This is a genomic window from Novosphingobium sp. PhB57 (genome assembly GCF_004342985.1).
Lineage (GTDB): Bacteria > Pseudomonadota > Alphaproteobacteria > Sphingomonadales > Sphingomonadaceae > Novosphingobium.
The window spans coordinates 1-57,671 of record NZ_SMBO01000009.1 but is presented as its reverse complement, the minus strand read 5'-3'; the positions used below and the strand labels follow the sequence as shown (position 1 = coordinate 57,671).

The window sequence follows — 57,671 nt, the reverse complement described above, 5'->3', positions numbered from 1 at the left end:
CCCGGCCAGCGCCGCCGCGGCCGCTTCGGCCTCCCAGCGGACCGCTTTCGTGGCTGCCCCGGACACGCCGGGTCAGTCCTGCGGCGCGGTGGTCAATGCCTGGGCGACGGCCCGGTCGAAGCGAGCGGTCTGGTCGGCGCGCAGCACCGCGCGCATGGCGAAGACGTGCCGGAGCGTGGCTTTCTGCAATTCGCCCATCGCGACGTGCGAACGGTCGACCGCTTTCTCCACGTCCGGGCCATAGGCATGTTCATGTGCGATGGCGCGGGCGAGATCGGCGTTGGCAGCCGTCAATTCGCCTTCGAGCTGCTTCCGCCGCCCGGCAAAATCCTGCTCCAATCCGTCTATCCGCCGCTTCTGGCCAGCGTCCAGATCGAGTTCGCCGTGGAGCAAGGCGTGAATGCGGCTTTCGTCCGGCGCATCGGCGCGCAACTTCTGGCCGATCCACAAGGCGGCCAGCGCCACCAGGAAGGACAGCAGGGCGACAAGTCCATAGCGATAGGCCTGCCGCACGATCAGGAGGCCAGCAAGTGCGAAGGAGCAGCCGCCGGCATGCCCAGCAGCGGTTCGACATGGGCATGGCGATGCTGCGTCTGTGCCAGCGGCATCGACAAGCCGCCCCAGAGCCCGACCACCGCCGCCACGCCGCAGGCCAGCACGAAGCCGCGCCGCGCCGACAGTCGCTCCCGTCCGGCGGCCAGGCCTGCCATGACCGGCCCCTCCAGCCCGCCGAGCGCCGCGGGCACGGATTCCCGGCGCAGCCGCGCCAGCATGTCGTCGAGTTCGTTCATCGGCCCGGTTCCATTTCCAACCTTCTGCTCGCGATACGCACGGGCGTAGCGCATCCCTTGAAGGCCGCGGGTAAAAATTCCTGCCGAGCGCGCAAGGGATCGGCTGAGGCCCTGCGTATGGTTTCAGGCAAGCCGGAGCAAGCAGCATCGCCCGGCCCCCTTATCGGAGCTTTCATGCGTTTTCCTGCATTCCCGCTTTCCCTGCGATCCGTCCTGGCCCTGCACCTTGCCCTGGGCGCGGCCGGGCTGGCACCCGCGGCATTCGCCCGCCCCGCCCTCGTCGCCGCCGATCCCGCTGCCGATGCCGCCGTGACCAAGCCGACTGTCCTGACCCTGACGTTCTCCGAAGCGCTCGACGCGCCGCTCTCGGGACTGGACCTTGTCATGACCGCGATGCCCGGCATGGCCCACCATCAGCCGATGCCGATCAAGGGCTTCCCGGTGAAGGTCGAAGACCGCAGGATCGCCGCCGCTCTGCCCCGCGCCCTGCCGGCCGGCACTTACCTCCTGACCTGGCATGCCGCCGGCGCCGATCGCGACGGTGCCACGGGCAGCTACAGCTTCACTGTGCGTTGAGCCTCTGTTCCGGCGCGGCGAATTGGGGCACAGTCACCCCATGGCCGCGCTGAGGATTCCCGGGCCCACCCAAGCCCTGCGCAACCTGCTCGTGCGGCAGGTTCGCGCCGTGTTCAACGATCGCAGCAAGGGCGAAACGCCCGTCGTGCCCTCCCGGCATGCCCTGTTCGAACCGGACAGCCCCATCCGCATGGTGCATGCCGATGTCGTGGCGATGATGGTGGGCGGCATGCGCGCCCTGCTGCTGCAGATGCTCCATCCGGCCGCGCTCCAGGGGGTGCTGGACCATTCCGATTTCCGGGAAGACGTGGAAGGCCGCCTGCGCCGCACCGCGCGCTTCATCGCCGTGACCACCTATGGCCACCGGGACGAGGCGGCACGCATGGTGGGGGTGGTGAACGCCATCCATTCGCGCGTCATGGGGACCCTGCCAGACGGCACGGCTTATGCGGCCACCGATCCGCGTGTGCTCGCCTGGGTGCATCTGGCGGAGGCGACCAGCTTCCTCGAAGCCTTTCTCGCCTACGGCAACCCCGCGATGCCACCCGAGGAGCAGGACCGCTATTTCGAGCAAAGCGCCGTGGTCGCCGAGATGCTGGGCGCCGCGCCGGTCCCGCGCGATCGCGCGGAAGCGGCGGCGCTGATGTCGGAAATGCGCCAGGACCTGCGCGGCAGCGCGTCAGCCCGCGAGGTTGCCGCGTTCCTGCTGGAGGGAGAGGGAGCACGGCGGCCCGGCACCGCCATGCGCGCGCTGGGCGCGGCGGCCGTCGACCTGCTGCCGCCCTTCGCCCGCACGATGCTGGAACTGCAGCGGCCGGGCCTCTCGGCCATTCCCGCACTGGCCGGAACCCGCGCCATGGCCGGCGCCATTCGCTGGGCCTTCGCGGGGAGCCGCTAAGCGCAGCGCAGGCGGCGCGCGAGGAACGGCGCCCTGCGCGGGCCGAACGGTCGGCCGGCGGGGATATATCGCGCTTCCGCCCGCGTTCTTCTTCCATGTCCGACCAGCTCGCGTCCGACAAGCTCGTCACAGAAAAGGAAGTTCACATGGCAGATCTCAGCGCAATCGCCGAACACATGGAAATCATCGGCGCCGACGGCGTCCACATCGGCACCGTCGATCATGTCGAGGGCGACCGGATCAAGATGACCAAGGCCGACAGCGGCTCCCACGGCAGCCACCACCACTACATCCCGGGCGGACTGGTCGCTGCGGTGTCGGACGGACAAGTCCGCCTCTCGGCCGCGGGCGACGTGGCGCTCCTGTTCGAAGAGGAACAGGGCGGCGAAGCCATTTCCGATCATCGCGCCTGATCGGCGCAATACGCCGGATCAAGCTGCGCGATCAGGCAGCGAGAGGCAGTTCGCGTGCGGCGGCAGGAGCTTCGGCTTCGGTCGCCGCAGGCGTTTCGGCCTGGGCAGTGGCCTGCGCCAGCGCGGGGATGTGGCGTTCGGCCATGACGACATCACGGCGATAGGCGAAATAGAGCGAAACAAGCGAGAACATCGGGAATACCTTTAGCGTGCAGCGCAGTGCTGCATTGCAACATTCCCGCTATGTGATCTCAACTTGCGCTTGCTGCAAATGCAAGCACTTCGCTTGTGGTTGCATATTGCGCAATTGGAAGCCGGTGCGGTTGTAGAGATGTCGCACCCGGCGCCGCCATTCTCGGCGAGGTGCCGCAATTGACGCTGATGCAAGCGTGATGGCGCAAACCGGGGCACCTGAGGCCACTTGCCGATTGCACATCGGCCCCCTCCTGAAGAATGAGGGGATGCTTTTGCCGGATAAAACCCCGCCGCTTTAAAGGTTTTGAGCGGCAAAAAATCGGCTTGGTGCCGCGAAAACTTCGACCACGGCCCAAGATTGCGTAAAACGCAATTTTGCATGTGCGAAGCGAAACAGACCGGCAATCTTTGCGAGTCGACCGCCGCGCCGGGTGGGCGCGGCGGTCCTCGGCTTATTCCTCGTCCGGATAAGGGCCCTTGCCGCCATCCTTGATAAGCTGGTCCACGCGCTGATCGATCAGCGGCAGCGGCACGCCGCCCAGTTCCAGCACGGCGTCATGGAAGGCGCGGATATTGAACTTGGGACCAAGCGCGGTCTCCGCCTTCTTGCGCGCGTCCACGAAGGCGAGTTGGCCCATGTAGTAGGACAGGGCCTGCCCAGGCCAGGAGATGTAGCGGTCCACCTCGGTCTCGATCTCGTGATCGGAAAGCGCCGTGTTGTCGCGCAAGTATTGCTGAGCCTGCTCGCGGGTCCAGCCCATGGCGTGGATACCGGTATCGACCACCAGGCGCGAGGCGCGCCAGGCCTGGTAGCTGAGCATGCCGAAGCGGTCGTAGGGCGTTTCGTACATGCCCATGTCCTCGCCCAGCGCCTCGCAATAGAGCGCCCAGCCTTCGCCGTAGGCCGAGAGGTAGCTGTCGCGGCGGAAGGCCGGCAGGTCCTTGTTCTCCATCGCCAGCGGCATCTGCATGGCATGGCCCGGCGCGGATTCGTGCAGGGTCAGCGCGATCTGCGAATAGAACGGGCGACTGGGCAGGTCGTAGGTGTTGACCAGATAGATGCCGGGACCGCCGCGGCCGCCGGTGTAGAAGGGCGCGATGTCGTCCGGCACCGGCTTGATGGCAAAGCGGCTGCGCGGCATGTGGCCGAAGAACTGGTCCGCCTTGCCGTCGAAGGTCTTGGCGATCCAGGCGGCGCGATAGAGCAACTCGTTCGGGGTCTTGGGATAGAACTGCGGATCGGTGCGCAGGAAGTGCAGGAACGCCTTGAGGTCGCCCTTGAACTCCACCTGCTGCATCACTTCGGCCATCTGCGAACGGATGCGCGCCATTTCGCTGAGGCCGATCTGGTGGATCTGCTCCGGCGTCCTGTCGAGCGTGACGAACTCGGCGATCTTCGACTGGTAATAGGCCTTGCCGTCCGGCAGGTCGTAGGCCGCCAGCGACTTGCGCGCGCCGACCTCGTATTCACTGCGCATGAAGGTGAGCAGCTTGGCATGGGCCGGCACGACGCCGCCGGAAATGAGCGTGCGGGCCTCGGCGCGCAGCTTTTCCTGCTCGGCGGCAGGGATCGTCGAAGGCAGCTTGCGCAGCGGCTCATAGAACGGCGAGGCTTCCGCCGTCTTGGCCTGGACCACCAGCTCGATGCCCTTGTCACGCCCGGTCAACGTCACTTGCGGGCCGGTGAAGCCGCGCTTCAAGCCCGCGCGCATGTTCTCGATCTGCTGGTCGTAATAGCGCGGGATCTCGCGCAGCATCGCCAGGTAGTTCTCGGCAGCGGCCTGGTCCTTGACCGGATTGCGCGCCCAGTCGGCCAGATCGCCCCAGAAGCTGGTGTCGGCGTTGAACGGCTTCTCGTAATCGCGGAATCGCTGCGAGGCGAGGAACGCGTCGACCTGGCCCTTGTAGACGGCAAAGTTCACGCGGTTGGCGGGCGAGAGCTGCTTCTGGTCGATGGCGGCAAGCTGGCCTTCCACCTGCTCCCAGCGCGCGAGGCGTTCGGCCTGCGCCTTGGGGCCGAGGTCGGGCAGGGTGACCTTGCAGTCCTTCGGCGTGTCCTCGCAGGGCGCGAACTGGCCCTGGCGCCAGGTATATTCCGCCGTGTAGACCGCCTCGAACGCCTGGTCGGCGGTCTGCTTCACGGCATGCTGGGCGGCAGGAGCGGCGGCAACCATGGAGGGCGAGGCGGCCAGAGCGGCGCCGGCCAGCAACATGGCCCGGCCAACCGAATTCTTCACGTCATTTCCCCTTTCGAGAACCTCGAGAATGTCCTGGTGGAGCTTCGCCGGAATGCGCAGCCCCTCCTTGTCGGATCGCGCGCGCGCGATCAGGCGGCGCGATCCCGGCAGGCGCGCGCCCTGCCCTTCGATCATGTCGAACATGGCTTCGGCGCGGCGCAGATGCTCCTCCACACCCGCGCCAAGGAAGCCCGCCGGGTCGATGGCGATGATGAATTCGCCGCCGATGGGAGAGCCGCCGCGGTCCTGATCGGCCGCCATCGATTCCGCGCTGGTCATGTCGCCGATCAGCGGACCTGCCAGCAGTTCGACCATCGCCGCAAGCGCCGAGCCCTTGTGGCCGCCGAAGGTGCGCATGGCGCCGTCGAGCACGGCCTTGGCATCGCTCGACGGATTGCCGTCCGCGTCATAGCCCCAGTCGAGCGGGATTTCCTTGCCCGCGCGGCGGTGCAGTTCGATCTCGCCGCGCGCAACCGCGCTGGTGGCGAAGTCGAACACGAAAGGCGCGCGATCTGGACGCGGCCAGCCGAAAGCGATCGGATTGGTGCCGAACACCGGCTTGGTCCCGCCCGCAGGCGCGACCCAGGAATGGCTTGGCGTGAAGGCAAAGGCGACGAGCCCCTGCTCGGCCAGCGCCTCGACCTCGGGCCAGAGCGCGGCAAAGTGGACGACATTGTTCAGCGCCATGGCGGCGATGCCGAACTTCCGTGCCTTCTCGACCAAGAGCGGCATGCCGCGCTCGAAGGGAAGCTGGGCGAAACCGCCCTTGCCGTCCACGCGCACCAGCGCCTGGGCAGGCTCGCTCACTTCCGGCACGGCATCGGGCACCACCACCCCGCGCTCGACCGAATTGGCGGCGACGAGGAGGCGGTAAAGCCCGTGCGAGGTGCAGCCGTCCCGCTCGCCCGACACCATGGTGTGGGCGACCGCGGCGGCATGATCGGGCGCAAGACCCCAGGCTTCGAGCACCGTGCGGGCGAGTTCGTCCGCCTCGGCTATCGTCAGGGCAACGTCTTCACTCAAGGACAGGCTCATTTCTTCTCGGTAAACAGGCGCACGCCGAAGACCGGACCGGCCGAGCTGCGATCATGCGGCACGAAGCGCACCTTCACGCTGCTCTTGCCCTTGGTGAGCGCCTCGGGCAGCGGATAATCGACATCGAAGAACTTGCCCGCCGCATCGTTGTCGAGCTTCTGGGTGGCGATCTTCACGTTATCGACCAGGATGTCGAACACCCGCGAACGCTCGCTGCCCCAGTAGCTCGCCTGAAGCAGCAGCGGGCCCGGCTTCACCTTCATCTTGAACTCGAAGAAGCCGCCTGAGCGGGCATCGCGTCCATTGCGGCCACGATAGGAGACCGGATAGGAGATTTCCGAGGTCAGCTCGTGGTCGCGCTCAGGCTGCATTTCGCCCAGGTGCATGATGTCGATCGAGCGGGCGGCGAGGTCCTTCTGGCGTGCCTGTTCGGCCAGGAACGCGGCTTCTTCCGTCTTCCAGCCGCTTTCGGTGAAGCGCTTGAAGTAGACGGCGCTGCGGCGGTCGTACTGGCTGTAGAACGGCGCGAACATGCGGTCGCCCGGACGGATGATGCCGGTGGTCTGATAACGCGGACGGTCCGAGACCATCGGCGCGAAAGCGGCCAGCGGGTTGTCGCCCACCATCGCGGGCTCCACCCCGGTGAACTCCATTTCGGCCGGGCCGAGATCGGCGGCCATGACCATCGGGCCGCGCACCACGGCCACCACGTCCTGCGAGCCCTGCGCGGTTTCAAGGCGCAGTTCCAGCGGCAGGTTGAGCGCGATCACGTCGCCCTTCTTCCAGCGGCGGTCGATCACGGCATAGCCGCCGACCGGCGTGGCGGGCACCGGAGCGCCGTTGACAGTGATGGTGGCCTTGCCGTTCGACCAGCCCGGAATGCGCAGCGCCACGGCGAACTTGCCCTGCTTCACCGCGTCCAGCGTGATCTTCACGTCCGACTTGAAGGGATATTCGGTGGCGATGGTGAAGGCCGCGCCCTTGGCCTTCCACTGCCCGGTCGAGGGGATGTAGAGGTTGACGAAGAAGGTATCATCGCCTTCCCAGAAGATGGAATCGCCGTGCTTGGAATGGCTTTCCATGCCCGAGCCCACGCAGCACCAGAAGGCTTCCTCGCCCGGGCCCGAATAGCCGCGCGGGGCGCCGCTCATCATCGGGGTCATGTACGTGAAGCCGCCCGTCTCGGGGTTCTGCGCCGACATGACGTGGTTGAGGTGCGCGCGTTCGTAATAGTCGAACAGCGCGCCGTCCGGCTGCCACGCGTAGAGCTGACGGGTCAGCTTGAGCATGTTGTAGGTGTTGCAATGCTCGCAGGTGGATTCCGTGAGGTGCAACGCGACGGTATCGGGCTCGAAGAAATACTCGCGGTCGGCATTGCCGCCGATCACGTAGCTGTGATGCTGGGTCACGCGTTCCCAGAAGAAGCGGGCGGCGCGGCCCGGCTCGTCCTTGCCGGTCAGCTCGTGGATGCGCGCCAGGCCGATCAGCTTGGGCACCTGCGTATTGGCGTGGAAGTTGGAGAGCTTGTCCTCCTGCGCCACCAGCGGGTCGAGCACCTTCTTGTCGTAGATGCGTTCCGCCACCTTGAGCCAGCGCAGGTCGCCGGTCTGGGCGTAGAGTTCGGCATAGCTTTCGTTGAGCCCGCCATATTCGCAGCCCAGAAGTTCCTGCATCTGCTTGTCGTCAAGCGCGGCGAAGACCTTCTCGAAGTACCCGCCGAGGCCGATGACCACATCCAGCGCCTTGGCATTGCCCCAGGCCGAATGGATATCGAGCAGGCCGGCGAAGTACTTGTGCACGGTGTAGAGCGGCGACCACGATCCGTTGAGGTCGAACCCGCCGGACTTGATCTCGCCGCGCATGACCTCGGGGAAGATTTCCTGCCCGTCGACGACCTTGCCGTCCTTGGTCTTGCGGCCGAGCGCGCCGATGTAGCCGTCCGTGCGCTGCGCCTGACACAGCGCCAGTTCGTCGACGATATAGTCGGCGCGGCGGCGGCATTCGGGGTTGCCCGTCTGCTGCCAGGTCAGCACCAGCGCGGTCATGTAGTGGCCCAGCGTATGGCCGGCGATGGTATCGGATTCCCAGCCGCCGTAGATCGGCGCCTTGGGCTCCAGCCCGGCGTACTTGCGGAAGTTGTGCAGGAAGCGATCGGGGCTGAGCGACATCAGGTAGTCGACATTGACTTCCACCGCCGTGGCATAGTCCGACGGCGCCAGGCGCACGTCGGTCAGCGGCAGCGGCTTCGCCTTGATCGGCAGCTTGGGAGCGACGACGGCCGCAAAGCCCTTGAGAGGGACAGAGCAAATAGCCAGCGCCGCCACGCCAGCCATCCATTCGCGCCGATTGGCCTGCATTTTAAAACCCCTATCGAATATCGTATACGGTATTGATAGAACGAGGGGGTCTGGAGTCAATCCTTTCTTTGCAGCAATTCCGTCACGACTTCAGCGGCGCAGTGCCACTTGGGTATCGGCATGGGCGAGTTCGATCAGCGTGATCATCGCCTTGCGGGCCTTTGCAGGATTGCCCTCGGCGATCTGGGCATAGAGCGCGTGATGCTCGGGCATGGGATCGCGCGGGCTGTCCTGCATGCCGTGCTTGATCGCCGTCGTCGAGGCGATGGCGGTCGAGATCGAGTTCGACAGCGCCAGCAGCATTTCGTTGCGGGTGGCCTCCATCAGCAGTTCGTGGAAGCGGATGTCCGCCGCCCGGCCCTTGGGGCTGGTGAGGGTATAGCGCTCCATCGAATCCAGCGCGTTGGCCATGTCCAGCAATTGCCGCTCGTCTCGCCGCAGGGCAGCCATTTCCGCTGCTTGCGGCTCCACCACCATGCGCAGTTCGAACAAGTCGCGCAGGAATTCGTCGCTGGCGCCGCACTGGATCTGCCAGGAGAGCACATCGGGATCGAGCAGGTTCCATTTGCGCCGCTCGTTCACGCGAGTCCCCGCCTTGGGCCTGCTGCTGACCAGGCCCTTCGCCGTCAACATGCGAAACGCCTCGCGCAGGACCGAGCGCGAGACGCCGAGCAGTTCGGCATGCTCCACTTCGGCCGGGAATACGTGCCCCGGAGGATAGTCGCCATTGACGACATGCGTGGCCAGTCTTTGGGCCACTGCATGATGCAGGCGCCCGCTCAACAGCGGAAGCGCTTCGCCGGCCTCGCCTGATTCCATGCCCGGCCTCTTGTTTGCCATCATGCTCGCTCTCGTCGTTTGCATTTGGTCTGTAATATCGAAACCGATCTGGCTAGCCTGAAAATGAACAGATTATATATCGTATATTTTTTTAAGGCATCAAGAACGTTGAATGGCGGGTGGAAGATGACCCTGCAGCGGCATGCTATAACGGCCTGACGGGAAAGCGCAGCACTACGCTCAGGCCCGGACGATTGTCGCTGAAAACGACCCTCGCCCCGTGAACTTGCGCGATCGCGGCGACCATGCTTAGCCCAAGCCCTTCACCGGGGATTCCCGCCGAACCCTCGGCGCGGTAGAACGGCTCGGTCACCCGCGCAAGATCGGCGGGGGACAGGCCCGGCCCGTTGTCTGCCACGGCCAGCAGAAGCTCTGCGCCCTGCCGCCCGGCCCGCACATCGACGCGGCTACCGTCCGGCACATGCTTCAGGGCATTGTCGAGCAAGTTGGACATCGCCTGAAACACCATGTCCAGATCGAGATCCGCCACCAGCGGCCGCCGCGCGTCGAGCACCAGATCGATACCGCGCCGCTCGGCCTCGGGCTGGTAGAATTCCACCACGTCTTCCAGCAGTTGCACAACGTCTGTGCGCTGAAGATGCACCGTCGCCCGGCCGCCTTCCAGGCGCGAGATGCGGATCAGGGCTGCGAAGATCGCCCGCAGCCGGTTGGCCTCGACGATGGCTTCGGCCACCGCCTGCCGCGCGGCGGGATCGCCTCTGAACTCCTCGCCAAGATCGTGTTCCAGCACTTCCAGCTTGCCCGCCAGACGCGCCAGCGGGGTGCGCAGCTCGTGCGCGACATTGTCAGACACGCGCCGCACCGCCTCGAACAGGGTCTCTATCCGCGACAGCATCAGGTTGAGCGTCGCGCAGAGCCGGTCGAAATCGTCGCGCGTGCCACGCACCGGGACACGGCCGGACAAGTCCCCCTCCATCACCTGGAGCGCGGTGTTCACCACCGCCTCGATCCGCTTGCCGATGGCCTGGCTCATCAGCCAGCCGCCGGTTATGCCCAGCGCCAGCGAGCCGAAGAGCATCCAGAGAGCACCGGTGCGCAGCAGGTCCTCGTCATCGACGATGTCCTGCACGTCGCGCCCCACGATCACGCGCGCGCCGTCCGGCATGGCCCGATCGCGGACGAAAGCGGAATGGTCGATCTCGAACCCGTCGACGAACTTGTCCGCCTCGATCACCGAAAGATCCCGCGCCGGCCGCGGCGGCCAGCTCGGCAGATTGGCGACCACGATCTCGCCATCGGGCGCCACCAGCACATGAAAGGGCACGCGCGCCGCAGCGGTATGCGCGCGCCGGTCCAGCGCCGCGCGGGCCGCGGCGATCCCCGACTTGCGATAGATCCGCGCCACCTCGCCCGCCTCGGCCTCCACCGTGGCCCGCACGTCCGCCATCGGCCGCACCACCCGCCACCAGTACCCCGCGCCGAACAGCAGGCCGACGGACAGGCTGAACAGCAGCGCATAGGTCAGCGCCAGACGGAACGACAGGCTGCGAAAAAGGCGGGTCATGGCCGCATCATCCCGGTATCAGGCCGCGGTCATTCGGGGCGCATGACATAGCCGAGCCCCCTGATCGTATGGATCAGCGGCGCCTCGTCCTCCCGCGCGATCTTCTGCCGCAGCTTCGAGATGTGCTGGTCGATGATATTGGTCTGGGGGTCGAAATTGTAGTCCCAGACGTTCTCCAACAGCATGGACCGCGTCACCACCCGCCCGGCATTGCGCGCCAGATAGGCCAGGATTCGCAGTTCCCGCAGGGTCAGGTTGATCCGGCGCCCGGCGCGCGAGACGACATGGGCGACAAGGTCGATCTCCAGGTCCGCCACCCGCAAATGGTCGCTCGGCTCCGCAACCGCCGCGCCGCGCCTGCCCAGGCTCTCGACCCGGGCGAGCAGTTCGGACATGGCGAAGGGCTTGGCCATGTAGTCGTCCCCGCCCGCCCGCAGGCCACGCACGCGCTCGTCCACATCGCCCAGCGCACTGACGATCAGCACCGGCGTGGCGTTCTCCGTCGCCCGCAGCGCCGCCAGCAGCTTGAGCCCGTCGAGCGAAGGGAGCATACGGTCCAGCACGATCACGTCGTAGATCTCGCAAGTCGCCTGGACCAGGCCCTCGCGCCCATCCGCGCAGTGTTCCACGACATGGCCGGCCTCGCGAAGCCCTGCCGCGACATGGGCGGCCAGGCTTTCATCGTCTTCGACCAGCAGTATCTGCATTGTTCGGGTCCGGGCGGGATTAAGGACGGGAATCGTGCTCGTACCGGCACGAGGCCGCGCCGTCGAGAGCGGGGTCGGCGCGGCAAGATGGGCAAATCCAAATGTTTCCGCAATCATCCCGCGACGGAAATCGCGCATGGGGACAGGATGTCCGCTTTGATTGCAGCCCCCTCGCACGTTCCCATGCCGCCGCCCGCCACCACGCTGCGGGGCGCGAAGCCCGGCCTCATCCATGTCCTGGCGATCGGCGGCGCGCATCAGTTGCCCCATATCGTCCCGGTGGCCTGCGAACTGGAGCGGCGCCATCCGGGCACGGTGAAGATCTTCGTGCCCAAGGCCGCCGATGCCCGCGCAGTGCGCGATCTTGCCGCCGGCATGGGGCTGCCGCTGCCGGCCCTGGTGGAGATGCGCCTTCCGCCCGCACTCGGCGCGATCGTTCCGGGCTTCGCGCGCAAGCTGGCCCGCCTGCTCTACTGGTCGCCGCTGCTGCGCGATGCCGAACTGATCCTCTGCGCCGAGCGGACCTCGACGATCCTGCCGCGGCTGTGGAAGCAATGCCCGCTGCTCGTGCACATTCCCCACGGTGCCGGAGACCGCGCCGTCGGTTTCGAGAAGCGCTTCGAGCTGTTCGACCACGTCATCGTGGCCGGCGCCAAGGACCGCGACCGCCTGCTGGAGGCCGATCTCGTCACCCCGGAACGCTGCACGGCCGCCGGCCCGATCAAGCTCGCCGCGATGCTGCGAACGGGGATCGACCGCGCGCCGCTCTTCGCGAACGGGCGCAAGACGATCCTTTACAACCCGCACTTCACCAGGAAGCTCAATTCCTTCGACGCTTTCGCCCGGAAACTGATCGAGTCCGTGGTCAGGGACGGCCGCTACAACCTGGTCGTCGCGCCGCACGTCCGCATGGCCGCGCGCTGGTCCGCGCGCCAGCGCCGCGAATGGGAAGCGCTGGCCGTGCCGGGGCAAGTGATCGTCGACCTGGGCTCTCCGCGCTGCAACGACATGACGTATACCTGCGGCGCGGATCTCTACCTGGGCGATGTCAGCAGCCAGGTCTACGAGTTCCTGATCCGCCCGCGCGCCTGCCTCTTCGTCAATGCCCATGGCGCCGACTGGCAGGACTGCGAGGACTACGCCATGTGGCACTTCGGGGATGTCGTCACGCCCGATGCCGACCCGATCGCCGCGATCGACCAGGCCTTCGCCGATCACCGCGCCTACGTGGCCTGGCAGAAGGAGCGGATGCGCTATTCGATCGGCGGCCTCGACTGGAAGCCCGACGGCACCCCCTTCATCGCCGGCGAGGATCCGATCCGCATTGCAGCGGATATCGTCTCGCGCACGGCCGGGCTGCAACCCGCGGCGGCCTGATGCAAGGAAATGCGCCCGTTCCTTGCGGCACGGGCGCATTTCCTTCGAGTGCATTCGTCGTCCGAGCGGTGTGAGCCCTAGCTCATCCCGCCCATGGCGCGGACATAAGCCACATTGGCCCGCATTCGCGAGGTCTGGACGCTGATCCACGAACGCTGCGCGTCCAGCGCGTCGGTCTGCGCCGTCACCACTTCGAGATAGTCCGCCGCGCCGTCGCGGTAGCGCGAGAGCGCGATCTCGCTGGTGCGCTTGGCCGCCTGGGCCGCCTCGCTCTGCGCGCCGGCCTGGTTTTCGAGGTGATGCATGGCCGCGATCGCATCCTCCACGTCCTGGAACGCGCCCAGCACAGTGGAGCGATAGTTCGCCGCCACTTCCTCGTACTCCGCACGCGACATCTTCACTTGCGACTTGCGCGCGCCGCCGTCGAACAGCGTCAGCAATGCCGAGACCGGGCCGAGCGACCAGAACGTGTTGGGCGTCTTCAGCAGATCGCCATGCGTCGTCTGCCAGCCCCCTGCCGCGCCGAGGCCGATCGACGGGAACCATGCCGCTTTCGCCACGCCGATACGGGCATTGGCGGCAAAGACCCGGCGCTCTGCCGCCGCGATGTCGGGACGGCGCTGGAGCAGCTCCGACGGCACGCCCACGGAAACGCCCGGCACGTCGAGCGGCTCGCTGCGCATCGGCAGGGAGAACTCGGCCGGCGTCAGCCCGATCAGCGCGGCCAGTTCATGCTCGGTCGCCGCGCGTTCGTTGGCGACGGCCGAGACTTGGGCGCGGGCATTGCCGAGCACCGTGCGGGCGCGGTTGACGTCGATGCCCGAGGCGATACCGCCCGAATGGCGCGTATCGGTAAGTTTCAGCGCCCGTTCGAACGCCTCCACCGAGCGGTTCAACAGGTCTGCCTGCGCATCCAGCCCGCGCAGACGCAGATAGGCGTCCGCCACCGAAGCCTGCAGGCTGAGCCGCGCCGAGGCGAGATCCCCGCCGGTAGCGACCGCTTCCGCATCGGCTGCCTTCACCGAATTGCGCACCCGGCCCCAGAGGTCGAGTTCGTAGGACAGGCTGCCGCCGACCACATAGTCGTTGTAGGTCCGTGCCGAGCCGGTCGACAGCGGCCGGCCCGCCGAGACGCGATCGCGCGAGGCTTCGCCGCTGACGCCGACCGTGGGATAAAGGTCCGATGCGGTGACACCGGCAGCGGCGCGGGCCTGGTCGTAGCGGGCGAGCGCGGCGGCCAGCGTGGGGCTGGCGGTCTCTGCGCGCTTTTCCAGATCGTCCAGCGTGGGATCGCCGAACATCGTCCACCAGTCACCGCGGGCCTCGGCATCGCGCGGGGCGGCCTGCGACCAGCCCGCAACCTCGCGGAAAGCGGGCGGAGCAGCGGTTTCGGGCGCGTGATAGTCGGGCGCCATGGAGCACCCGGCCATCGAGCACCCCGCAAGCAGCAGCGCAGCGGCTGCGCCGAACCTAGCCGCCATGGGCCGCGCCCTTGGCATCGGCAGGGGCTGCAGGCTTCTGGATCTTCACCGCGTCCCCGCTGCGCATCGAATCCGGCGGGCTGTCCACCACCCGCTCGCCCTGCTTGACGCCGACCGAGACCACCACCGTCTTGCCCAGATCGCGGGCGATGGTGACCGGGCGCACCGTCACGCGGTTGTTGGCGCCGACGACGGCCACGCTCGGGCCCTTGTCGGTGTAGAGGATCGTGCTGCCCGGCAGGGTCAGGCCCTGCACGCCGCCTGCCACGTCGAAGTGGGCCTGGACGAAGGCGCCCGGCTTCAGCGCGCCTTCGCTGTTGTCCGCCTGCACTTCCACGAGCACGGCGCCGGACTGGGCATCGACGGCCCCGGCGCTGCGGGTGACGGTGCCGGGGAACGTGCGGCCCGGATATTCGGGCAAGCTCAGGTCGACACCGACGCCCTGCTTGACTTGCGCCGAGTATATCTGCGGCACGCGGACATAGACGCGCATGCGGTGGACGTCGGACACGGTGAACAGCGGCTGCGCAGCGGCATTGCCGGCCACGACAAGCGCGCCGATCTGCGCCGAACGGCTGGTCACGATACCTGCGAACGGCGCGGAGAGCCGGGTGAAGCCGCGCGTGGCCTCAAGCTCGCGCACGCTGGCGAGCGCGGCATTGGCAAGCGCGGTCTTGGCGGCGAGATCGCCGGCCTTCTCGTCCACTTCCTGCTGCGAGACGGCGTCCTGCTTGAGCATGGCGCTCCAGCGCTTGGAGGTCGTGGCGGCAAGGCGCTGGTTGGCCAGCGCGGTCTGATAGTCGGCCTTGGCCTGCGCCAGCTGCTGGTCCACTTCCGGTGCGTCGAGCACGGCCAGGGTCTGTCCGGCCCCCACCTTGTCGCCGATGTCCGCCTGCCAGCTGCGCACGTAGCCGTTGGTGCGGGCATAGATCGCCGCGCTGTTGAAGGCCTGCGCGGTGCCGGGCAGCGCAAGGCCGCCGGCATCGGCCGCGCCGGCCGGAGAGACGACCGCGACGGTGGGCACCGCGGCGTCTTCTGCCACGACTTCCAGATCGCGCGTGGCGCTCAGGCGGCTGGCGATGCCCGCGCCGACCACTGCCAGCGCGATCACCGCGGCGCCGATTCCGACGCGCTTGAGGGTGCGGCTCTCCGGTCCGGTGGACTGGTGAGCAGGTTCAGAGGTCGAATCATGCATGGGCGGCCTGCACTTCCTGGGGGGCGGCCTTCTCGCGGCGACGGCCGTGGACGAAGGCGAAGACGGTGGGAACGAAAAGAAGGGTTGCGATAGTGGCGCAGATCAGGCCGCCGACGACGGCGCGGCCGAGCGGAGCGTTCTGCTCGCCGCCCTCGCCAAGGCCGAGTGCCATGGGGCCCATGCCGATGATCATCGCCAGTGCGGTCATGAGCACCGGACGGAAGCGGACGAGGCCCGCCTCCATGGCCGCCTTCACCGCGTCGCCGCTTTCCGCGAGCTTCTCGCGCGCGAAGCTGACGACCAGGATCGAGTTGGCCGTGGCCACGCCCATGCACATGATCGCGCCTGTCAGGGCCGGGACCGACAGCGTGGTTCCGGTGGCGAACAGCATCCACACGATCCCTGCCAGGGCGGCCGGCAGCGCGGTGATGATGACGAAGGGATCGAGCCAGGACTGGAAGTTGACCACGATCAGCAGGTAGATCAGCACGACCGCTGCCAGCAGCCCCCAGCCGAGGCCGGAGAAGGCGGTGTTCATCGTCTGGTACTGGCCGCGGATGGTGATCGTCGAACCCTTCGGCGCCTCGGCCTTGAGCGAGTCGATCGCGCGCTGCACGTCGCCTGCCACGGCGCCGAGGTCACGGCCCTGCGGCGTGCCGTAGATGTCGATCACCGGCGCGATGTTGTAGTGCGAGACGACCGGGGCCGTAGTCGAGCGGGTCAGCGTGGCCAGCGCGCCGAGCGGCTGCGGGCGGGTACCGGCGGCGGCCCCTGAAACCGGCAGGTTCGACAGCTTGCTCATGGAATCCACCGCATATTCCGGTGCCTGCGCCACCACGGCATATTGCACGCCGTTGTCGGGATTCACGAAGAACACCGGCGCGGTCTGCGAGGTTCCTGCCAGCGAGTTGCCGAGGCTGGTGGTCACGTCCTTTTCGGTGAGGCCATATTGACCGGCGCGGGCGCGATCGACGTCGACGTCGAGCTGCGGCGAATTCGCCGGCTGCTGGAGGCGCATGTCGGCAAGGCCGGGGATGCGCGTCAGCTTGGCCATGAGCTTGCGCGCATAGACGCGCGAGGCGGCCAGGTCCTTGCCGGCGATCTGCACGTCGATCGGCGAAGGCGAACCGAAGTTCAGGATCTGGCTGGTGATGTCGGCGGGCAGGAACGAGAACTGGGTGCCGGGGAACGCGCGCGGCAGTTCGCGGCGCAGCCGCTCGACATAGCCGTCGGTCGGGGCATGGCCCTTGTTCAGCGTGATCAGCATGTCGCCGTCCTGCGGACCGATGGTGCCGCTGTTGTTGTAGACGGTGTTGATGGAGCTGACCGGCAGGCCGATATTGTCGGTGATCGAGGCCACTTCGGCCGCGGGGATCATCTGCCGCACTTGCGCGCCGATGCGTTCGAAGCGCAGCGCCGTCTCGTCGATGCGGGTGCCGACCGGCACGCGGACGTGCATGGCGATCTGGCCGGAATCGACGGTGGGGAAGAAGTTACTACCCAGGAAAGGCATCAGTCCGAACGAGATGACGACGACCGCCAGGAAGCCGATCATGAAAGTCCGCTGCCCCTGAAGCGCCCGGTGCAGCAGGCCGAGATAGCCATCGCGCAGCTTCTCGAAGCGGGCTTCGAAACCGCGCTGGAAACGGACCAGCGGATTGCGCGAATCCGGCGCGCCGGCATTGTGCGAATTCTCGCCATGCGGGGCGTGCGGCTTCAACAGGTACATCGCCATGGTCGGCACCAGGGTACGCGACAGGATGAACGAGGCGATCATCGCGAAGACCACCGAAAGCGCCATCGGCACGAACAGGTAGCCTGCGACGCCCGGCAGGAAGAACATCGGCACGAAGACGATGCAGATGCAGAGCAGCGAGACGAAAGCCGGGGTGACGATCTGGGCGGCACCGTCGAGGATCGCCTCCATCACGCCCTTGCCCTGTTCGAGGTGCCAGTTGATGTTTTCGATGGTCACGGTCGCGTCGTCGACGAGAATGCCCACCGCCAGTGCCAATCCGCCCAGCGTCATCACGTTCAGGGTCTGGCCGAAGACCGCCAGCATGGCGATCGCGGCCAGCACCGCCAGCGGGATCGACAGCGCGATGATAACCGTCGAGCGCCAGGAGCCCAGGAACAGCAGGATCATCAGCGAGGTCAGCGCGGCGGCAATGGCGCCTTCGTGGATCACGCCGTTGACCGCGGCCTTCACGAAGAGCGACTGGTCGCCCACCGGCAGGATCTTGAGATTGTCCGGCAGGGTCTCGGCGATCTTGGGCAGGGCCGACTTCACGCCGTCGACGATCGAAAGAGTGGACGTGGCGCCGTTCTTGAGCACGGTCAGCAGGGCCGAGCGGCGGCCTTCCACATGGACGACGTTCTGCTGCTGGGCGCTGCCGTCGCGCACGAAGGCCACGTCACGCATGTAGATGGTGGCGCCGTTCACGACCTTGACCGGCAAGTCATTGAGCGCCGCGATCGAATCCGGGGTGTTGTTCAGGCGCACCGAATACTGGGTGGCGCCGATCTTGACGAAGCCCGCCGGGTTGATCTGGTTCTGCGCGGCGATGGCATTGCCCACGTCGACCGCGGAAAGGCCCTTGGACTGGAGCGCCTGCGGATCGAGGTCGATCTGGACCTGGCGCTGGCGGCCGCCCGAGGGGAACGGCATGGCGAGGCCCGGAATGGTGACGAGGCCGGTGCGGATCTGGTTCTGGCCGATGTCGAAGAGCTGCTGCTCGGTCATCCCCTCGCCGGACAATGCCAGCTGGAGGATCGGCACGGTAGAGGCGCTGTAGTTCAGGATCAGCGGCGGCGTGATGCCGGGCGGCATCTGTCGCAGCACCGTCTGCGAAACCGAGGTGACCTGCGCCGTGGCGGTGCGGATGTCGGCGCCGGGCTGGAAGTAGATCTTGACGATCCCCATGCCCTGGAACGACTGGCTCTCGATATGTTCGATATCGTTGACGGTCGTCGTCAGCACGCGCTCGTATGGCGTGATGATGCGATCCGTCATGTCCTGCGGGGCGAGACCCGAATAGGTCCAGGCCACCGCGATGACCGGCACCTTGATTTCGGGAAAGATGTCGACCGGCGTGCGGAAGGCCGCCAGCAAGCCGCCGATGGCGATGATGATGGCCATGACGATGAATGTCAGGGGGCGGTGCAGCGCGGTCTTGACGATACCTAGCATCGAGAACTCCATAGGCCGCCCGGCACGCGGACACGCGCACCGGACAGGCGAATTCCTCTCCGAATCATTTTTTGGTTGAGTCCCCGCCGCTGCGACCCTCCTCTGCCGGGGCAGCGGAAACGGACGGGAAATCCTGCTGGAATAGTTAAGCCCCTAACGACCCTCTCGGCGATAGAAAAATGCGCTGAACGGAATACTCTCATGAATCGATTTCATGATTGTTGCTGGTCCGTATCGCCGCCGACCTAGTGGCGAGGCGATTCAGCCGCGCGTTTCCGCGGGTTGCAGGAAGACCACCCGGAAATCGCCACGCTCCACGTCCGCCAGCGTATGCTGGGTAAAATGCAGTAGGCCCCGATCGGGGTGGCGAAAACTTCGCGTTCCGCCCTCCCGCGCCAGCACCGTCTGCGCGTTCCACGATTCCCGGAACTCGGGACTCTGTTCCTGCAGCCAATGGACCACGCCCTGCACGCGCGGATCTGCCAGTCCGTGGCTGTAGTCGCGCCGGAACTCCGCGAGCAAGCGTCCGGCGCGGGCGTTCCAGTCGGGCAGAAGCGCGCGTGCGGCCGGATGCGTGAAGACATAGCGCAGCAGGTTCGGCGCGGGATCGTCCTCGAACAGCCCGACGAACAGCTGCCGCGCCGCCGGATTCGCCGCGCAAAGCGTCCATGCCGGGTCGAGCGCATAGCATGGCCACGCGATCTCCCCCACCAGGGCGGCGATGGCCGGCGGAGCCGCCTGCCCTGCATCGGCAAAGGGATCGACCGGATCGTGCCGCCCGGCGAGAGAGAAAAGATAGTCGCGCTCCGCCGCCGACAGGCTCAGCCCGGAGGCCAGCCGCGCCAGTGTTTCGGCGGAGGGACGCACGTCGCGGCCCTGCTCGATCCAGGCCACCCAGGTGGTGCCGATGGCCGCGCGGGCCGCAAGCTCCTCTCGCCGCAGCCCGGGTGTGCGGCGTCGCCGGTCGTGTCCCTCGGGTGTCATGCTCTCGCGCCGCGTGCGGACGAAAGCGCCCAGCAACCGTCTTTGCTCCTCGTTCCGCATGGTAGCCTTTATAACAGGATAACAATGTTCATTGTAACAGGCTATAGTTGCGCCGATCGGGGCTTCGCAAGGAGAAACCCATGACCGAAGACCAGACCAAACCCAGCCGGCATGCGCTGGTGGACCGCCAGTTCGGCGCCACGGCCGCCGCCTATGTCACCAGCAGGGTCCACGCCGCCGGCGCCGATCTCGACCGCATTGCCGAGCGGGCGCGAGAAGCGCGGCCCGCCCATGTGCTGGACCTCGGCGCAGGTGGCGGTCACGCCGGGTACGCCATGGCACCGCATGCCGGAAAAGTGACCGCCTGCGATCTGGCGCCGAGAATGCTGGAAGTGGTGTCCGCCGAAGCGGAGCGCCGCGGCCTCGCCAATATCGCCGTTCAGCCCGCCGCTGCCGAGGCGCTGCCTTTTGCCGACGGCACCTTCGACTTCCTCGCCTGCCGTTTCTCGACCCATCACTGGCGCGGCGCGGAAGCGGGCCTGCGCGAGGCGCGCCGCGTGCTCGCGCCGAACAGCCCGGCCATATTCATGGACGTGATCGCACCGGCCGATCCGGCGGCGGACACGCATCTTCAGGCAGTCGAACTGCTGCGCGATCTCTCGCACGTTCGCGACTATTCCGCGGCGCAATGGCTGGCCATGCTGGGCGGCGCAGGCTTTGCCGTCACCCGGATGACCAGCGCGCGCCTGCGTATGGACTTCGCCGACTGGACAGGCCGCATGCAGACCCCGCCCGTCCAGGCCGCCGCCATCCGCGCGCTCCAGTTGGCCGCGAGCAGCGAGGTATCGGCGCACTTCGAGATCGAACCTGACGGTTCCTTCACCATCGACACGCTCCTGATCGAAGCGGTCTGAGCCGCCGAAGCCTCCGCGCGCGAACCTGCGTTCGCGCGCAGTTGCCAAGGCGCCCCGCATCGCCAATCCGTCGGGCCGCCAGCGCGAAGTCCGCGTCGCCGATACGCGGCAAGGCCGCAAGCGCGGATCACCAAGACCATTGCGATCCCCCGCCCCCGGGCCTACGCGAAACGGACAAACCTGCAGAGACGAATTATGACATTCCAGACATGGTGGCTTTACGCCTTCGCCGTTTTCCTACTTTCCGGCACGCCCGGACCGAACATGCTTCACGTCATGACGCGAAGCGTGGAATTCGGCTTTCGCCGCAGCATGGCGGCCATGGCGGGCTGCATGCTGGCCATCACGCTGGTCCTGGCCGCCTCGGCCGCGGGCCTGACAGCCCTGCTCAAGGCGATCCCCGGTGCCTTCGAGGTGCTGCGCTACTTCGGCGTCGCCTACCTCGTCTATCTCGGCATCAAGTCCTGGCGTGCGAAAGTCTCTGCCGAAACCGTGGTCGACGAAGGGCTGACCCGCCGCAGTTCGCCGGCCGCACTGTTCCGCGGCGGCTTCACGATCGCGATCAGCAACCCCAAGCTGCTGCTGTTCGCGGCTGCCTTCTTCCCCCAGTTCATCAATCCCGCAGAGCCCAAGGCACCGCAGTTCGCCCTGCTCGTCGGTACGTTCGCGGTGATCGAAATGCTCTGGTACTGCACTTACGCGCTGGCGGGCGGATCGCTTTCCACCCACTTGCGCAAGCCTTCGGTGAAGCGGCTGTTCAACCGCGTCACCGGATCGATCTTCGTCGGCTTCGGAGCAGCGCTGCTTACCTCCCGCACGGCCTGAGGCACAGCTCGCAAAGCTTCAAGCGCGGCTGGCTTCAAGCGCGGCTGGCTTCAAATGCGGCTGGCTTCAAATGCGGCTGGCCGTGCCGGCATGGTGGCGCGCGGCCCGTTCCGCCAGCAGGAAAGCGCCGACAAGGCCCGAGGGCTCACGGCAGGCGGGGCCGACGATCCGCTGCTCCATCGCCGCCATGTCGCGCGCGCCCTGCACATAGCCGCCCAGCAGTTCGGCGGTTCGCGCCCGGATCAGCGGCAGCAGCCGTTCCTGCTTCATCACCCCGCCGCCCATGACGATGCGCTCCGGCGCCATCGTCAGGAACAGCGTCATGCAGAGCTGCGCAAGATAGTCGGCTTCCACCGCCCAGAAGGGATGATCGGCCGGCAGCTCCGAAGCGGGAGAGCCCCATGCCGCGCTGACGGCGGGTCCGGCGGCAAGGCCTTCCAGGCAGTCGCCATGGAAGGGGCAGGTTCCGGCGAAATCCCCATGCGCGGGATGGCGGCGGACCAGGATATGGCCGGCCTCGGGATGGCCGATACCGTGGACCGCCCTGCCCTCGCTGACCAGCCCGACGCCGATCCCGGTGCCGACCGTGACATAGGCAAGCTGGCGCAAGTCACCGCCCACCGCTGCGACTTCGGCCAATGCCGCGGCATTGACGTCAGTGTCGATGGCAAGCGGGACATCGCGGAATGCGCGGACGCGGGCGAGCAGGTCGGTCCCTTCCCAGCCCGGCTTGGGTGTCGCCAGGATCCTGCCGTAATCGGGCGAGGCCGGGTCGACGCCCACGGGCCCGAAGCTGGCGATGCCGATCCCCGAAACCGGGCCCAGATCGGCGGCATCCTCGAAGAAGGCCGCCACTTCGGCGAAAGTGCTGTCGGGATCGCGCGTGGCAATCGTGGCCGTGCGGAGCGAGCCCGTTTCGGCGGCGCCCACGGCGCAGACGAACTTGGTGCCGCCGGCCTCTATCGCTCCATGGATCGTCATGCGCTGGATCATCCTGCAGTTTCGACACGGCCGGGAACAGCAATGTCCCGCGCCGCTTCATCTTCTCCATTTCGCCTGTGCCATTGCCGATGGGCAGGCTGCAACCGTCTTGACCGCCGATAAAGCTGCGCCCGCGGATCCGGCTGGACTCGCGGGCGCAGAAAGGAGCGTTGGAAACGTCAGGCGACGGAGGAGAGACGGAACTCCTGCCTGCGCGCGCCGGTATCGAAGCGGGCGGCCTGGTCGTTGAGCGATCCGGCTTCGGTGGTGAGATTGCGGGCGGCGGCGGAGGTTTCCTCCACCATCGCCGCGTTCTGCTGCGTCGAATGGTCCATCGTCGAGACCGCCACGCTGATCTGGGTGATCGCGGTGGACTGCGCCTGGTTGTCCTGCGCCATCTGGCCAAGCAGGGCATGGACCTCGCCCACGCCTTCCGAGATCGTCTCGAAGGCGCCATCGACGCGCTGGACGGCATCGACCGCGGTGCCGATGTCGGTCTGGGTGGCGGTCAACTGCTCGCGGGCGCGCTTGGCTTCCTCTTCCGAGCGCATGGCCAACGCCGAGACGAGATCGGCCACGACCGCGAAGCCGCGCCCGGCATCGCCGGCCCGGCCCGCCTCGACAGCGGCATTCATGGCCAGCACGCGGGTCTGGAAGGCGATCTTGTCGACGCCCTCGATCACCGAATCGATGCCCTTGGCGCTCTGGCTGACGCGGTCCATCGCCGCCACCGCCTCACCGGCCACGGCGCGTCCGCCCGAGACCGTGGAGAGTGCCTCGTCGGCACGGCGCACCGTCCGGGTCGAGGCCGAAGCCGAGGCCTTGAGGCGCTGGTCGATCTGCACCAGCGCGGCGGACGTTTCCTCCAGGCTGGCGGCATTGGCCTCGGTGCGGCGGGCGAGATCCTCGGAAGCCTGCGCGATTTCCGCCGAGCCGGTCTGGATGCCGCTGGCGCTGCCGGCGACCGCGCCGATCATGCGGCGCAGTTCGGCCAGGGCGGCGTTGAAGTTGTCCTTCAGCGCGGCATAGCCGGCCGGGAAGGCTTCGGTGATGTCGCGCGTGAGGTCACCCTGGCGCAGTGCGTCGAGCCCGTCGCCCACGGCGCTGGTGACGATCTTCTGCTCCTCGGCCGAGCGGCGGTCGGCTTCCGCGCGGTCGGCCGCGGCCTGGCGGAACACGTCGGCGGCGCGGGCCATGGTGCCGATCTCGTCCTCGCGGCCCAGTTCGGGAATGGCGCAGTGCTCGCCCTTGGCCAGACGGTCCACCGCTCCCGAAAGCTTGGCCATGGGACGGCCGATGATGCCGCCGGCCGCATAGAACAGCGTGGCCAGTACGGCCGCGACGATCACCAGGCCGCCGATCACCAGCTGCCAGGCCATGCTGCGTGCAGGCGCGGCAATCGTCGCCTCGGGAACGTCCAGAACCAGCGCCCAGGTGGTGCCGAGGCCCTCCAGGACGACTGGCTGGATCACGCGGCGAGTCGCCACGCCGTCGACGTCGATATCGGACACGACTTGCACCTGGCCGCTGGTGAGCGCGGCCTTCACTTCGTCGAGGCCCGCGCCTTCGTAAGGCTTGCTGAGCTTGGAGGAATCGGGATTGGCGACCCAGGTTGCCGAGGCGGAGAGAAGCATGACCCGGCCCGTGCCGAACGGCTTGAGCTTGGACAGGCGCTCGGACACGCCGCCGAGGTCCATGTCGACGCCGACGACCCCGATCACGCGCTCGCCCGAGCGGACCGGATAAGTGATCGACGTCATCAGCATCGTCGTGCCGTTCACGTCATAGGAATAGGGGTCGACGATGGCGCCCGCGCCGCTTTCGAAGGACTTGCGGAAATAAGGCTTTTCATAAGCATCCGCCTCGTTGTTCGGAGACATCGTCAGCACGCCGGCAGCCTTGACCCAATAAGGGCTGAAGCTGCCATTGCTGCCCGATCCGGGCTGGCCACCCTTGCCGGCGTCGCCGCCGTCCCACTGGTCCGGCGCGATCATGGCCCAGCTGCCCTGGGCGACCTTGGACTTGAGCAGGTCGGTCTTCAGCACGCTCACCGCCAGGCCGCGATCGCGCGTGCCGCGCGCGTGCATGTCACCCAAAGTCGAGGCCAGCGCGCGGGCGGTTCCGGCGAAAGTCGCGACTTCGGTCTCGACCCGATTGCCCTCGGCATCGGCCTGCGCCACGGCGGACTGGTCCGACAAGGCACCCACGGCCGAGCCGGTCTCCACCACCACGGCGGTGAAGCCCAGCAGCAGCAGCACGGCGATGGCCAGTCCGGCGACCGTCATCAGCTTGCCCGCTATATGCATGCGGTTGAAAACGTCTCTCATTTTCCAGCTCCAGGAGGTATCTTCAGAAGGCCGCGGTAAGCGAGAAGAGCGCGGCGGCATCGGCAGCGGAGGCGCTGCCCAGATCGGTGTCGACATAGGCAAGGCCCAAGGTGACGGGTCCGAGAGCCGCGTCGGCGCCCAGCGACCAGTCGTAATATCCGCCGGGTTTCGGGCTGATCGCGCCCTTGCTGCGGCCACCGTGCGCTTTCAGCGTCAGCGGCGTGCCGGGGATCGGCGCGGCGGTCTCTCCGAAGAGATAGAGGTGGTCGCCGCCGAGTGCCGACTGGTCCCAGCTATAGCCGGAACCGACCGTGGCACTGAGCGGGCCGAAATCGTGAGTGAGCCGGGCGGTCGTCTCGAAATATTCGATTTTCGCCGCGCCGCTCCCCGTCGCCGGGCGTTCGCCGCCGGGATAGCTGTAATAGGCCAGGGCGACGTCGAGCGTGGTGGCGGCAGCCACCGTCCCGGCCCAGCCGCCGTAGAAATCCACTTCCGTGGGGCCGTAGCGATCGCCCATGTCGAGCGACGAGGCCCAGGTTCCGAGGTAGACCCCGCTCTTGTGCGAGAGATTGATCGTCGCCTGGACCGCCGGATCCTTGCCGGTCAGCGAAATTCCGCGAAAGCGATAGTCGCTGATGATCGTGGCGGCACCCGAGACAGAAAAGTCGGGCGTATCGTCGGCGGCCTGGGCAGTGACGGGCAGGAAGAACAGCGCCAGGACCAACCCGGCGGAAGAAGCGAAATGCATGGAAGTCCTGTTATGGGACGATAGGGGGCAGTGGCATTATAGGACGCCATGCCCCCGGACGGCCGGGATGCGCGTCGCTCCCCGCCGATCCCGGCAACAGAAATTTACAAATGCTTCATTCGACTGGAAAAAATTCCGCGACCGGCCGGGCCGGGCGCGGCATCGAAGTTACGCCGGGGCCAGGTCTACCGGCCCATCGGCCTGCTCGATTGCGGCCGACCCGATTGCGGCCCGTTCATCCGCTGCCGCCTCGCCGCGCGCAGACTGGCCGATGGACGCGGCCTCGAAAGGTGTCGTCTGGTAGATCTCGTTGATCCAGTTGCCGAAGAACAAGTGGCCGTGGCTGCGCCAGGCATTGATCGGCGGCAGCGAGGGATCGTCGTTCGGGTAGTAGTTTGCCGGGATCGGGCCGCCGTCCCGGTTGTATTCGTTGGCCAGCGTGTCGCCGTCGTATTCCAGATGGTTGAACATCAGCAGCGCGCGGCGGGCCGGATCGTGGAGCAGGCAGAGCCCGCTGTCGTCGCTCTCCGCCAGCACCCGCAAATCGCCGCCCTCTGGCAGGTCGGCGCGGCGCACTTGCGTCCAGCGCGAGACCGGCACTGCAAATTCGTCCGAGATGCCGCGCAGGAACGGCGAGTTCGGCGCGCGATTGCGATGGGGGAATACGCCGAAGGCCTTGGCCTCGAGCGCATGCTTGGGCACGCCGTGGAAGTGGTGGAGGAAGGCCTGCGCGGCCCAGCAGATCGTCAGGCAGCTATGGACGTGCGTACGCGTCCAGTTGAAGATGCGGCGCAGCTCGGGCCAGTAGCGCACTTCCTCGAAGGCCATGCGCTCCACCGGGGCGCCGGTGATGATGAAACCGTCGAACCGCTCGTGCTGGACATCGCACCAGGGGCGGTAGAAGGCTTCGAGATGCTCGGCCGAGGTATTGCGGGCGACATGGTCGCTGATCCGCACCAGGGTCAGCTCGATCTGCAAGGGCGTGGCCCCCAGCAGGCGGGCGAGCTGCGTTTCGGTGCTGACCTTGTCAGGCATGAGGTTGAGCAGCCCGATCCGCAGCGGGCGGATATCCTGCCGCACCGCATCGCTTTCGCGCATCACGGCCACGCCTTCGGCTTCCAGGATGGACCGGGCGGGCAGATCGTCGGGAATCTTGATGGGCACTTGCGTCGGTCCTCTTTCGGGGATGACGCTGGTGGCTTGATCCGTTGATTGCCGGGTCGGCCACATCCTCCCCGAGGGGAGTGCCACCTTGCCCGGATCGGCAGGTTGGCGTTGGGCGTCATCCCAACTCTTGATGCTGGGAAGCGTCATAAGCGCTTCGGCCCGATCTTGCAACGGCCTGTCCGAGAGGCGATGAATGGGCGCTTGGGCGATGCGACAGCCATCGGCCGGTCCAATTGACGAAAGCGTAAATCGAGCCTAGCGGCCGGAAAGCCCAGCGGAATTGCCTGATCGCGGAAAAATCGTCTTCGCTGCAGAGACCGCGATATGCTAAGGACCATCGAATGAGTTTGCCGGCTGCCGCCGTGGCGTTGTTGATGACGGGCCCGTCGGTGCCCGACGCTCCTGTTCACTTCGCCGTCGATACCGCGGCAGAGGCAGGTGATCTGCAAGTTGGCAGCCCGGAAGTTGGCAGTCCGCACGTTGGCGCCCTTCAGCTGGCGGCACTTCAACCTGCCGATGCGACCACTCCGCCTCCGCCGGTCTCCGATCCTGCGGCCCCGGTAAATCCGGCCCCGACGGTTCCTGACGCCTCGGCGGCGGCCGCCTCTGCCACCCCGCCGGAAGCCGCTTCCGACGAGCCCGAATCGGTCATCGTCGTCACCGCACCCGAACCGGCACCGCCGGGCGATCCGCTGCAGAAGCTGAACATCGAATCCTTCAAGGCGGTCCAGGCCGTCGACCAGGCCGTGCTGGAGCCGGTCGCCAAGGCGTACAACAAGGGCCTGCCGCGCCCCGTTCGCCAGGGGCTGCGCAATTTCTTCACCAACCTGAGCGAGCCGGTGGTCTTCGCCGCCTACCTGTTGCAGTTCAAGCCCGGCAAGGCGGCGGAGACCGCAGGCCGCTTCGCGATCAACACGACGCTGGGCGTGGCCGGCCTGGTGGACGTGGCCAAGAAGAAGCCGTTCAACCTGCCCTACCGCCCCAATGGGCTGGCCAATACGCTGGGCTATTACGGCGTCGGTCCTGGTCCGTTCTTCTATTTGCCGATCGTCGGCCCGACGACGCTGCGCGACATCATCGGCGATTCGGTCGACAGGCTGCTGGTGCCCGCCGTCGTCGGCAAGCCCTTCACCAATCCGGCGGTCGTGCTGCCGATGACCATCGTCGACCAACTGGGCGAGCGCGCAGCCTTCGACGAGCGGATCAACAAGATCCGCAAGGAAGACAAGCCTTACGCCGCCTACCGCGAACTCTACCTGAGGCAGCGCAAGGCGGAGATCGAGGCGCTCCACGGCCGGATCACGCCCGACGTGGTGCCGGTCTACGGCCCGAGCATGAAGACGGCCGACAACAAGGACGAGGCCAAGGCGAAGGAAGCGGAAGCGGAAGCCAAAGCGGAAGCCAAAGCCAGGGCCGAAGCGACAAAGGACGTGACGGAGCAGACACCGGCACCGGCACAGCCCGCCGTTCCCGCACCGCAGGGCAATTCCCCCGCGGCGCCTGTCCAGCCGGCCGCTTCCGAGCCCGCTCCTGCCACCACCGCCGCTCCTGCCGCTCCCGTACCCGCCCTCGAAACGGTACCCACGCCCTAAAGTACGGAGGCTCCTGCCGGAAACCGGCGGGGAGTGCAGCGCTTGGGGTGGCCTTCGGGCCACATCCCGGTTAGGCTGGCAGGTATCTGCACAGGCATCGGGCCATGTCCGCCGCCTTTTCCCGCCCGCCATCCCGACGAGAACGCTCGACATCGATGCCCCTGCTCAAGCGCCCCCGTTCCGCCCTGCGCGCCTTCCTGCACAGTGAGGCGTCCGGCGGCATCCTGCTGATGGTCGCGGCAGCTTTGGCGCTGATCGTGGCCAACAGCCCGCTTGCCGACACCTATTTCCACACGCTGCACGTCATGATCGGGCCGATGTCTCTCGCCCACTGGATCAACGACGGACTGATGGCGCTGTTCTTCCTGCTCGTCGGCCTGGAGATCAAGCGCGAGTTCGTCGACGGACATTTGTCCACCTGGTCCGATCGCGCGCTGCCCGCGATCGCCGCGGCCGCCGGCATGATCTGCCCGGCGGCGATCTACCTCGCCATCGCTGGGTCCACGCCCGGACTCGCGCGCGGCTGGGCCATTCCTGCCGCTACCGACATCGCTTTCGCCATCGGCGTCATGGCGCTGCTCGGCAAGCGCGTGCCCGCCTCGCTCAAGCTGTTCCTGACGACGGTGGCCATCGTCGACGACATGGGCGCCGTCGCAGTGATCGCGCTGGCCTATACCAGCGAGATCAACGGCGCCGCCCTGCTGGCGGCCGGCGTCATCATGGGCGTCATGTTCGTGCTCAACCGCGTGGGCGTGAAGGCCTTGTGGCCCTATCTGATCCTGGCCGCGGCGCTCTGGCTGGCCGTGCTGCTGTCGGGCGTCCATGCGACCATCGCCGGCGTTCTGGCCGCAAGCCTGATCCCGATCCGCGCCACGCCCGGCGCGCCGGACAGCGAGGAATCGCCGCTGCACCGCCTCGAACACGGGCTCCACGGCTGGGTGGCTTATGCCATCGTGCCGCTGTTCGGTTTCGCCAATGCCGGGGTTTCGCTGGCGGGCCTGGGCATGGAGCATCTGATCGCGCCGCTTCCCATGGGCGTGGCGGGTGGCCTGTTCCTGGGCAAGCAGATCGGCGTGTTCCTGGCGCTCTGGCTCTGCGCCCGTCTCGGCATCGCCAAGCGGCCCAGCGGCGCGACCTGGATGCAGACTTACGGCATGTGCCTGCTCTGCGGCATCGGCTTCACCATGAGCCTCTTCGTGGGCGGGCTGGCCTTCAGCGATCCGATCCTCATCGACGAAGTCAAGATCGGCGTGCTGGGCGGCTCCATCGTGTCCGCCCTGGCCGGATTCGCCGTCCTGCGCCTCACGGCTTCGCGCCGGAAGGCTCCGGTCGAGGCGGCCTGAAAGGACTGAACATCCGGGCGCCGCAAGGCCGGACGGCCCGGGAACGAAGGAAGAGAAGGGACCGCGCATGGCAGAACAACGGGGACCGGTACTCGTCGCCACGGATCTCAGCCCGCGAAGCGACCGCGCGGTGGACCGGGCGCTCATGCTCGGCGGACAATGGCAGGTGGAGACGTGCGTGCTCCACGCCCTCCGCCCCGAGGAACGCGTGGCCGAAGACGACGTGCGCCAGACGCTGCCGGCCGATCCCGGCAATGTCCGCATCCTCCTGCCCGCCGGTCCCGCCCCCGACACCATTGCCGACGTGGCGCAGGACCTTGCCCCCTCGCTCATCGTGACCGGCATCGCCCGGTTCAATCACCTCGGCGACTATTTCCTGGGCACGGCGGTAGACCATATCATCCGCAATGCCGCCGCTCCGGTGCTGGTGGTCAAGCAACGCGCCCGCACGCCGTACCGGCGCATGCTGGTGGCCGTCGACTTGTCGGTCGATGCCTTGCGGACCTTGCGCACTGCCGGCGAACTCTTCCCCCAGGTACCGATCGAGGTGGTTCACGCCTATCACGTACCGTTTCGCGGCTGGGTCGATTCCGACGGCATGCGCGAGGAACTGCGGCGCGAGGCAGGCGCCCGGCTCGACGAATTTCTCGCTAACGAAGCCCTGCCGGCGGCGCTTGCCGCCAGGATCACGCCGCGCCTGGAACTCGGCGCGCCCGACGAAGTGCTCGCCCGCGCCATAACGCAGTTCGCGCCCGATCTCGTGGTCGTGGGCAGCCGCGACCGGAGCGGACTGGCGCAGGCGACTTTCGGCAGCAACACTTCGGCGCTGCTGGGCTGGATTGCCGCCGATACGCTTGTCGTCAAAAAGACGCCCGAAGGCTGAAGCATGTTCCAATCGGGTGGAATCACCTGATGACCTGGAAGATCCGGCAAAAACCTGGCCCGCCTCAAAGCTCTCCGGCTGCGAAGCCCAGCACATCGAGCAAGGCAGCGCGCGCGGAGCGGCAGCGGTGCCACAAGTCCGGCTCGCCGAGGTCTCCCGGCGCGATGCTTTCCGGCCATTCCCGCGCGATCACCGCCTCGATCCGGTCGCAGGCGCGCTCGTCCAGCAGGAACCGCGGATCGATGGCGGCATGGGCTTCCCGCGATACCGCCACGCGCAGGCGAAGGCAGGCCGGGCCGCCGCCGTTGCGCATGGATTCGCGCACGTCGACCACTTCCAGACGGCGAATGGGATTGTCCGCCGCGACCACTTCCTCCAGCCATTCCCAGACAGCAGAGGCCTCCCGCGCTTCCTGCGGCAGGATCAGCGCCATGTCTCCGCCGGGCAGCGTCACCAGCTGCGAATTGAACAAGTAAGTGCGGATCGCGAGGTCGAGGCTTATCCGCGCGGCCGGTGCCTCGACGATGACCGCACCCGGCACTCGCTGGCGCAGGACGCGGTAGACCAGATCGCGGTCGGCAAAGGCCTGTTCGTGAGTGAACAGCACGTTTTCATTGGCCACGGCGACCACGTCATTGTGGAAGGCTCCCGCCGCGATGGCGATCTCGCCTTGCGGGACGAGCGTATGATCGGCGGCGGCAAGGCCGTGGCGACGGGCGATGGCCGCGCTGGCCGCGCGGTGCTGGCGGGCAGGAAAGATCTGCCCCGCACTGCCCTGGACCGCACGCTCTCCGTAGACGAAGACCTCCAGGCTCCGCTCCGCATGGCCTTCGCCCAGACGCATGAAATTGGCGGCGCCTTCATCCCCCAGACCGGGCGGCAGGGCCGGATGAACCGCGAAGAAGCGCGCATCGGCAAAAGCCAGCCGCAACTGGCGGAAGGTCTGGTCATGCTCGATACCGCGGTGGAGCATGGTGGAGAGGTTGGCCACGCTCAAATGGCAGCGTCCGTCCGCCGTATCCGGCGCGGGCGAGACGGTGGCGGCATTGGCGGTCCACATCGATGAGGCCGAGAACGCATTGCGCAGCAGCGCCGGGTCCTGCTCCCAGGCGGCGCGCAGAACCGCATCGTCGCTGCCCGAAAAGCCCAGCTTGCGCAGCCAGTCCGCATCGGGCCGGTCCTGCGGCAGGAGCAGCCCCTGCGGCAGGCCCAGTGCCAGCATGCGCCGCATCTTGCCCAGCCCTTGCAGCGCGGCCATGCGCGGGGCCGACGTGGCGCCGGCATTGGAAGCGGAAGCGATGTTGCCCAGCGAAAGGCCCGCATAGTTGTGGCTGGGCCCGACCAGCCCGTCGAAATTGATCTCGCGCATCCCGCAGCTCCTTCCAGCCTTGGCAACACCGTCGCACAAGGCGTCCGCGCGGCCAAGCGCGGCGATCTTCATGCATATTTGGCATGTTGGCCGATATATTTTCCGCTAATAACCCCAATTCCGCGCATGACGATATGAGCGAATGGAATGAAGCCGGACGACCGCCGCTACCTGCCACCGATGGCCATGCTGCACGCTTTCGAGACCGCGGCCCGCCTCGGATCTTTCTCCCGCGCCGCGGAGGCGATCGGGCTGACGCAAGGCGCGGTGAGCCGCCATGTCGCCAATCTCGAAAGCTGGCTCGGCACCGCGCTGTTCGACCGGCATGGCCGCCGCGTAGTGCTGAACGCGGGCGGAAGCGCCTATCTGGAGGAGGTTGCCCCCGCGCTCGCCGCAATTCGGCGCGCCACCGGCCGCCTGATTGACCCCGAACCGGAGCATGTGATCGAACTGGCCGTCCTGCCGGGCTTCGGCATGCGCTGGCTCGCCCCCCGCCTGCCGCGGCTCACCCGGCAGCACCCGGACCTGGTGGTCAACATCGCCGCGCGGACCGACATCTTCGATTTCTCCGCCGAGCCCTTCCACGCGGCCATCCACGTCGGCGCGGCGGACTGGCCGGGCGCGGAGCACGACCTGCTGTTCCAGGAGCATGTCGTGCCCGTCGTCGCGCCAGGCCTGCGCGACAATCACGGGATCGCCGCACCGGAGGACCTGCTGCGCGTGCCGCTGCTGGTGCAGTCCGCGCGGCGCGATGCCTGGTCGCGCTGGTTCGCAATGTTCGGGATCGCTGCGCCGGCCATGGAGGGACTGCCCGGCCTCGGCCATTTCCTGATGCTGGCGCAGGCGGTAAAGGCCGGCGGCGGCGCGGCACTCCTCCCCAGCTTCCTGATCGCGCCCGAACTGGAAGCCGGCGAGCTGGTGATCCCCATCGACGCCCCGCTGGCCGAAGACCGCAGCTATTGGCTGGCTTACCCCGAACACGCCCGCAGAAGCCCCGCCCTGGGCCGCTTTCGGGCATGGCTGGCGCAGGAGTGCCGCCCCCAGCCATGATCTGTCATGGAACAAAGCGGCGCGGCGCAAGGTTGATCGGGGACACCCTTTATCAGGCGCACCCCCTAGCATGCTCGAAATTCCGACGCCGACCGAACCGCACAGTTTCGACCCGCCCCCCGAAGCGGCGGCGTTCTATACCGACAGCCTGAAACTGCTGGGGTCCTGGGACATCCCCTACCTCCTGTCCGGCACATATGCGCTGACCTGCCACACCGGCGTCGTCCGCCCGACCAAGGATATCGACGTGTTCTGCAAGCCGGGAGACGCCCCCCGGCTGCTCGCCCGCTTCAAGCAGGAGGGTTACGACGTCACCGTGGAGGACGAGCGCTGGATCGCCAAAGTATGGTCCGGAAAGAACTTCTTCGACGTGATCTTCAACATGTCCTCCGCATCGATCCCGATCACTGACGCCTGGTTCAGCGATGTTTTCACGGCCGAGGTCTATGGCACCCAGGTCCGCATCACCCCGCCGACCGAATTCATCGTCTCCAAGGCCTTCATCCAGGATCGCTATCGCTACGACGGGGCGGACATCGCCCATACCATCCTGCGCAAGCATGACGAGATCGACTGGCACCGCCTCCTCTCGCTGATGGAACTGCATTGGGAAGTCCTGCTGCTCCATGTGCTCAACTTCCGCTTCATCTACCCCACCGAGCGCGAGGCGATCCCGCGCTGGCTGTTCGACACGCTGATCGAACGCATCCGCGCCCAGGCCGAACTTCCCCCCGCCGAAGTGCGGATCTGCCGCGGACGCCTGTTTTCCCCGCGGGACTACGTGATCGACATCAGCGAATGGGGCTTTGCGGACCTGGTAGGAAAAGGACTGGACGAGAAGCATGAACGACATGTCTGACACGCTCCGCCTGGCGGCGATCGGCGACCTTCACGTCACCGAGCAGGACGGCGGTTCCTACCGCGACCTGTTCCGCGAAATCTCCGACAATGCCGAAGTCCTGGCGCTGTGCGGAGACCTCACCAATTTCGGCAAGACCGGCGAGGCCGAGCGCCTGGCGGCCGATCTCTCGGCCTGCTCGATCCCCGTCGTGGGCGTGCTGGGCAACCATGACTACGAATGCGGACAGCCGGAGGAAGTCGCCAATATCCTGCGCCAGGGCGGCGTCACCATCCTCGACGATCAGGCCGTGGTGGTGAAGGACGTGGGCTTTGCGGGTGTGAAGGGGTTCGTCGGCGGCTTCGGGCGCGGCGAGCTGGGCGCCTTCGGAGAGGCGGCGATCAAGAGCTTCGTCGACGAATCGCTCAACGAAGCGCGCAAGCTGGAGAACGGCCTGCGCTCGCTGCGGACGGAGCGGACGGTGGCCGTGCTCCATTATGCCCCGATCCCGGAAACGGTCGCGGGCGAGCCGCCGGAAATCTTCCCGTTCCTGGGCTCCTCCCGCCTTGCCGATGCCGTGGACCGTTTCGAGAACGTCAAGGCCGTGGTCCACGGCCACGCCCATCGCGGCACCTACGAGGGCAAGACCACGCGCGGCGTGCCGGTCTACAATTGCGCGCAGTTCGTGGTCTCCGCCCGGTTCGGGCGCCCTTACGCCCTGCTGGACGTCTGAGCGACAGCGCCGGAGCATGGAAGCCGCCGACGTCTTCACCAAGCTGGACCTGGAGCTGCGGCCCGATCCCGCGCGCACGGTGATACGGCCCTTCCACTTCGCCTATCCTGCCGCCTTCGCGGATCACCACCCGCCCAAGCCCCAGGTCATCGTCCAGCGCATCCTCTCGCTGGACGATGACGTGCGCGAGCGGATGATCGGCTTCGTGATGGGTCCGATGCGCGAGCGCCATTGCCACGCCGACGCCTTCTTCCTGCGCCAGGTCGACAGCCTGGCCGACGAACTGGGCGATATTTCCGCGCTGAACCACCGCGACCGCCTGCTGCTGGGCGCCTATTTCAGCCAGGAATACGCCTTCGAATCCGCCGCCCTATTCAATCCCAGCATCGTGCGGATCCCGATCGAGGCGCAAGCGCAGGAGGCGCTTGCCCCCGGCGCGCCCCTGCGCTTCCTGCTCTCGCTGCGCGGCATCGGCGAGGGGCACATTTCCTCGGTAACCTTCCGCACCGGTTCCTGGGACGGCGGCGAGACCGTCACCATCGACCCGGCGTGGCCGCACTGCATCCCGCCCCGCATCGAAAGCGACAACGAGGGCTGGGTCCGCCTCCAGTGCGAAGACAGCCAGGACGTATCGGAAACCGTGATCTTCCCGGTCCTGCCCGAACAGCGGCAGGGGGTGGAGGACCTCCGCATGGTCATGTTCGTGGAGGACGACGGCCAGCGCTTCCTGATCGGCACTTACACGGCCTACGACGGCCAGAACACGCGGCAGGAGATGCTGCGCGGCGTGGACCTGCGGACCTTCGAGATGCGCGCGTTGGCAGGCCGGATGACCGGATACAAGGGCATGGCCCTGTTCCCCCGCCGGATCGACGGCCAGTACGTCATGCTCGGGCGGCAGGATGGCGAGAACATCTGGCTGCTGCGCTCGGACGACCTGTTCACCTGGGAAAGCGGGGAGCCGATCCTCGGGCCGGCCTACCCCTGGGAATTCGTGCAGATGGGCAATTGCGGATCGCCCATAGAGATCGACGAGGGTTGGCTGGTGTTCACGCACGGCGTCGGCATGGTCCGCGGCTATTGCATCGGCGCCTGCCTGCTCGACCGCGACGATCCCTCGCGCGTGCTGAAGCGCACGCGGGCACCGCTGGTCTTTCCCAGCGCCGAACAGCGCGGCGGCTACGTTCCGAATGTGACCTACAGTTGCGGCGCCCTCGTCCACGGGCGGCGCGTGCTTCTGCCTTACGGCATCGGCGATGAGCTTACCGGCTTCGCCACCTGCTCGCTGGACGATCTGCTCGGTGTGCTGGTTCCGGCCTGACAACGTCGAAGCCCCCTTCTCACGGCCCGCTTCGATCACCATCTTCGCCCGCAAGGAGAACCGATCCATGCCGACTTACGAAAAGACCGAAGAAGCCATCGCGCGCCTGACGCCCGAGCAGTTCCACGTCACTCAGCGCAGCGGCACCGAACGCCCCGGATCGGGCGAATACCTGAACAACAAGAAGCCCGGCATCTACGTCGATATCGTCTCGGGCGAACCGCTTTTCGCGTCCTCGGACAAGTACGAATCCGGATGCGGCTGGCCCAGCTTCACCAAGCCGATCGAACCGGCCAACGTGAACAACCTGGTGGACCACACCCATGGCATGACCCGTACCGAAGTGCGCTCGGCCCATGGCGACAGCCATCTTGGCCACGTCTTCGAGGACGGCCCGCGCGATCGCGGCGGCCTGCGCTACTGCATCAATTCCGCCTCGCTGCGCTTCGTCCCCCGCGAGGACATGGAGGACGAAGGCTACGCCAGCTACGTCGACCAGGTCGAAGACATCGACTGATCCGGCCCGACCGCATGCCTCACCGCGCCCTCGCTGTCAGCTTGCGGCGTCGGTGAGGTAGGCGCGCGGCTTCACGTCGCGCATGGCCAGCGTCGTGTTGAAGTGGCGCACGCCCGGAAGCCGGCGCAGGCGGTTGCGCAGGAAGTCGTCAAGGTCTGGAACACCGCCGGTCATCACCAGCAGCAGATAGTCGAAATCCCCGACGACAGCGTGGCACGTCAGCACCGCCGCTTCATCCAGCACCGCGCGTTCGAAAGCCTCGTGCCGGTCGAATTCGATAGAGACATGGACAAAGGCGCTGGTGCCCAGCCCGATCGCTGCCGGGTCGATCACCGCACGATAGCCGGTGATGACGCCAGCCTTCTCCATGGCCTGGACCCGCTTCCAGCTTGGCGTCTTGGACAGCCCCGCCACCTCGCCCAGCCCCGCAAAACTGAGCCGCGCGTCCTGCTCCAGCGCCGCCAGGATGCGCTTGTCCGCCGCGTCGAGGGTCATGCCCTTCTCCACCGAAACGTCCGTTCTCCCATCTTCACCGCACCGTGCCAATCGTTCTTCAGGAATAGCCCATGGCTTGTGGATTGGGACCAATGTCCCGCCCGGCCAGTGCTAATGTCCTCTCACAGCAAGCCCGGGAAGACAACATGGAACGCCGCAAGGTCTACGAACTGCTCGAAGCGCCCGCCGCGCTCGACTACGAACTCTATCTCCAGACCGATCGTCTGCTGACCTGCCAGAAGCCCTTCGACGATCTGGCCAATGCCGACGAACTGCAGTTCCAGATCGTCCACCAGGTCGAGGAGCTGTGGATGAAGCTCATGGCCTATACGATCGTCGCCGTGGACGAGCACTTGCGCGCGAAGCAGGCGTTCCGGGTGACCACCCTGCTCGGCCGCTGCCACCGCATCATGCGCATGATGACCGAGCAGCTCGACCTCTTGGAAACCATGTCGCCCAAGGAATACCAGCAGATCCGCCTCCAGCTCGGCAACGGCAGCGGCCAGGAATCGCCGGGCTTCCGCGTGCTGCTCCGCATCATCCCCGATCTCTGGCAGACTTTCGATGCGGCTTACGTTTCCGGCGCCGGGCGGACGGTGCGCGACATCTACGACCATGGCTATGCGCATGACGAAGCTTATGCCATCGCCGAGGCGCTGATGGAGTTGGACGAACTTTTCGGCAAGTTCCGCTGGCACCACTTGTTCCTCATCCACCGCTCGATCGGCATGGGCTCGGCCTCGCTGAAGGGGCGCTCCGTCGATCTGCTCCAAGCCGGTGCGAAACATCGCTTTTTCCCCGAGCTCTGGGACGTGCGCGTGGAAATGACCGACGAATGGGGCCATGACTATGGCCGCGTGCGCGACAGCATTGCGGAAAAGGCGAGCCAGTGATCGATGCGTGACCTGTTCCATGTTCCCGAGGGTGGCCCCTATTTGATGAGCCACTCGGTCGGCTGCCTGCCGCGCGCGGCGCGCGCCGCGCTGGACGCGTGCTATCTCGGCCCTTGGCAGACCACCGGCGGCGCTGCCTGGGGGCCGTGGCTGGAAACGATCGAGAAGTTCCGCGCCGCCCTAGCCGGGCTGATCGGCGTGGCGGCGGACGAAGTCGCGCCGCAGCAGAGCGTCTCCTCCGCGCTGTTCTCGCTCCTGTCCGGGCTGCGACCGATCCCGAAGCGCAACCGTGTGCTGATGTCGGAGCAGGCCTTTCCGACCGTGGGCTATGTCGCGCAGGGGCTTGAACGACTGGGCTTCGAGACACGGCTGATCCCCGCGGCCCAGTCGCCCGGCGACGCCGCCACCTGGGAAAGCCATTTCGACGAGAGCGTGGCGGCGGTCGTCGCCATGCACGTTCACTCGAACACCGGCGTCACCTCTCCGCTTGCCGAGATCGCCGCGATGGCCCGTCGCCACGGGGCGCTCTCCATCGTCGATGCCGCCCAGTCCGCGGGGATCCTGCCGGTAGCACCGCACGCCTGGGGCGCGGACGCTGTGATCGGATCGAGCGTGAAATGGCTCTGCGGCGGCCCCGGCGCCGCGTGGCTCTGGCTGCGCGGCGACCTGACGCCCGGCATCGAGCCGCTCGACCTCGGCTGGTTCGGCCACGAAGACCCTTACGAATTCGACATCCGCAGCTTCCGCCCCGCCGCTGACGCGCGCCGGTTCCAGGGCGGCAGCCCGTCCATCGCGCCTTTCGCGCTCGCCCTTGCCGGCATCAAGACGGTGACCGCGCTGGGGCAGGACAGGATCCTGCGCCACAACCGGGACTGCATCGCCGCCTTTGCCGAGGCCGTGGACCGGCCGTTCGACATGACCGGCCGCGGCGGAACGCTCTGCCTGGAATTCGCCGATGTCGACCGCCTTCACGCGGTGCTCGCGCCCGGCGATTTCCGCTACGACGTGCGCGGGCGCTGCCTGCGGGCCTCGTTCCACGCCTGGAACAGCCCGGAAGAAGCGAAGGCACTGGGCCGGGCGATCACCGAAGCCCAGCTGGAGTTTCGCCTCGTTTCGTGATCGGATCGCGGTCCATCGTCGATAGTGCAGGCATTCGGCGGCCGCGACTGTCGAAATCATAAGGTATACATATCGACATACGTCGGGGGATCGGCATCATCGGCCGCCTTGGATCGACCCGATTCAGCACGCCATCAACGGCCGACCGGCCAAGGAGTATCGATGACCTCCCCCACGTTCCGCGCCCCGCGCAGCGCCCTGCGCGCTCTCGCCCTCGGCGGCTTTCTTTCGGCATCGGCCATGGCTTCCGTGGCCCTGGCGGCGCCCGCCGCACCCGCCTTCGACGTCGCCCGCATTTCGAACGACATCAAGACGCTCTCCAGCGACGCCTTCGAAGGACGCGGCCCGGCCACCCCGGCGGAAAAGAAGACCATCGACTACATCGCCGCGCAGATGAAGGCCGCGGGCCTCCAGCCGGCCGGGCAGAAGGGCACCTGGTTCCAGGACGTGCCGCTGCGCAAGTCGGAGATCGTCGGCGCGCCCAGCCTGGCGATGACCATCGGCGGGGCCGCCACGCCCCTGTCGCAGGGCCAGCAGATCGCCGTCCGCGCTGCGGAAACGGGGCAGTCCTCGGTGGCCATCAAGGACCTGCCGCTGGTCTTCGTCGGCTACGGCGTCAAGGCCCCGGAACGCGGCTGGGATGACTTCAAGGGCGTGGACCTCAAGGGCAAGATCATGGTCGTGCTGGTCAACGATCCCGATTTCGAAGGCGGCGGTGCGGCTGATGGCGGGGCCGATTTCGGCGGCAAGCTGATGACCTATTACGGCCGCTGGACCTACAAGTACGAGGAAGCCGCCCGCCAGGGCGCGGCCGGCGTGCTGGTGATCCACGAGAGCGAGCCCGCCTCCTATGGCTGGGCGACGGTCAAGAACAGCAACACCAACACGATGTTCGACATCGTCCGCGCCGATCCGAAGGCTGCGCATACGCAGATGGAAGGCTGGATCCAGAAGGACCTCGCCGTGCAGCTCTTCAAGGCTTCGGGTCTGGACTTCGAAGCCGCCAAGGCCGCCGCGCGCAAGACGGACTTCAAGGCCATGCCGCTGAAGGCAACGATGAGCGCAGACTATGCGGTGAAGTCGGAGATCATCACCTCGCACAACGTGGCCGGGCTGGTGCGCGGCTCGAAGTATCCGGACGAAACCGTGATCTACTCGGCCCACTGGGACCACCTCGGCGTCGGCCTGCCCGATGCCAAGGGAGACCGCATCTACAACGGCGCGCGCGATAACGCCTCCGGCACGGCCGCGCTGCTCGAACTGGCGCGGACTTTCGCCAAGTCGAAGCCGGAACGCTCGGTGCTGTTCCTGGCCGTGACGGCGGAAGAAAAGGGCCTGCTCGGCTCGGAATACTATGCCGACAACCCGCTGCGCCCGCTGGCGACGACGGCCGGCGTCATCAACATGGACGGCCCGCTCTCGATCGAGAAGACCACCAACTTCAGCATCTCGGGCGCGGCCAAGCTCGATCTGCTGACCATGCTGACCGAGGAAGGCCAGAAGCTGGGCCGCCACTATACCCCCGATGCGCGCCCGGAAGCGGGCAGCTTCTACCGTTCGGACCACTTCCCGATGGCGAAGCGCGGCGTCCCGGCGATTTCGTTCAGCCCGGGCCGTGAACTCGTCAACGGCGGCGACGCCCGCGGCAAGGAACTGTCGGACATCTACACGCGCGACAAGTACCACCAGCCGGCCGACGAATACGATCCGAACTGGAACACGTCCGGCTGGAACAGCGACATGACGCTGCTCTACAGCGTCGGCAACCGCCTGGCGAACGGCCGCGACTGGCCTAACTGGTCGCAGGACAGCGAGTTCCGCGCGGCCCGCGACGCGACTTCCGCCTCGCGCAAGTAAGGCAGGCAAAGCCAGGTCGATGCATCGCCCCGGCGCCGGAAGAAGGCGTCGGGGCCATGCAGCCGGCCGGGCCAACTGCCGCCGCGTTCAAGAAAGGACCGTTCCGGTCTACTCTGTCCGGAACCGTGCAAACCACGGCCCGGGATCCTTTTCTTCGAATGGAATGAAGGAGTTCCGCCAAGACCGGCACATTCGGTCAGGTGCAACGGCACCAGCAGACACTCCCGATGTCCTTCGGAATACTGCCTTTTTAACACCGCAATGACTTTTTTTTCACTTGTTCGGATGGCAGCTCTGCGGCAGCAATTCATTGCGACGAAACAAGAACTAGCCGCACTTCCAAACCCGTCCTCGGGTCGCACTTCGAAACGTTCGCACGCTGATAAAGAGGCCGAAACAAGGCCCTTCCATACCGAAGCCTGAAACTGCATCGCCCGGCCGCGAAACTCGCAAAGGCGCTTCATGAAGCCCTCGACGAGCACGTCGGCACATAAAAAAATGGCCCGAAGGCCATAAAGACCTCCGGGCCAAGGAATAGGGCTGCTCTGTACGAGCCGCCTTCGGGTCGCGCCATTTGTGTACGCCTTGAATTGCCCCTGGCGCGTGACGGGGATCACGCCTCATCAGGAATCGACACCTAGCTTCTTCCCCTAACCCGCCTGGATGGGTTAAGCCCGATGCAGTCGTGCGGCGTTCGCCGCATCGGCTAAGGGGCTGTGTCTTTGGATTTCGAAAGTCAGATCGAGGCTATCGGGGCGATTTTTCGGTGCGATCGGCAATCTGCCGAGTCCCTTGCCCGCGTCCTGATTCCGCAGCGCCTGGCCACCAAGGACATCCTGGCCCGCCAGGGCGAACCCTCGCACAATTGCTGGCTGGTCATCGACGGCGCACTGCGAGTCGAGACATATGGGCTGGAAGGGCAGCGCCAGCAGGTGGCGCAGCATGGGCCTGGAGAATTCTTCGGCGCCTATCCGGCCGCCACGGTGCACCGCGCCGAGATCAGCGCCTTGCTGGATTGCCAGCTACTCTGCGCCGAAGCCCCGAAAATCGCCGAACTCGTGGCCGGAAACGTCCAGATCGCGGCGGGTATGGCGCGGCTCCTCGCCCGCCAGCTGGACCGCGCGCTGGACCGCATGGTAACCCGCATGACGTATAGTGCGGCCGGGCGGGTCTATGCCGAACTGGTCGCTTTGGCCGACGGTCGCGACCGGATCGTGCCCTCGCCCCGGGTCACCACTCTGGCGCTCGGCGCCAACACCACCCGCGAAACGGCGTCGCGCGCCATCGCCGCCTTGATCCGCCGCGGGATCATCAGCCGCGACGACGAGCAACTCACCATCCATGCACCGCGCATGCTGGCCGAGTTGATCTGCTGAAAACGATTCGCGCTGCGATCAGGCGGCAGTGAGGCGGCAGAACAACCCGATCGGCACGTCGCCAAGGCTCGTGACGATCTCCCCCGCCGATTCGAAACGGTAGCGCGGCGCCAGGATATCCAGCGCGGCCACTTGCGGCCACGATGCGCAGATGCTGCCCGGCGGGGCCGCGCGGGCCAGCAGAACGGCCAGTTCGCCCGAGGCTTCCAGCGCTTCCTCCACCGCCACGGCCCGACTGTCGAGCCCCAGACGGACCTCCGGCGCGAGTCGCAGGGCCGCCTCCGCATAGCTCATGGCCGTCACCAGGTCTGCAAAGCCCAGGATTTCACCACCTTCCCCATGCACCTGCGCGACGGGTTCATGACCGGCAATCGCGGGCAGCGGCTCCGCGGAAGCGACGATCGCCAGGTTCGAGGCCGGGTCCAGTGCCCCGCCCCGTGCCGGTAGCCAGTTTTCGAGGTTCACCTTGCAGACCGGCAGGTCCTGCGCGCGCCATTCCGTTTCGGCCAGCGCCGGATCGTCGGTCGGGCGCGAGACATGGAGCGCCAAGGCCCGTGTCGCCAGACTTCGTGCATGGCGCAAGGCAAGCCCCATGGCCACGCGCGCGCCGTTCAGGATCGCCGCCTCGGACAGGCCGGCATTGCCGCCCAGCACCTCGACCACGTCGGCCTCCTCGATCAGGCGATCGAACCGCTCGCCCCACTGGCTGTCGTATTGCGCGACCGAAATTTCCCGGAACCGTGCGATCGCCGTCGGCAGCACGACATGAAGCCTGGCGCCGCGCGCCAGCGCCATTTCCGCCACGAGGATGTCCGCACCGGCCGCCAATGCGCCGAAAACGGCGCCCGGCCGGATCTCGTCGAGCACGCTTTCCAGCTTCGCGCGCACTTCGGCCTCGTCGTCCGGAAGACCGATGATCCCGTAGAAATAGAGGCTGGGCGGCGGCTGGAGATGATCGAACAAGTCGGGCGACCGGCCCAGCCGTTCCAGTATCTGCCGAAACTGTCGCAGCGTTACCGCGTGGTCTTCCCAAGCCTCCGGGGCCGCCTGCATGGCCCGTTCCAGCGCTTCGCGGCTCGCCTGCGGATCGTCCAGCAGCAGCAGCGCCTCGGCCTCGGTCGCGCCAAGCCAGTAGCGTGTCTCCGGCTCGTGCGCGCCGCTCGCCAGAATGTCCAGGATGCGGCCGGCGATGTCCCGCGCCTCCCTGGGACGGTCGTTGAGGAAGGCGATGGTGGCTGCATTGATGAGCGGATAAGTCGCCGGGCGGCCGCCCGCGGCCTGCAGGTAGGCCTCCTGAGCCTGTTCGAGCAGGCTGGCCCGGTCGCCGCCCAGGCTGCGCAGCCCGCGATCCTTGAGCAGCCGGCCCTTGAGGCTGAGCGCATCGGGGGCGGAAGAGGCGCCGAGGCCTGTTTCCTCGAACATGCGCCAGGCCCGCAGGGTGTCGCCCGCACGCGCGATCTGCCTGATTCTGGCAAGGGCAGGAAGAGTCACGGGCGCACCCCTTGGAGGATTGGAAATTCAGAAGCGCTGCGGCGGCGGGTTCTTGATGTCGGGATCGATGGTAAGGCCGATCCAGCGGGGTTCGCAGCGGGTGCCCTGCAGCAGGTCGACGTTGATGTTGAACGGATGCTTGGTCCCGAACTTCCCGCCGCGATTGAAACGCGCCTGGAAGCGGACGACCTTGTAGCGATCGAGTTCCTCGTCGTATTTGCTGTATTCAAGGCCGCCATAGAATGAGGAGAGCGCTTCCTTGGTGGTGATGGCATCCCACTGCTTCGAGAAATAGAGCTGGTCGCCTACCAGTTCGATCTCCACCTTGCTGTCGCAAGTGATGGGAATGTAGTCCAGATCCTTGCCGTCCACCACTTCGTAATGCAGCGAAATCTGCTCATCCACGACTTCGAGCGTCACGCGGAACGGCACGACAGTGGCATCGTCCGACAGGCCGAGATCGAAGGACGGCGAGAGGCCGTACTGGGTATAATTGAGCGTAGACATGCGTTTTCCCCTAAACTTCTGAAAAGCCTCGCTTCAGAAGCCGGCGGCTTCTGGCGCGAGGACCGGATTCGGATCAGTCTTCCAACGGACGGGCCAGCTTCATCTGCCAGAGCCGCCAGTCGTTGTTTTCCGGATCGGATGCGATGAGCCGGGCGACATCGTCCCGCGCTTCGTCCCGCAACTGTTCCCCACGCCCCTTCTCGCCGAGACTATAGAGCAATTGCGCATTCGAATAGCGCGCCAGCATCCAGTCCTGCTGATAGGTGGCGTTCTTGGGATCTTCCCGCACCAGGCGCTGCACGATGGCCGCCTGCTTCGCCCGCTCCCCAAGCGCTTCCACGTCGCGCCCCTGCGCCCGCAGGGCGTCCGCCATCCAGGCGTGACGGTTGGCGATATCGGCATCGAGGCTGCGGTCCTGCGGCTCCATCCGGGCCACGCGCTCCATCGTGCGAAGCGCATTGCCGCATTCGGCGAGCTGCTCTTCCGGTCCCTTCCGGGTGACGGCGATCGTGCAGATATTGCCTTCCGCATAAGCCAGTTCGCGCCAATAGGCCTGGTTGCCGGGCACCAGGCGCACGAGGTGTTCCGCCAGCGCCCGATAGGCCAGGAACCGCGGCAGGGCCTTGTCGTAGCGCTTGGCGATGAAGTCCACGTAGCCGAGCCAGAATTCGCTCTGGGCATGGGCGAAGATGCGGGAGGGATCCCGCGGATCGGCTGCCAGCAGAGTGCCGGTGACGCGGTGCGCCTCGCTGAACTTGGCCAGGGCGCCGGCATGGTCGCCGCGCTTGTGGTCGTCTTCCCCCATTGCGTGGAGGATGCGGGCGCGGCGTTCCAGCGAGTCGGCCGGGAGGGCCTTGAGGTCCGACTGGTCGGCATAGAAATCGAGCGCGCGTTCGTTGACCGATTGCAGCACATCCAGGCGGCCCACGCCTTCCAGCCGCTGTCTGAGATCCGTCAACATGAACTCGATCAATCCTTCGGCCTGCTGTCGCTGATGTTCCGCCTCCATTTGCGCACGCAGCGCAAAGATCAGCATCAGGGCCATGGATAAAGTAAGCAGCACCGTAAGGAGCGTGATGGCAATCACACGGCGCAATTGACGTTGCGCATCGCGCTGGATGATCTGGTCCAGCGCGATGCCGGTAAGGCCGGCGACGATCTTGAGCCGGGCCAGCTTGCGCCCGTCATGCTCGGCGCGGAAATCCGCCGCGATCGGTTCGTGGACCACACCGTTCGCATCGGGGCCGACCAGCGAGACCGGGAAGCTGTCCTCCGGTTCTCCCTCCAGCAGCGCGGCGATCACCGGCCGTTCGGGATGGAGGCTGCGGAACAGCTCGATCTCGGCATCGACCCAGCGCGAATTGCGCGCCGCGGGGGAGCACAGCACCAGCAGCACATCGGATTGCGACAGCGCCTGGCGCACTTCCTGGTCGAGGCTGGAGGCCGCGGGCAGTTCGGCGCGATCGCGGAAGATCGGCGTGACGCGGCGCGGAACTTCCCCCGCGCGGGTGACGGTGCCGACCAGGCGCGCAGGGATACGATAGGATTCCAGCCAGCGGTGCAGCTGGCCGGCAAAGCGCTCATCGGCATGGCTATAGCTCAGGAACGCGCGGTAGCGGCGCGTTCCCTCATTCCCCGCGATGTCCTGTTCCGCCGTCATCGGCAATAAACGACCATCTGCCAACGCCCCTGAAAGCCTTTGAATCGGCTCCATCCCTTATGGTTCAATAGCGGCCCGCCGCCTGTTCGTCGCCCCAAAGTCCCGCCGTCCTCTCCCCTACCAGATGGGCAGGGCGGTGCAACGTTCGAAAAGCGCTGCGAAATTTCGCGCGTGGACCGGGATTTTCCCTGAGATCGCGCCGTTCCCAGAGGAGCCGTTTGACTTCATCGGTTGCAACCGTGATCCTGCGCGCAGGAGATGCGATGAGTCGGAACGGCCCCAGCCCCGAGCTGCGCCACATCGATGTGGTTATCGACGCGGTACGTTCGCCGAGCAGCGCCGGCGTTTCGGCCGTGACGGCGTCATGGTGCCGCTCTCTCCTCCACCATGGACTCGATCCCGGCACGGGCGCCAAGCGCGCCCGCGTGGACCTTGCCACCCTTGGCCATCGGCGCAGCGAACATGCCGCCCTGCTGGCCGTGGCAGGCCCGGTGCTGGACCAGATGTATCGTTCCGTCGGCAGATCGGGCTGCGGCGTGGTGCTCAGCGATCCGACCGGCATCGTGCTCGACCGCCGGGTGGGCGATGCCGACGCCGCCGAGTTCGACGCGGTGGGCCTTGTGGAAGGCGGCCGCTGGGGTGAGGCGGAGGAAGGCACCAACGGCATCGGCACCTGCCTCTTCGAGGACCAGCCCGTCGTCATTCACCGCGACCAGCACTTCGCCAGCCGCAATGTCGGCATAAGCTGCATGGACGCCCCGCTCCACGATCCGCACGGGCGGCTGGCGGGCGCGCTCGACGTCTCCAGCTACCGCCAGGACCATGGCCCCGCGATGGCGGAACTCGTCTCCGCCCTGGTGCGCGACGCGGCCCGCCGGATCGAGCGCGATTATTTCTGCCAGCATTTCGCCGGTTCGCGCATCGTGTTCCTGGCCGACGATCCGGTCCACGGCACGGCTCTCCTGGCCACCGACCGCGACGACCTGGTGATCGGCGCCAGCCGCGGCGCGCGTACGCGGCTGCGGCTCACGGACGCCATGCTCTGCCGCCCCCGTCCGCTCGACCAGGTGCTGGGCGCGGCGTCGTCCGGCCCTTCCTTCGAGGACGGCGACCGCACCGTCCTGCGCCAGGCGCTGGCGCAGGCCGGAGGCAACGCCAGTTCGGCGGCGCGCATCCTGGGCGTGGGCCGCGCCACCCTCTATCGCCGCATGGCCAAGGCCGGCCTCTCGCGCTAGGGCCATTGGGCTCAGGTCATCGGGCTCAGGAGAAATCCGCAAACTGTCTCGCGGGTGAGACACCAGGGCCGGCTTGCCCGCCCCCACCCGCTTCCGCAATCCTTTCCACTGCGCAACACTCATCCTCGACGAGACGCCACCAGGCGCCGCAAGAGAGGATATATCCGTGGACGCACTTGTTCAGGACCGGACCGCACTCCAGGCCCCCTTCGCAGAACGCTACGACAACTTCATCGGCGGTGCCTGGGTCGCGCCGAAGGCCGGTCGCTACTTCGACAATATCTCCCCGATCACCGGGCAGGTCGTCGGCCGGATCGCCCGCTCGGACGCTTCCGACATCGAGGCCGCGCTCGACGCCGCCCATGCCGCCAAGGACGCCTGGGGCAAGGCCTCCGTCGCCGAACGCGCACGCGTGCTCAATCTCATCGCCGACCGCATGGAAGAGAACCTGCAGCGCCTCGCCACGGCCGAGACCTGGGACAACGGCAAGCCGATCCGCGAGACCCTGGCCGCCGACGTACCTCTCGCCATCGACCATTTCCGCTACTACGCCGGTGTGATCCGGGGTCAGGAAGGCTCGATCAGCGAGATCGACCAGGACACCGTCGCCTACCATTTCCACGAGCCGCTGGGCGTGGTCGGCCAGATCATTCCCTGGAACTTCCCGCTGTTGATGGCCGCCTGGAAGCTCGCCCCGGCCTTGGCGGCAGGCAATTGCGTGGTGCTCAAGCCCGCGGAGCAGACGCCGGCCTCGATCATGGTCTGGGCGGAGATCGTCGGCGACCTGCTGCCGCCGGGCGTGCTCAACATCGTCAACGGCTTCGGCCTGGAGGCGGGCAAGCCGCTCGCCTCGTCCAGCCGCATCGCCAAGATCGCCTTCACCGGCGAGACGACGACCGGCCGCCTCATCATGCAATACGCCAGCGAGAACCTGATCCCGGTGACGCTGGAGCTGGGCGGCAAGTCTCCCAACATCTTCTTCGAGGACGTGGCCGCCGCCGATGACGACTTCTTCGACAAGGCGATCGAGGGCTTCGTGATGTTCGCGCTGAACCAGGGCGAAGTCTGCACCTGCCCCAGCCGCGCGCTGATCCAGGAAAGCATCTACGATCGCTTCATGGAGCGCGCCCTGCAGCGCGTGGCCGCCATCGTCCAGGGCAACCCGCTCGATCCCGCGACGATGATCGGCGCGCAGGCATCCTCCGAACAGCGCGAGAAGATCCTCTCCTACTTCGACATCGGCCGCCAGGAAGGCGCCGAGATCCTGATCGGCGGCGAGGCGGCGCAGCTGGAAGGCGAACTTGCGGGCGGCTATTACGTCAAGCCGACCGTGTTCAAGGGCCATAACAAGATGCGGATCTTCCAGGAGGAGATCTTCGGCCCCGTGGTTTCGGTGACCACCTTCAAGGACGCGGACGAAGCGCTCTCCATCGCCAACGACACACTTTACGGGCTCGGCGCGGGCGTGTGGAGCCGCGACGCCAACACCTGCTACCGCTTCGGCCGCGAGATCAAGGCCGGGCGCGTCTGGACCAACTGCTATCACGCCTACCCGGCCCATGCGGCCTTCGGCGGCTACAAGCAGTCGGGCATCGGGCGCGAGACCCACAAGATGATGCTGGACCACTACCAACAGACGAAGAACATGCTGGTCAGCTACAGCCCCCGGAAGCTCGGATTCTTCTGAGCTTCACCCCCGGCGCGCGCCGCCCCGCTCTCTCCCGCTCGCGGCGCGCGCCCCCCAACACCCGACCACCTGACTATCCCCCGAGAGGAGTGTTCCAATGGCCAAGACCATGAAGGCTGCCGTCGTGCGTGAATTCGGAAAACCGCTGACGATCGACGAAGTACCGGTTCCCGAAGTCGGCCCCGGCCAGATCCAGGTGGCCATCCAGGCCTCCGGCGTCTGCCACACCGACCTCCATGCCGCCGAGGGCGACTGGCCGGTGAAGCCCAACCCGCCGTTCATTCCGGGCCACGAAGGCGTAGGCTACGTCAGCCAGGTCGGCGCGGGCGTCACTCATGTGAAGGAGGGCGACCGGGTGGGCGTGCCCTGGCTCTACACCGCCTGCGGCCACTGCGTGCATTGCCTGGGCGGATGGGAAACCCTTTGCGAAACCCAGCTCAACACCGGCTACTCGGTCAACGGCGGCTTTGCGGACTATGTGGTCGCCGATCCCAACTATGTCGGCCATCTGCCCGGCAATATCAGCTTCACCGAGATCGCGCCGGTGCTCTGCGCTGGCGTCACGGTCTACAAGGGCCTGAAGATGACCGACACCAGGCCCGGCGACTACGTGGCGATCAGCGGCATCGGCGGGCTGGGCCACATGGCCGTGCAATATGCCGTTGCCATGGGCCTCAACGTCGCGGCGATCGACATCGACGACGGCAAGCTGGACCTTGCCCGCAGGCTGGGCGCGACGATCACGGTCAATGCCCGCAACGAGGATCCGGCCACGATCATCAAGCGCGAGACCGGCGGCGGGGTCAACGGCGTGCTGGTGACGGCGGTGAGCGAGAAAGCCTTCGAACAGGCCATCGGCGTGACCGCACGCGGCGGCACCGTGGCGCTCAACGGCCTGCCACCCGGCGACTTCCCGCTCAATATCTTCGGCATGGTGCTCAATGGCATCACCGTGCGCGGCTCGATCGTCGGCACCCGGCTGGACTTGCAGGAATCCATAGATTTCGCAGCGCAAGGCAAAGTCAGGGCAACGGTCGAGACCGCGAAGATCGAGGACATCAACACCATCTTCGATCGCATGCACAAGGGCCAGATCGAAGGGCGCGTCGTCCTCGACATGGCCGGATGAGGCTGCGGCAAGGCGGAAAGACGCAAGGTCGAACGAAGAGAACAGGAGTTCGCCGGGGTGACGAATGAGGTAAAACGGGTCGCCGCCACCCCGGCGGCACTTGAACTGGTCGCGGAACTGACCGCCGAGTACGGTCCGATGCTGTTCCACCAATCGGGCGGCTGCTGCGACGGGTCTTCCCCCATGTGCTACCCGCAAGGCGAGTTCCGCATCGGCGAAGGCGACATCCTGCTCGGCGAAGTGAGCGGCGCGCCCGTCTACATCGGCCGGGCGCAAGGCATGGCCTGGGCGCATACCCAGCTCATCCTGGACGTCGTCCCCGGCCGGGGCGGCATGTTCAGCCTGGACAACGGCCGCGAACGCCGCTTCCTGACGCGCGGCCGCGTCTTCACCGAGGACGAGTTGCGGCAGTTGGACAAGGGTTCGGGCTCGCCCTGAAGGCTGGCGCTGCCCGCTGCGCTGACAACTGCGACGTCACCCAGAGCGCCCGCAAGACCCCGCGCGCCGCAGCAGGCCCGCCAAGGGATCCTGAAACACGTTCAGGATGCCGCTGCCGCCAAGAAACGAAGCGCCCTGCGAAACGGCACATGCGCGTTCCGCCGGCCGCTTCAGCGGGGCCCCGGCGCGCCGATGGTGAACGCATACGTCAGCGGCTTCAGCGCGATGCGATAGGGCATGTGCGCCCGGCCATCGAGGTTCCAGCCGGTGTCCCCGCCCACGCCCGCCTGCGCTGCATCGATCAGCAGGCTGCCGTTGCCATGCGGGCGGATGTCGGCGCTATGCGCCTGCCCGGGCGGCTTCATGGCGAGGTCCGCATAAGGGAAAGCAAGCGCATTGACCGACAGCGGCTGCGCGCCGGTGACGCGAAGTCCGGTCCTGGCGCCTGTCAGTTCGATCCAGCGCACGTCGGTCTTGTTGCCCGATTCCTGCGGCCTTGCGTAATCGTGGAACTGGTCCGCCAGGGCGCCCTGCCACTGGGCGACGAGGCCGCCGGTCTTGCGATCGGCGTAAGTCTCCTGCGGACCGCGGCCGAACCAGCGAACCTGGTCGAGCACGGCGGGCGTCTCGAAAGCCAGGCCCAGGCGGAGCGGATCGGGCAGCGTGTCGCGCAGCGGCTCGAAATGGACAGTGACCCCCACCGAGCCGTCGGCGGCCATGGTCCAGCGCGTTTCGGTCTTCACCGAGCCCACACCCATGTCATGGCGCACGACTACGGCATTGCCGTCCCGCTCGACCGCCTCGACGCGGCGATGCTCAGAGAAATACTGCCACATGGCATGGCTCTTGGGTACGCCGGCGCCGACATCGTTGTCAGTGGGCGATCGCCAGAAATTGGGCGCTCCTCCCGTAAGCAGCAGCTTGCCGCCGCGCGCGTAGCGGGTGACGAGGCCGGTCGCCTTGTCGATCTCCAGCACCGCATCGCCCGAGGCGAGGCGCATGGCAGATGCGGTTTCACTGGGCGCGACCGTGCCTGCCGCCGCCGCGACGACGGCCGGCGCGGTCAAGGCGAACTGCTCCCAGCCCACCACATGCCCGGCAGGCTGCGTCGGCACGGCGCCGGCCTTGGCGCGGGCACGCAGCACGAGGATGCGCTCCGCCGAGCCATCCCTGGCCGCCGGAACCGGCACCACCAGCGCAGCCGATCCCCCCGCGGCCACGTCCGGCGTCGCCAGAGCGCCGCTGGCGACATCCTTGCCGTTCTCCATGACCGTCCAGTCGAGCGTGAAGCGCGAAAGGTCGATATGGTCGTGGCGATTGACCACGCGGTAGCCGCCCGCATCGTGGATGAAGGCAATGGGCGCCTGGACCTTGGCGAGTTCGTAATATTCGGGATCGGGCGTACGGTCGGACTGGATCACGCCGTCGCCCACCGGGCTGTCGTCGCCGTGCAGGCCCGCGTCCTTCGGATCGGGATCGTAGTCCAGGCCCTGGCCCCAATAGGTCCGCCCGTCCTTGTCCTTCAGCTCCATGGTCTGGTCCACCCAGTCCCAGATGAAGCCGCCCTGCAGCTTGGGGTAGCGGCGCATCGTATCCCAGTAACCCTGGAGATCGCCCAGGCTGTTGCCCATCGAATGGGCATATTCGCACAGGATCAGGGGCTGGGTGAACGCCGGGTCCTGAGCGTAGTCGATCATCTTCGGCACGTCGTCGTACATCGGCGCGAAGATGTCGACATAGCTGTTCACCGGGTGGCGCCAGTTGCTCATGCTCCAGCCGAGGAAGTTGATCAGGCGGCTGGGATCGTTCGCCCGCACCCACTTGGCGGCGGCTTCGAAATTGGTGCCGATGCCGGTCTCGTTGCCCAGCGACCAGAAGATGATCGAGGGGTGGTTGCGGTCGCGCCGAACCATGCGCTCCACCCGGTCGAGATGGGCGGCCTGCCACTTGGGATCGTTGCCCAGCAGGTACTTGGGATCGTTGCCATGTTCCTGCGAGAGGCTGAGGTAGCCGTGGCTCTCGATATTGGCCTCGTCCATGACGTAGAGGCCATATTCGTCGGCAAGGTCGTACCAGCGCGGGTCGTTGGGGTAGTGCGAGGTGCGCACGGCATTGACGTTCGCCGCCTTCATCAGTTCGATGTCGCGGCGCATCGTCTCCTCGGAGACGACGTGGAAGGTCTTCGGGTCGTGCTCGTGGCGATTGACGCCGCGGATCATCACGCGCTTGCCGTTCACGCGCACTTCGCCCCCGGCGATCTCCACGGTGCGGAAGCCGATGCGGCGGCTGGTGGCCTCCACCAGCTTGCCGTCGGCGTCGAGCAGTTCGACAAGCAATTTGTAGAGCTGCGGGTCCTCGGCCGACCATGTCCGCACCGCGGGAACGCCTGCCTCGAGGGACACCGTGCCCCCTTGCACCGTGCCGCCGCGCGTCAGCACTTCCCGCTTGCCGTCGAGCAGCGTCGCGCGCAGGCGCATCGCCTCGGACTGGCCAGCCAGGTCGACTTTCACGGTCAGCTTGCCGTCGCGATAGGCGTTCTCCAGCCCGGCATCGACCGTGAGATCGCGGATATGCGTGGCCGGCGCCGCGTAGAGCGTCACGCTCCGCTCGATCCCGTTGACGCGCCAGAAGTCCTGGTCTTCCAGATAGCTGCCATCGGCGAAGCGGTAGAGTTCGATGGCGACGGTGTTGCTGCCGGCATGGGCATAGCGGGTCACGTCGAACTCGGCGGGGAGCTTTGAATCCTCGGAGTAACCGACGCGCTGGCCGTTGACCCAGATGTAATAGGCCGCGCCCGCCGCGCCCACCGTCAGCAAGAGGCGGCGGCCGGACCAGTTCGCAGGCACCGTGAAGTCGCGGCGATAGGAGCCGACTTCATTGAGGCGATGGTCGATCCATGGCTGGTCGCGCGGGAAGGGATAGCCGCTGCCGACGAAGACCGGGCGGCCGTGCCCATCGGCCTGGAGAATGCCCGGCACTTTCATGGTGCCCCAGCCGCTCACGTCGAAATCGGGCTTGAAGAATTCGGCCGGGCGGCTTTCCGGCGTGGGGGAGAGATGGAACTTCCAGTCCCCGTCCAGCGACAAGTGATAGCGCGATTTCGCCACGTCGCGCGAAAGGGCACCGGCGCGTGTCTCGAAGCCGTCGAACGTGGTGCGCATGGGCTCGGCGCCTTGCCGGACCACCTGGGGCTGTTCCCATTCTGCCGGGGCCGAACGATCGGCCGGAGACGCCGCGGCGGGCTGGGTCGTGGCGGTCTGGGCCATGGCGGCTTGCGCCAGCAGGAGCCCGGTCATGAGCCCGCCCACCGCGCAGCTGTTCAGGAAATGTCGCACCAATCCGCCCCTTGCCGACTCCCATCGGGACGCCCCGCGCCGGGACGCCCCTCGCGGGAATGAAACCGTGAAAGCCGGATCGAGCCGGCCGTTTGATATATCGTATACTTCGTGAGGCGAATTGCAAGGCAGGGTGCAGCGGCTTTCCTCTGCCGAGGAAGCATTCGCTGAGCGCCGCGGCCTGTGGTATGGCCCTGCCATTCGGATCGGGAGCACGGGAATGGGCGTGACGGGTATCGGCGGCTTCTTCTTCCGGGCGAAGGACCCGGAGGCGCTTAAGAATTGGTATGCCGAACATCTCGGCGTCGGCGCATCGCCGCATGGCGCCTGGGATACCCAGGCCGGTCCAAGTGTTTTCGCACCCTTCCCCGCCGATAGCGACTATTTCGCGGCCGAAAAGGCGTGGATGCTGAACTTGCGGGTGGACGATCTCGACGCGCTTTGCGCGCGGCTGCTGGCCTCGGGCGTGGCCGTGGCGACCAATCCCGAATGGAACATGCCGGGCGTCGGCCGCTTCGCCCGCATCCATGATCCGGAAGGCAACCCGCTAGAATTGTGGCAACCTGACGACTAGGCCCGAAGTCCGGCCCCCATCCCTGCCGACCCCTCAGCCTGGGCCGGCCTGCCTCAGAATGCGATTTCCTTGCCTTCGAAATCGAAGAGCTTGCCGCTGTCAGTCACTTTCAGCTCCTCGATCACGTCCAGCAACTGCAGCGCCGCGCGCTCGGCATCGAACAGGCTGCCGGGCGGAACATTGCCCTGGAACGGGCGCGACAGGGCCGTGTCGACCGTGCCGGGATGGAGCGCCACCACGATGGTGCGCTCGCTGCGGCGCCGTTCCTCGATGGCGAGATTGCGCACCAGCATGTTGAGCGCCGCTTTCGACGCACGATAGCCGTGCCAGCCGCCCAGCCGGTTGTCGCTGATCGAACCGACCCGGGCCGAGAGCGCCGCGAAGACCGATGGCGCCCCGCTGCCGGTTCCCGCCCCCGGTCCCGTCCGCGACTTGGGCATGAGCGGCAGGAAATGCTTCGCCACCAGTGCTGGCCCGATGGCATTGACCGCATAGAGCCGTGCCAGCCATGCAGGATCGAGATCGCGCAGCGCCTTCTCCGGGCCGTGGTCCTCCTCGTGGAGCAGCCCGGTGGCCACGATCACCAGCCCCGGCGGCGGCCCTGCGGCCACGCGGGCGGCGGCAGCGGCAATGCTGGCCTCGTCCAGCAGGTCGAGGTGATCCGCTCCGGTACGCGATCGCGCGAAGCCACGGACGACCTCGTAAGCGCCTTCCTCGATCAGAGCCGCCTCGAACGCGGCGCCGATCCCGCCGGATGCGCCGATGACGACGGCGGAAGACCGGCCCGCGGCGCTCACGAGCGGGTGAACCGCCAGCGGTCGGCATCGCTCTCGGCGGCATCGAAGCGATAGCCGTCGCTGTCGAAGCCGCGCATGGCGTCGATCTCGGTGACGTGGTGTTCGCAAAGCCAGCGCGCCATCATGCCGCGTGCGCGCTTGGCGTTGAAGCTGACGAAGCGCGGGCCGTTCGGGCCGGGCTCACGGAACTCCACCTCGATCACCCGGACGCCCGGCAACTTTCCGGAGACGGCCGCGAAATACTCCTGGCTGGCCAGGTTGAGCACGGTTTCCGAACCCTCTTCCGCCAGTTGTTCCAGCAGGAACCCGGCAATGCGATTGCCCCACCAGTCAGTCAGGCTCTTGTGGCGCGGCGCCCAGCGCGTGCCCATTTCCAGTCGGTAGGGCCGGATCGCGTCGAGAGGGCGCAAGAGTCCGTAAAGGCCGGAAAGCATGCGAACATGATCCTGCGCGAAGGCAACCCCGGCCTCGTCCAGGGTATGCGCCTCGAAGCCGGTGTAGACATCGCCGGCAAAAGCGAAGAGGGCCTGCCGTTCGGGCAGTTCCGCGAAGTCGCGAAAGCGATCGGCGTTAAGCTTGGCGAGACGCGGCGAGATGTGCATCAGCTCGGAAAGCCGCTTCTGCGTCAGGTTCGCCGCAGACCGTGCCAGGCTGCCCGCCTCCTCTGCGAAATGCGGGGTGGTGACGGCAAGGGGCGGCAGGGCGCGCTCGAAATCGAGCGTTTTCGCGGGAGACAGGAGAGCGATCATCGATCGCGCGGTAGCGGGGGCGGACGACCACGTCAAACCGCCCCGCATGCCTCGGAAGCCCGGTCAGCGGGGGCACTTCACCGGGTCGTTGCGCTTGCAGGCGGGATTGGCGCGTTCCCAGGTCGTGCGGGCCGCCTGGTAGTCCTGCACGGCCGCGTCGTGCTGGCGCACGGCTTCGGCATAGGCCGCCTGCTCGCGGTCCTGCCGCGCGGTCTCCGTGGCGATGGCGGCTTCACGCGCCTGTTCGCGCGCCACGTTGTCCTCGACTTGCGCCCGCGCCGCCTGCGCCTGCTGCTCGTTCAGTGCCTTGCGCCGCGCTTCTGCGTCGCCCGCCTCGGCGCCCTGAGGCAGACCCATCTCGGCCACGCTCTGCCCTGCAACCTTTTCACGATGCGCGCCGGCAGTGGGCTCCGGTTGGGCCAGCACGCTGACAGGCACCAGAACAAGCGCGGAAGCCAGCAGGGACAGGTTGCGGATGCGTCTCATAAATGGATTCCTTCGGTAATCGTCGGGGTCGCTCGCGGATGACACTAATCCGCAAACGGGAACGGCGTCGAGGCTGAGAAACGACCAGCGGCCCGGCCCGGTTCCAAACAGGGAAACCGAGACCGGGCCGCGGCGAAAACCGGCGTTTGCGCCAGCCCGTTACGCGTCGAGATCGACCGCCATTTCGCGCGGCCAGCGACGCAGCGCGCGGCAGGCCTTGAGGAAGGCGCCGGCATCCTTTGCACCGTCCAGTTTCAGGCAGGCCTCGTCGAGATCGCCGGCGATCCCGGCCTTGGCGAAGATCGCCTCCGCCGCGCCGGTGTAACCGATGAACTTGCAATGCGCGAAGGCGTCAGTGACGAAATCCTTCGCCGCCGCATCCATCGCGAGCAGCCCCGCACCCTCCCCGGACACCACCAGAGCCACGGCATCGAACAGCACCGAGGGGCCGCCGTCGATCTTGTGCTTGGCGGCCAGACGGGTCCCGTCCGACAGCGTCACGCCGCCGACTTTGGGTGCAACCACCTCATAGACGGCGCCCTCGGCCTCCACCGCTTCGAGCAGGGCAGAGAGCACCGCCGCGTCGGCGCCGTCACTCACGAGGATGCCCAGCTTGCGGCCCTTGAAGTCCGCTGGACCGTTCTTGACGATGCTCAGCTTGTCCGAAGCGGGAAGGTTCGCGATCGGCTCGCGCGCCGCGACCGCGGGATCGGGCAACGGCAGGCCCAGCCCATCGGCCACGGTGCCCGCCAGCCCGGGATCGATGCGGATCAGGTGGGAGGCGGTACGCGCGCGAATGTCCGGGCGCTCCACTTTCGACAGCTCGAACACGAGGGCATCGGCAATGTGCTTCTGCTCGACGGGCGTCTGGCTCACGAAGAACTGCCGTGCCTGGCTATAGTGATCGGCGAAGGTTTCCGACCGCACCCGCTGCTTCGGGCCATCTGCCGTCTCGGCATAGCTGGTGAAACCGCGCACGGGATCCTCGCGCGGGCCGCCCTGCTCGGCGCCCCAGCTGTTCGGTTCGTAATTCGCCCGACCCTTGGGATTGCGCATGGCCATGTGCCCGTCCTGCTGAAAATGAGCCATGGGGCACTTGGGCGCGTTGATCGGAATATGCGTGAAGTTGGGTCCGCCCAGCCGCTTGATCTGGGTGTCGAGGTAGGAGAAATTGCGGCCCTGAAGCAGCGGGTCGTTCGAGAAATCGATCCCCGGGGGCACGTTCTGGGTGCAGAAGGCCACTTGCTCGGTCTCGGCGAAGAAGTTGTCCACCACCCGGTCGAGCACCAGGCGGCCGACGACGCGGATCGGCACGAGTTCCTCGGGGATGAGCTTGGTGGCGTCGAGCACGTCGAAGTCGAAGCTGTCGGCAAAGGCATCGTCGAACAACTGGACGCCCAGTTCCCATTCGGGGAAGTCACCCGCGTTGATGGC

Annotated in this window: 50 protein-coding genes and 1 riboswitch (1 of these 51 running past the window's edge); of the genes, 23 read left to right on the top strand and 27 right to left on the bottom strand. The window is 66.8% G+C overall.

What is annotated here, in order from left to right; translation table 11 throughout:
• The 3 genes in view from EDF58_RS21520 to EDF58_RS26435 are tightly spaced (at most 6 nt apart) and all read right to left on the bottom strand, a layout consistent with a single transcriptional unit that may run on beyond the window.
• Positions 1–66: the beginning of an RNA polymerase sigma factor gene (locus EDF58_RS21520; RefSeq protein WP_243654424.1), read on the bottom strand. It extends 504 nt beyond the left edge of the window; 66 of the gene's 570 nt are visible here — the first part of the coding sequence; it begins with the start codon at positions 64–66; its stop codon lies off the left edge, out of view.
• A 6-nt stretch (positions 67–72) separates the two neighbouring features.
• Entirely contained in the window at positions 73–513 is a 441-nt protein-coding gene (locus tag EDF58_RS26440) for a periplasmic heavy metal sensor (protein WP_132269308.1), read from the bottom strand.
• Between the two features lie 2 nt (positions 514–515).
• Positions 516–791 (bottom strand): hypothetical protein, encoded by a 276-nt coding sequence (locus EDF58_RS26435; RefSeq protein ID WP_132269306.1) that lies wholly within the window; start codon positions 789–791, stop codon positions 516–518.
• A 174-nt stretch (positions 792–965) separates the two neighbouring features.
• On the opposite strand from EDF58_RS26435, the gene EDF58_RS21505 reads away from it, so the two are divergent.
• The 3 genes from EDF58_RS21505 to EDF58_RS21495 all read left to right on the top strand — a co-directional run bounded on the left by EDF58_RS21505 (position 966) and on the right by EDF58_RS21495 (position 2,678).
• The gene (locus EDF58_RS21505; RefSeq protein ID WP_132269304.1) at positions 966–1,367 is read left to right on the top strand and encodes a copper resistance protein CopC; all 402 of its coding nucleotides are present in this window, start codon (positions 966–968) and stop codon (positions 1,365–1,367) included.
• 40 nt (positions 1,368–1,407) lie between these two features.
• Entirely contained in the window at positions 1,408–2,265 is an 858-nt protein-coding gene (locus tag EDF58_RS21500) for an oxygenase MpaB family protein (RefSeq protein ID WP_207913088.1), read from the top strand.
• A 146-nt stretch (positions 2,266–2,411) separates the two neighbouring features.
• Complete coding sequence (locus EDF58_RS21495) at positions 2,412–2,678, top strand: DUF2171 domain-containing protein (RefSeq protein ID WP_132269302.1); 267 nt, start codon at positions 2,412–2,414, stop codon at positions 2,676–2,678.
• Positions 2,679–2,709: 31 nt separating this feature from the next.
• Here the strand turns inward: EDF58_RS21495 and EDF58_RS25960 are convergent, their stop codons facing one another.
• The 6 genes from EDF58_RS25960 to EDF58_RS21470 form a co-directional block, all read right to left on the bottom strand.
• On the bottom strand, positions 2,710–2,871 hold the full coding sequence (locus tag EDF58_RS25960; RefSeq protein WP_165921515.1) for a hypothetical protein: 162 nt from the start codon (positions 2,869–2,871) through the stop codon (positions 2,710–2,712).
• A gap of 454 nt (positions 2,872–3,325) precedes the next feature.
• Positions 3,326–6,133, bottom strand: coding sequence for a DUF885 family protein (locus EDF58_RS26710; protein ID WP_347812900.1), 2,808 nt, complete (start codon positions 6,131–6,133; stop codon positions 3,326–3,328).
• Between the two features lie 8 nt (positions 6,134–6,141).
• Entirely contained in the window at positions 6,142–8,502 is a 2,361-nt protein-coding gene (locus EDF58_RS21485; protein ID WP_243654423.1) for a glycoside hydrolase family 127 protein, read from the bottom strand.
• Between the two features lie 90 nt (positions 8,503–8,592).
• Complete coding sequence (locus EDF58_RS21480; protein ID WP_132269299.1) at positions 8,593–9,321, bottom strand: FadR/GntR family transcriptional regulator; 729 nt, start codon at positions 9,319–9,321, stop codon at positions 8,593–8,595.
• 166 nt (positions 9,322–9,487) lie between these two features.
• A complete protein-coding gene (locus EDF58_RS21475) occupies positions 9,488–10,867 on the bottom strand; it encodes a HAMP domain-containing sensor histidine kinase (protein ID WP_132269298.1) in 1,380 nt (459 codons plus the stop codon).
• A gap of 29 nt (positions 10,868–10,896) precedes the next feature.
• Complete coding sequence (locus tag EDF58_RS21470; RefSeq protein ID WP_132269296.1) at positions 10,897–11,574, bottom strand: response regulator transcription factor; 678 nt, start codon at positions 11,572–11,574, stop codon at positions 10,897–10,899.
• A 147-nt stretch (positions 11,575–11,721) separates the two neighbouring features.
• On the opposite strand from EDF58_RS21470, the gene EDF58_RS21465 reads away from it, so the two are divergent.
• Positions 11,722–12,951 carry a glycosyl transferase gene (locus EDF58_RS21465; protein WP_243654422.1) on the top strand — a complete coding sequence of 410 codons (1,230 nt, stop codon included), beginning with the start codon at positions 11,722–11,724 and terminating at the stop codon, positions 12,949–12,951.
• A gap of 77 nt (positions 12,952–13,028) precedes the next feature.
• Here the strand turns inward: EDF58_RS21465 and EDF58_RS21460 are convergent, their stop codons facing one another.
• The 4 genes from EDF58_RS21460 to EDF58_RS21445 all read right to left on the bottom strand — a co-directional run bounded on the left by EDF58_RS21460 (position 13,029) and on the right by EDF58_RS21445 (position 19,861).
• Complete coding sequence (locus EDF58_RS21460; protein ID WP_132269294.1) at positions 13,029–14,432, bottom strand: efflux transporter outer membrane subunit; 1,404 nt, start codon at positions 14,430–14,432, stop codon at positions 13,029–13,031.
• Complete coding sequence (locus tag EDF58_RS21455; protein ID WP_132269292.1) at positions 14,422–15,627, bottom strand: efflux RND transporter periplasmic adaptor subunit; 1,206 nt, start codon at positions 15,625–15,627, stop codon at positions 14,422–14,424. Before EDF58_RS21455 ends, EDF58_RS21460 begins: the two co-directional genes overlap by 11 nt.
• Positions 15,620–18,817: an efflux RND transporter permease subunit gene (locus tag EDF58_RS21450; RefSeq protein ID WP_132269291.1), complete on the bottom strand. Its 3,198-nt coding sequence runs from the start codon at positions 18,815–18,817 to the stop codon at positions 15,620–15,622. The genes EDF58_RS21455 and EDF58_RS21450 overlap by 8 nt, the downstream gene beginning before the upstream one ends.
• Before the next feature lie 261 nt (positions 18,818–19,078).
• Positions 19,079–19,861 (bottom strand): helix-turn-helix transcriptional regulator, encoded by a 783-nt coding sequence (locus EDF58_RS21445; RefSeq protein ID WP_132269289.1) that lies wholly within the window; start codon positions 19,859–19,861, stop codon positions 19,079–19,081.
• Positions 19,862–19,941: 80 nt separating this feature from the next.
• On the opposite strand from EDF58_RS21445, the gene EDF58_RS21440 reads away from it, so the two are divergent.
• Together EDF58_RS21440 and EDF58_RS21435 are read left to right on the top strand one after the other, a co-directional pair.
• Positions 19,942–20,715: a class I SAM-dependent methyltransferase gene (locus EDF58_RS21440; RefSeq protein WP_132269287.1), complete on the top strand. Its 774-nt coding sequence runs from the start codon at positions 19,942–19,944 to the stop codon at positions 20,713–20,715.
• A 195-nt stretch (positions 20,716–20,910) separates the two neighbouring features.
• On the top strand, positions 20,911–21,540 hold the full coding sequence (locus tag EDF58_RS21435) for a LysE family translocator (RefSeq protein ID WP_132269285.1): 630 nt from the start codon (positions 20,911–20,913) through the stop codon (positions 21,538–21,540).
• 66 nt (positions 21,541–21,606) lie between these two features.
• On the opposite strand, the gene EDF58_RS21430 is transcribed toward EDF58_RS21435, so the two are convergent.
• The 4 genes from EDF58_RS21430 to metA all read right to left on the bottom strand — a co-directional run bounded on the left by EDF58_RS21430 (position 21,607) and on the right by metA (position 26,760).
• Complete coding sequence (locus EDF58_RS21430; protein WP_132269283.1) at positions 21,607–22,521, bottom strand: ROK family protein; 915 nt, start codon at positions 22,519–22,521, stop codon at positions 21,607–21,609.
• 179 nt (positions 22,522–22,700) lie between these two features.
• Complete coding sequence (locus EDF58_RS21425) at positions 22,701–24,848, bottom strand: methyl-accepting chemotaxis protein (RefSeq protein WP_132269281.1); 2,148 nt, start codon at positions 24,846–24,848, stop codon at positions 22,701–22,703.
• A 22-nt stretch (positions 24,849–24,870) separates the two neighbouring features.
• Positions 24,871–25,596, bottom strand: a complete 726-nt coding sequence (locus tag EDF58_RS21420; RefSeq protein WP_132269280.1) for a TorF family putative porin — start codon at positions 25,594–25,596, stop codon at positions 24,871–24,873.
• A 168-nt stretch (positions 25,597–25,764) separates the two neighbouring features.
• Positions 25,765–26,760 (bottom strand): homoserine O-succinyltransferase, encoded by a 996-nt coding sequence (metA, locus tag EDF58_RS21415; protein WP_132269278.1) that lies wholly within the window; start codon positions 26,758–26,760, stop codon positions 25,765–25,767.
• Between the two features lie 34 nt (positions 26,761–26,794).
• Positions 26,795–26,902: riboswitch (SAM-I-IV-variant riboswitch) on the bottom strand.
• A gap of 202 nt (positions 26,903–27,104) precedes the next feature.
• On the opposite strand from metA, the gene EDF58_RS21410 reads away from it, so the two are divergent.
• From EDF58_RS21410 to EDF58_RS21400, 3 genes are all read left to right on the top strand, one after another.
• Positions 27,105–28,355: a VacJ family lipoprotein gene (locus EDF58_RS21410; RefSeq protein ID WP_132269276.1), complete on the top strand. Its 1,251-nt coding sequence runs from the start codon at positions 27,105–27,107 to the stop codon at positions 28,353–28,355.
• 155 nt (positions 28,356–28,510) lie between these two features.
• Positions 28,511–29,698, top strand: coding sequence for a Na+/H+ antiporter NhaA (nhaA, locus tag EDF58_RS21405; RefSeq protein ID WP_134093685.1), 1,188 nt, complete (start codon positions 28,511–28,513; stop codon positions 29,696–29,698).
• A gap of 67 nt (positions 29,699–29,765) precedes the next feature.
• A complete protein-coding gene (locus tag EDF58_RS21400) occupies positions 29,766–30,581 on the top strand; it encodes a universal stress protein (protein WP_132269272.1) in 816 nt (271 codons plus the stop codon).
• 64 nt (positions 30,582–30,645) lie between these two features.
• Here the strand turns inward: EDF58_RS21400 and EDF58_RS21395 are convergent, their stop codons facing one another.
• Entirely contained in the window at positions 30,646–31,950 is a 1,305-nt protein-coding gene (locus EDF58_RS21395) for an N-succinylarginine dihydrolase (protein WP_132269270.1), read from the bottom strand.
• 147 nt (positions 31,951–32,097) lie between these two features.
• Here EDF58_RS21395 and EDF58_RS21390 point away from each other — a divergent pair, with 147 nt between their 5' ends.
• From EDF58_RS21390 to msrB, 5 genes are all read left to right on the top strand, one after another.
• Positions 32,098–33,000, top strand: a complete 903-nt coding sequence (locus EDF58_RS21390; RefSeq protein ID WP_132269268.1) for a LysR substrate-binding domain-containing protein — start codon at positions 32,098–32,100, stop codon at positions 32,998–33,000.
• A gap of 70 nt (positions 33,001–33,070) precedes the next feature.
• Positions 33,071–33,859: a hypothetical protein gene (locus EDF58_RS21385; protein WP_132269266.1), complete on the top strand. Its 789-nt coding sequence runs from the start codon at positions 33,071–33,073 to the stop codon at positions 33,857–33,859.
• On the top strand, positions 33,852–34,571 hold the full coding sequence (locus EDF58_RS21380) for a metallophosphoesterase (RefSeq protein WP_243654420.1): 720 nt from the start codon (positions 33,852–33,854) through the stop codon (positions 34,569–34,571). The genes EDF58_RS21385 and EDF58_RS21380 overlap by 8 nt, the downstream gene beginning before the upstream one ends.
• 16 nt (positions 34,572–34,587) lie before the next feature.
• Positions 34,588–35,892: a glycoside hydrolase family 130 protein gene (locus EDF58_RS21375; protein WP_132269262.1), complete on the top strand. Its 1,305-nt coding sequence runs from the start codon at positions 34,588–34,590 to the stop codon at positions 35,890–35,892.
• Between the two features lie 67 nt (positions 35,893–35,959).
• Entirely contained in the window at positions 35,960–36,409 is a 450-nt protein-coding gene (gene msrB, locus EDF58_RS21370; protein ID WP_132269260.1) for a peptide-methionine (R)-S-oxide reductase MsrB, read from the top strand.
• A gap of 36 nt (positions 36,410–36,445) precedes the next feature.
• Here the strand turns inward: msrB and EDF58_RS21365 are convergent, their stop codons facing one another.
• Entirely contained in the window at positions 36,446–36,904 is a 459-nt protein-coding gene (locus EDF58_RS21365) for an Lrp/AsnC family transcriptional regulator (protein WP_132269258.1), read from the bottom strand.
• A 146-nt stretch (positions 36,905–37,050) separates the two neighbouring features.
• On the opposite strand from EDF58_RS21365, the gene EDF58_RS21360 reads away from it, so the two are divergent.
• The 4 genes from EDF58_RS21360 to EDF58_RS21345 all read left to right on the top strand — a co-directional run bounded on the left by EDF58_RS21360 (position 37,051) and on the right by EDF58_RS21345 (position 42,149).
• Positions 37,051–37,797 (top strand): tryptophan 2,3-dioxygenase family protein, encoded by a 747-nt coding sequence (locus EDF58_RS21360; protein WP_132269257.1) that lies wholly within the window; start codon positions 37,051–37,053, stop codon positions 37,795–37,797.
• Positions 37,798–37,800: 3 nt separating this feature from the next.
• A complete protein-coding gene (locus EDF58_RS21355) occupies positions 37,801–38,916 on the top strand; it encodes an aminotransferase class V-fold PLP-dependent enzyme (RefSeq protein WP_132269255.1) in 1,116 nt (371 codons plus the stop codon).
• Between the two features lie 162 nt (positions 38,917–39,078).
• Positions 39,079–40,773 carry a M28 family metallopeptidase gene (locus EDF58_RS21350; RefSeq protein WP_132269254.1) on the top strand — a complete coding sequence of 565 codons (1,695 nt, stop codon included), beginning with the start codon at positions 39,079–39,081 and terminating at the stop codon, positions 40,771–40,773.
• Between the two features lie 716 nt (positions 40,774–41,489).
• On the top strand, positions 41,490–42,149 hold the full coding sequence (locus EDF58_RS21345) for a Crp/Fnr family transcriptional regulator (RefSeq protein ID WP_243654419.1): 660 nt from the start codon (positions 41,490–41,492) through the stop codon (positions 42,147–42,149).
• Positions 42,150–42,167: 18 nt separating this feature from the next.
• On the opposite strand, the gene EDF58_RS21340 is transcribed toward EDF58_RS21345, so the two are convergent.
• From EDF58_RS21340 to EDF58_RS21330, 3 genes are all read right to left on the bottom strand, one after another.
• Entirely contained in the window at positions 42,168–43,640 is a 1,473-nt protein-coding gene (locus tag EDF58_RS21340) for a TRAFs-binding domain-containing protein (RefSeq protein ID WP_132269250.1), read from the bottom strand.
• A 27-nt stretch (positions 43,641–43,667) separates the two neighbouring features.
• Positions 43,668–44,147 (bottom strand): nucleotide synthetase, encoded by a 480-nt coding sequence (locus EDF58_RS21335; RefSeq protein WP_132269249.1) that lies wholly within the window; start codon positions 44,145–44,147, stop codon positions 43,668–43,670.
• A 73-nt stretch (positions 44,148–44,220) separates the two neighbouring features.
• On the bottom strand, positions 44,221–45,807 hold the full coding sequence (locus EDF58_RS21330) for a toll/interleukin-1 receptor domain-containing protein (protein WP_132269247.1): 1,587 nt from the start codon (positions 45,805–45,807) through the stop codon (positions 44,221–44,223).
• 263 nt (positions 45,808–46,070) lie between these two features.
• On the opposite strand from EDF58_RS21330, the gene EDF58_RS21325 reads away from it, so the two are divergent.
• From EDF58_RS21325 to EDF58_RS21310, 4 genes are all read left to right on the top strand, one after another.
• Positions 46,071–47,042: a GAF domain-containing protein gene (locus EDF58_RS21325; RefSeq protein WP_132269246.1), complete on the top strand. Its 972-nt coding sequence runs from the start codon at positions 46,071–46,073 to the stop codon at positions 47,040–47,042.
• A 166-nt stretch (positions 47,043–47,208) separates the two neighbouring features.
• A complete protein-coding gene (gene adh / locus EDF58_RS21320; RefSeq protein ID WP_132269244.1) occupies positions 47,209–48,729 on the top strand; it encodes an aldehyde dehydrogenase in 1,521 nt (506 codons plus the stop codon).
• A 97-nt stretch (positions 48,730–48,826) separates the two neighbouring features.
• Entirely contained in the window at positions 48,827–49,858 is a 1,032-nt protein-coding gene (gene adhP, locus EDF58_RS21315; RefSeq protein ID WP_132269242.1) for an alcohol dehydrogenase AdhP, read from the top strand.
• Between the two features lie 57 nt (positions 49,859–49,915).
• Positions 49,916–50,296, top strand: coding sequence for a DUF779 domain-containing protein (locus EDF58_RS21310; RefSeq protein ID WP_132269241.1), 381 nt, complete (start codon positions 49,916–49,918; stop codon positions 50,294–50,296).
• 170 nt (positions 50,297–50,466) lie between these two features.
• On the opposite strand, the gene EDF58_RS21305 is transcribed toward EDF58_RS21310, so the two are convergent.
• On the bottom strand, positions 50,467–53,631 hold the full coding sequence (locus EDF58_RS21305) for a glycoside hydrolase family 2 TIM barrel-domain containing protein (RefSeq protein WP_243654418.1): 3,165 nt from the start codon (positions 53,629–53,631) through the stop codon (positions 50,467–50,469).
• Positions 53,632–53,851: 220 nt separating this feature from the next.
• Here EDF58_RS21305 and EDF58_RS21300 point away from each other — a divergent pair, with 220 nt between their 5' ends.
• Complete coding sequence (locus tag EDF58_RS21300; RefSeq protein WP_132269239.1) at positions 53,852–54,205, top strand: VOC family protein; 354 nt, start codon at positions 53,852–53,854, stop codon at positions 54,203–54,205.
• 53 nt (positions 54,206–54,258) lie between these two features.
• Here the strand turns inward: EDF58_RS21300 and EDF58_RS21295 are convergent, their stop codons facing one another.
• From EDF58_RS21295 to EDF58_RS21280, 4 genes are all read right to left on the bottom strand, one after another.
• Positions 54,259–55,002 (bottom strand): SDR family NAD(P)-dependent oxidoreductase, encoded by a 744-nt coding sequence (locus EDF58_RS21295; protein ID WP_132269238.1) that lies wholly within the window; start codon positions 55,000–55,002, stop codon positions 54,259–54,261.
• Positions 54,999–55,751 (bottom strand): peroxide stress protein YaaA, encoded by a 753-nt coding sequence (gene yaaA / locus EDF58_RS21290; RefSeq protein ID WP_132269236.1) that lies wholly within the window; start codon positions 55,749–55,751, stop codon positions 54,999–55,001. The genes EDF58_RS21295 and yaaA overlap by 4 nt, the downstream gene beginning before the upstream one ends.
• Positions 55,752–55,814: 63 nt before the next feature.
• Positions 55,815–56,237 (bottom strand): hypothetical protein, encoded by a 423-nt coding sequence (locus EDF58_RS21285; RefSeq protein WP_132269235.1) that lies wholly within the window; start codon positions 56,235–56,237, stop codon positions 55,815–55,817.
• A gap of 159 nt (positions 56,238–56,396) precedes the next feature.
• Positions 56,397–57,671 (bottom strand): catalase (locus tag EDF58_RS21280; protein ID WP_132269233.1); only part of this gene is annotated, 1,275 nt, incomplete at its 5' end.

Coding starts and splice junctions, on each gene's coding strand:
- EDF58_RS21390 (WP_132269268.1), top strand. CDS start 32,098: ATGAAGCCGGACGACCGCCGCTACCTGCCACCGATGGCCATGCTGCAC.
- EDF58_RS21420 (WP_132269280.1), bottom strand. CDS start 25,596: ATGCATTTCGCTTCTTCCGCCGGGTTGGTCCTGGCGCTGTTCTTCCTG.
- EDF58_RS21440 (WP_132269287.1), top strand. CDS start 19,942: ATGACCGAAGACCAGACCAAACCCAGCCGGCATGCGCTGGTGGACCGC.
- EDF58_RS26435 (WP_132269306.1), bottom strand. CDS start 791: ATGAACGAACTCGACGACATGCTGGCGCGGCTGCGCCGGGAATCCGTG.
- EDF58_RS21395 (WP_132269270.1), bottom strand. CDS start 31,950: ATGCGCGAGATCAATTTCGACGGGCTGGTCGGGCCCAGCCACAACTAT.
- msrB (WP_132269260.1), top strand. CDS start 35,960: ATGCCGACTTACGAAAAGACCGAAGAAGCCATCGCGCGCCTGACGCCC.
- EDF58_RS21360 (WP_132269257.1), top strand. CDS start 37,051: ATGGAACGCCGCAAGGTCTACGAACTGCTCGAAGCGCCCGCCGCGCTC.
- EDF58_RS21400 (WP_132269272.1), top strand. CDS start 29,766: ATGGCAGAACAACGGGGACCGGTACTCGTCGCCACGGATCTCAGCCCG.
- EDF58_RS21410 (WP_132269276.1), top strand. CDS start 27,105: ATGAGTTTGCCGGCTGCCGCCGTGGCGTTGTTGATGACGGGCCCGTCG.
- EDF58_RS21335 (WP_132269249.1), bottom strand. CDS start 44,147: ATGTCTACGCTCAATTATACCCAGTACGGCCTCTCGCCGTCCTTCGAT.
- EDF58_RS21455 (WP_132269292.1), bottom strand. CDS start 15,627: ATGCATGATTCGACCTCTGAACCTGCTCACCAGTCCACCGGACCGGAG.
- nhaA (WP_134093685.1), top strand. CDS start 28,511: ATGCCCCTGCTCAAGCGCCCCCGTTCCGCCCTGCGCGCCTTCCTGCAC.
- EDF58_RS21300 (WP_132269239.1), top strand. CDS start 53,852: ATGGGCGTGACGGGTATCGGCGGCTTCTTCTTCCGGGCGAAGGACCCG.
- EDF58_RS21445 (WP_132269289.1), bottom strand. CDS start 19,861: ATGCGGAACGAGGAGCAAAGACGGTTGCTGGGCGCTTTCGTCCGCACG.
- EDF58_RS21375 (WP_132269262.1), top strand. CDS start 34,588: ATGGAAGCCGCCGACGTCTTCACCAAGCTGGACCTGGAGCTGCGGCCC.
- EDF58_RS21450 (WP_132269291.1), bottom strand. CDS start 18,817: ATGCTAGGTATCGTCAAGACCGCGCTGCACCGCCCCCTGACATTCATC.
- EDF58_RS21480 (WP_132269299.1), bottom strand. CDS start 9,321: ATGGAATCAGGCGAGGCCGGCGAAGCGCTTCCGCTGTTGAGCGGGCGC.
- EDF58_RS21505 (WP_132269304.1), top strand. CDS start 966: ATGCGTTTTCCTGCATTCCCGCTTTCCCTGCGATCCGTCCTGGCCCTG.
- EDF58_RS21500 (WP_207913088.1), top strand. CDS start 1,408: ATGGCCGCGCTGAGGATTCCCGGGCCCACCCAAGCCCTGCGCAACCTG.
- EDF58_RS25960 (WP_165921515.1), bottom strand. CDS start 2,871: ATGTTCTCGCTTGTTTCGCTCTATTTCGCCTATCGCCGTGATGTCGTC.
- EDF58_RS21285 (WP_132269235.1), bottom strand. CDS start 56,237: ATGAGACGCATCCGCAACCTGTCCCTGCTGGCTTCCGCGCTTGTTCTG.
- adhP (WP_132269242.1), top strand. CDS start 48,827: ATGGCCAAGACCATGAAGGCTGCCGTCGTGCGTGAATTCGGAAAACCG.
- EDF58_RS21470 (WP_132269296.1), bottom strand. CDS start 11,574: ATGCAGATACTGCTGGTCGAAGACGATGAAAGCCTGGCCGCCCATGTC.
- EDF58_RS21325 (WP_132269246.1), top strand. CDS start 46,071: ATGAGTCGGAACGGCCCCAGCCCCGAGCTGCGCCACATCGATGTGGTT.
- EDF58_RS21460 (WP_132269294.1), bottom strand. CDS start 14,432: ATGGCGGCTAGGTTCGGCGCAGCCGCTGCGCTGCTGCTTGCGGGGTGC.
- EDF58_RS21355 (WP_132269255.1), top strand. CDS start 37,801: ATGCGTGACCTGTTCCATGTTCCCGAGGGTGGCCCCTATTTGATGAGC.
- EDF58_RS21435 (WP_132269285.1), top strand. CDS start 20,911: ATGACATTCCAGACATGGTGGCTTTACGCCTTCGCCGTTTTCCTACTT.
- EDF58_RS21380 (WP_243654420.1), top strand. CDS start 33,852: ATGTCTGACACGCTCCGCCTGGCGGCGATCGGCGACCTTCACGTCACC.
- EDF58_RS21330 (WP_132269247.1), bottom strand. CDS start 45,807: ATGACGGCGGAACAGGACATCGCGGGGAATGAGGGAACGCGCCGCTAC.
- EDF58_RS21365 (WP_132269258.1), bottom strand. CDS start 36,904: ATGACCCTCGACGCGGCGGACAAGCGCATCCTGGCGGCGCTGGAGCAG.
- EDF58_RS21485 (WP_243654423.1), bottom strand. CDS start 8,502: ATGCAGGCCAATCGGCGCGAATGGATGGCTGGCGTGGCGGCGCTGGCT.
- EDF58_RS21495 (WP_132269302.1), top strand. CDS start 2,412: ATGGCAGATCTCAGCGCAATCGCCGAACACATGGAAATCATCGGCGCC.
- EDF58_RS21350 (WP_132269254.1), top strand. CDS start 39,079: ATGACCTCCCCCACGTTCCGCGCCCCGCGCAGCGCCCTGCGCGCTCTC.
- EDF58_RS21475 (WP_132269298.1), bottom strand. CDS start 10,867: ATGACCCGCCTTTTTCGCAGCCTGTCGTTCCGTCTGGCGCTGACCTAT.
- EDF58_RS21385 (WP_132269266.1), top strand. CDS start 33,071: ATGCTCGAAATTCCGACGCCGACCGAACCGCACAGTTTCGACCCGCCC.
- yaaA (WP_132269236.1), bottom strand. CDS start 55,751: ATGATCGCTCTCCTGTCTCCCGCGAAAACGCTCGATTTCGAGCGCGCC.
- EDF58_RS21465 (WP_243654422.1), top strand. CDS start 11,722: ATGTCCGCTTTGATTGCAGCCCCCTCGCACGTTCCCATGCCGCCGCCC.
- EDF58_RS21425 (WP_132269281.1), bottom strand. CDS start 24,848: ATGAGAGACGTTTTCAACCGCATGCATATAGCGGGCAAGCTGATGACG.
- EDF58_RS21430 (WP_132269283.1), bottom strand. CDS start 22,521: ATGACGATCCATGGAGCGATAGAGGCCGGCGGCACCAAGTTCGTCTGC.